Origin of the sequence: Acetobacterium sp., from assembly GCF_039830195.1 — a bacterium.
Classification (GTDB): Bacteria; Bacillota; Clostridia; order Eubacteriales; family Eubacteriaceae; genus Acetobacterium.
In genome coordinates this window covers 173,014-230,684 of the sequence record NZ_JBDODG010000046.1, presented here as the reverse complement: position 1 = coordinate 230,684, position 57,671 = coordinate 173,014, and the positions used below count along the sequence as shown (strand labels likewise).

The following is a 57,671-nucleotide window of genomic DNA, read 5'->3' as shown; positions in this document are numbered from 1 at the left end:
AATTGCAGTTCAGACTCAAAATAATGCGAGTGATGCGAACCGCGTCAGAGAATCTGCTTTAGATGTTATGGATAATGCCGAAAAAGGGAACGATCATATGACCGAGATGCGGAAGTCAATGATCGAAATCAATCAGTCGTCAGTTGAAATTTCAAAAATCATAAAAGTAATCGATGATATTGCTTTTCAAACGAACATATTGGCCCTTAATGCAGCAGTGGAGGCTGCCAGGGCAGGACAGCATGGAAAAGGTTTTGCAGTGGTTGCAGAAGAGGTGCGAACCTTGGCCGCCCGGAGTGCTGAAGCAGCAAAAGAAACAACAAATTTAATTGAGGGAGCAATCAGCAAAGCTCAGCATGGGTCAAAGATAACAGATGAAACTGCTGCTGCATTAATTGACATCGTGACAGGCATTGCAACAGTCAACGATTTGATCAGTAACATTGCTAAGGCTTCGAATGAGCAAGCTTCAGGTATCACGCAGATTAATGTGGGTATTGAGCAGGTTGCCCAGGTTGTTCAGCAGAACTCAGCTATTGCAGAAGAAAGTGCTGCAGCAAGTCAGGTGCTTTCGGCACAAGCAGGGACATTGAAAAATATGATCAATCAATTTCAATTAAGAAATTAATTAGTGTTATGCAAAATATCGAGGAAAAATTTTAACGAAAACGGTAAGTGAAAATTGCACAAAAATGAACTTTTCAAGAACTAGAAAATATGTAAAAAATAATATTCGCCACAAGTAGAAGGATATCCCAATTCTTTTAATATTATACGCAAATAATTGAGTAAACTTTGAAACTGCGGTATCCCGAATAGTACGTGTTGGTGGTGTGGGAGGGAGGCTAACCAATTGATGTTTAGCCTCCTACTCGATTTGACTTGTCTCAGAAACAAAAAGAGATTTAAAAGTCGCTTTCTTAAAAAATTAAATTTTATGAATTTAGTGATTGACAAAACGTTTACAAAGGTTTATATTGTATCCATACTTACTTGTACGTATAAGTTGAGCTGGAGGTGAATGATGACAGATACCAAATTAATACTTTTTACCGGTTTTCTGGGTTCGGGGAAGACATCATTACTTTTAAAATGTGCAAAATATCTGGCCTGGAATAAAAAGAAGTGTGCCATCATTATTAATGAGATTGGTGAAATCGGCATCGACAATTTACAGATGAAAAAATTGGGTTATGATGTCTGGGAACTATTTGGCGGCTGTATCTGCTGTACCATGGCAATCAGTCTGGAAGAGACCATCCAACAATTAATGGCAAATTATGAAATCGAGTACATTCTGATGGAGCCTTCCGGTGCGGCTGACCCGACAAACTTATATCAGCCCCTTTTGCACAGCGGTTTTACAGCGGCACAGATCAATAATATTTTTATCATGGATCCGACCCGGGTGGAAATGTTTGAAGCAGTTCTGGAACCTTATCTGCAGTCGGCGATTCCGTTGGCAAACCGTGCGGTCATTAATAAAATTGATCTGGCGAGTGCAGAAGAAATGAAAAAATCTAACCAGATCATCAAAAAATATAATGAGAAAGTCCCGATTTTTGAAATAAACCTGAACGAATTGACAGAAAATCAAATAGAACAGCTACTCAATTAAGGAAATGGAGCAAACCATGTATCAGAATACTTTTGAAACATTAGCGGTCGAAACAACATTAACGTCAAGACAGGCAATTAAAAACGAAAAGTGGCAGGAAATCGGTAAATTCTTCTTGCAGAGTTATATTGAACAAATTGGCAAAACAGAAACAGTCGTCATCGGACACATTAAAGGGTTAATTGAACTGGGTGATGAAAATTTTATAAAATTAAGCTGTACCAGCCAAAACCAGCCGATTAACAGTGAAATCATTACAGCGGATGGTAGCAGCCGAGCCGGACGATTGACCTTTAACGGGATCGTCAGCGGGGTTCCAAAAGACAAGAGCATTCAGTATTTTCATATGGCATTGGAAAGAACCTGCAGCGTCTTTGAGTTATTGACGGACTATCGCGAGTCGGTACATGGTGATTCTAAAAGTGATGAAAACGAAGCGGAGGCATGTCCGGTCTGTCATGGACACCATCATCACCATGACGAAACATGTGGGCATCAACACTAAAGGGTAATAACCGATTAAACCGTCGGTATTATAAAGTAGATAAGTTAAATCTGGAGGTAAGGTGAATGCAAAAAAGAAAAAAAGAGAATCCTTAAAATTCCAAATGTACAGGCATTGCTGGCCACATTGTACAAAGAAGTGTAAAGGAGTTCTCATTATCATTTTAACATAAATCAGGATAAATAATAAAGTAATATTTTAGATTGTGAATCATGTTGAAATGTTCTTTTTAATGGTGATGAGTTTCTCCTGCTGTCATGTTTGGTTCGAATAAAAACAATCATCTAAACAGAAATATGGAGGATAAAAAAATGGCAAAAATTAGTGAATTACTGGCGAATCTGGAAATGGATGAGCTGATGGAAGCTGTCCAGCAGGAATTAGATAACGGTACCGATCCCTTAGAGATTCTTAAAGAAGGCGAAGCCGGAATGATCAAGGTTGGTGAATTGTTCAGTGCCGGAGAATATTTTGTTTCAGATTTAATGATGTCCGGGGAAATGTTCAAGGAAGTGGGCGAAATGTTGGAGCCCCATTTGGCTGGAAAAACTGGGACTATCCTGGGTAAGGTTGTTTTAGGAACCGTTGAAGGGGATATTCACGATATCGGCAAAGACTTAGTTTATATCATGCTGAAATCTGGCGGATTTGATGTCATTGATGTTGGGGTGGATGCCAAACCGGAAGCATTTGTCAATGCGCTCAAGGAATCCGGAGCGCCGATTCTGGCTCTTTCTTGTCTGTTAACGACCTGCTATGATTCAATCCTAAACACAGTGAAAGCGGTTGAAGCAGCCGGATTACGAGATCAGGTCAAAATTGTGATCGGTGGCGGTCCGACCGATGAATCAGTAGTTAAATATACCGGTGCGGATGCAGTTGGCGATGACGCCCAGTCCGCAGTGAGATTATGTAAGGAGATGTTATAAAATGGCTGATTACGATAAATTTAATGCGAATTTAGACTTGGTTTATCAAACGATCCACTGTGAAAATGAACGACCAGTCAGTTGCTACATGGGGACTGCACCTGCTCCTATTCAAATGGGGATGACGTTGGCTGAATTCGTTGCCGATCCTGTTAGAGGTGCCTATGCCCAATACGATTATGTAAAGCGACTGGAAGAAGAAGCAGGTCCGGTTGGGTGTATTGACAGTGATCCAATGGGTTTTAACATTGCAGCATATCTGACACTACTTTGGTTATCAAAGATTCAACGACCTGGTATTGAATTGCCGGAGACCTCGTTATGGCAAGTTCAGGAAAAGAAAATAATGGAAAAAGATGAATATGATGTTTTATTAACTCAGGGGTATGAAACATGGTTCAACTCACTGCTACCTAAAGTAATCGATATGGAATACTTTGGGAATGCTTTAAAAGTCTTTGGCGAAAATGTGGATGCGATCAGAAAAAAAGGGAGAGAAATGGGAATTGTAAGTATCAATTCACCGGATATTCTTTCAGCCAATGTTCCCTTTGAAATTCTTTGCGGTGTTCGTTCCATGAGTGCTTTTTATATGGATTGTTATAAAATGATCGATAAATTAGTTGAGGTATCAGACATTATTTTTGCAGCGAATAAGGCAAGCGCTCAACGTGCTTTGGAAGCAGTCAAAGACGATCGTAAAGTTGTCAGCGGTTGGATTGGTGGCTGGCGAACCGCTTCGGCAATGTTATCTCCAAAAATATGGGATAAATTGGTTTGGCCATATATGAAAGCTTCAGGGGAGCAAATGTTGTCCTATGGGAAAAATCCAACATTCCATTTAGACCAAAGCTGGGATCGTGACATCCATCGTTTTGCTGAATTTCCTGAGAAATCAATTATCCTGAATCTTGATGGCATGACAGATATGCGTGAAACTCGAAAAAAATTAGGAGAAAACTATTGCTTAATGGGGGACGTTCCAGCACCTTTACTGGCAACCGGTACCCCTGAAGAAGTCCGAGATTATGTCACAAAGCTCATAGACGATCTCGGTCCAAAAGGTTTGTTTATTACTGCAGGCTGTGATGCACCAGGGAACACCAAACATGAAAATATGGTTGCCATGTTTAAAGCAACTAATGACTGGAAATAGATCGGAGCTACTATGATATTTATCGGAGAAAAAATAAATGGCACCCGTAAAGCCATCCAGGAAGCCATCATCAACCGGGATGCGGACTTCATCAAAAAAACGGCCCTGGACCAGGCCAATGCCGGAGCCGACTATCTGGATGTGAACGCCGGCACCGATCCCTCCCGGGAGAAAGAGGACATGCTGTGGCTGCTGGAGGTCGTGCAGTCTGTCACGGATACCCCGATCTGCATCGACAGCTCTACCCCGGAAGTGATTGAATCAGCCATTCATGCGGTCAAAGCAACACCGATGATCAATTCCATCAATGGTGATCCACAACGGCTTACAAGTTTTATTCCGTTTATCAAAGAACGGGATTGCAATGTCATTGCGTTGGCTCTGGATGAATCACAATCCGGGATGCCAAAAACCGTGGCCGAACGGATGGCCGTATTGGAGCGGATTTTTGAGGCCACCCGGGCAGCCGGGATCGCTGATGATAAAGTCTATATTGACCCGTTGATTATGGCCGTAGCCACCGATCAGCAGGCGGGCCTGATTGCTTTTGAATCGATCCGGGCCATCCGGGAAACCTATCCGGAAGCTCATATCACCGGGGGACTGAGCAATATTTCCTTCGGGCTGCCCAATCGGGCGCTGGTCAACCGCACCTTCCTGACTTTGGCAGTGGCAGCCGGTATGGATTCGGCGGTGGTCAACCCGGAAAACGTGCCGCTGATCGAGTCTCTAAAAGCCACCGAGCTGCTTTTAGGTCGGGACCGATTCTGCCGGAAGTACACAACCGGCGCAAAAATTGAGTTTGTGAAAAAATAGCGACAACGACCGTATTCCTATCTTTTGGCCCTTTTCCTGAACTATTCAGGAGAAGGGCTGCTAATGCTTATAAGCTAAAAAAATTATTAGGAGAAGAACATGAAAAGCTACCTTGAAAGCAGAAATTTTACTGAAATCGCAGAAGTTGATGACATCAATAGCATTCATATTACTCAGGAAGTGCGAGACCGTTGTGCTGATAACTATTGTGGATTTTACGGAAAAAATCACATGTGCCCTCCGGCGGTGGGAGATCTGGAGCATTATCGGCAAGTGATAAAGGGCTACGGCAAAGGGTTGGTGTTTTCCAAAGCCTATCCGGTAAAGAGTCGTTATGATTATCAAAGCATGGTGGCGGCCGGGATCGCCTTTCGGGAAGAAATTCAGGAAATCAACAAACGGGCAAAAGCGGATCAGCTGGACTGTCTCTTTTTCTCCGCCGGTACCTGCAGTATTTGTGAAAGCTGTGCCATCCTGACTGACGAACCCTGTCGTTTCCCCGAGGACGCCATTCCCTCCCTGGAAGCTGCCGGCATTGATGTCGTCGGGTTGAGCCGCAGTCTGGGAATGACTTATAATAACGGCGCAGATAAGGTGACTTATTTTGGGCTGGTACTCTATCAGGCTGGCTGAAAATGACTAGGCTGAAAAAAGTAATTGTGCTATAATCAAAGATACAGAGCTGTACGTAAGAGTTGAGGGGAAAAGATGAAGGAAAATTTGATCAAATTGATTGTGGATTTAAAACTGGATGAAGCAGAAGCCTTTGCGGATGAATTAATCCATCAGGGAATTGAGGCCCAGGAACTTTATGACATCGTGATGGAAGGTTTAAACGAAATTGGGAAAAAGTATGAAAATGGTGAATGCTATATTGCTGATCTGATTGTCTCGGGCATGATTGCAAAGAATATTTTTGCATCAGCCAATCTTCATTATGGGAAAAGGAATGCTATCAAACCACTGGGAACCGTCCTTTTTGGGACGATTTTTGATGATATTCATGATATCGGGAAGGATCTGATGATTGATGCTCTGGAGAATCGCGGGATTGCCGTCATTGATCTGGGGGTGGATGTTAAAGTCGAGAAATTTATTGAAGCGGTTAAACAGCATCAACCGGATATTATTGCGGTCAGCTGCGTCATGACCAATTCAATTCCCTATCTTCAGCAATTGGGGAATGCCCTGGAAGAACAAAACCTGCTGGAGAATCGTCGCTTTTTACTGGGTGGGGCGGTGGTCAGTCATGATTATGTCAAAATCCCCCAAATTGATTTTATGACCAATAATTTTTATGAAGGTATCCGCTACTGCGAAGTTTATCTGGAAGAGAAAAATAACGGAGCGAAAGATGAATGAGTGATGTTTTATATTTAGCAATTGTGGCGAGTTTAAAGGATAAAATCTTGAAAAGTCAGCTCAAACCCGGCGATATGCTGAATTCTGAAACTTCACTGATGAATGAGTATTCCGCCAGCCGAATGACGATCCGCAAAAGCCTGTCGCTACTTTCCAACGAAGGCTATATTTATTCGGTTCCCGGCAAGGGCAATTTTGTCTGTAAGCCTGAGGTCGATATTTTCCAGTTTAAATTTAATAAATATGACGGCTTAAATACCCATATCGATGAGGTCAAACTGATCTCGGTCAAAGTGCTGTTTCCTTCAAAACAGATTGATCGGATCTTAAATTTAGAAGAAAACCAGAAGGCCGTCGAAGTGAAGCGGATTTTATATTCGGATCAAAAAGAAATCGCCATGGAAATTATTTATCTGCCCTATGTGCATCATCAGCCAGTCATTGAAGACATGCTGAAATTTGCCAACTATCTGAAACCGGTGGAAGAAAAACTGGCTTTTGTGCTGGATAAATCACTGAACATTACGGTGACTATGCCTTCAGAAGAAGTTCGAGAGAAACTTAATTTGAACGAGAATGAACCGATTTTTGAAATCACCGAAATGATCAAGAACGAAGCCACCCTAAAAATTCTGGAATACGCCTGGTTTTATGTAAGTCCCAAATATTTAACCATTAAAGCGGCTACCCCGAAAGACAGTGATGATAAACGGATCTTTTAAGCCTGATCGAATTTGTTCTGATCAGGCTTTTACAGTGGTTTTTAGCCATGCCAAAATTGCATCCGCCGCTGTTAAATTCAAAATGACTGTATAAGAATCACGCCTAACAGTCCCCAGGCGGTTCCCAGCATCGCCCCGCCGAGGACATCCCGGGGGTAGTGCATGCCGACATAGATCCGGGTGATCCCGACCAAAAATGCCAGAAGATAGCCAGCCAACCCGATTAAATAGGTGGTGTGAAAATAGGGTAAGAGAAAGGTTGCCATAAAAAAGGACTGACTGGTATGGCCACTGGGAAAAGAACAGCCTCTGGCTGGTGACCCGACAATGCGACTATTTTCAATCTTTTTATAGGGACGGGTGCGATGGACCAGCATTTTTATCAGTTCCACCACAAACCATAAGGATAAGGTGCCTAAGACAAAGGCATAGGCGAGGACGTGGTACCCCAAGAAATACAAAAGAGTGGCCAGGATCATCGCAAAAATCCCGTTGCCAAGCTGCGTCAAAACCAGCATCGTCCCATCAAGCCAGCCCCGGCGGCGGCCATGCATATTAAAATAAGTAAAAACCCCGACATCAATCCGTTGACCAACCGACCACACCAGCGAAATGGTGGTTAAAGCAAAAATCAGGACCAGGATCAGCAGCGATTTTTGGCTTTTTACCGCGGCTGAAAAAATGATCCAGACATCGTCAGGAATAACGAGCAAAAATGAAACGAGGATAATCGCAACCATAATTAACCAGTAAAGCGGGGGGATATGGCGGATCCCAGTTATGATTTTCTGCCCAACGTCGCGAATTTTAGCCACCGGAAAGGGGCTTTTTTTAGTTGCTTTATGGCCATTGTCAGTACCGGACTGATCCGGCTTATTGCTCTTCATGTGACGCGGTCGCTCCAACCATGACTGACAAAGCCTGTGGCTGGACTTGGATACGCACCGACCCTTCGCCCAAACTGATGCCATCGGCCATCACCGCCATGGCTGGTTCGGTGTCGATGACCATTTCACGGACCTGATAGTGCAAAATCCGGGGATCCTCGGGGTTATCGGTACCGACGCCAGTCAGAATATAATTGATTAAATCGAGTTTGGACAGATCGGCAAAAAACATCACATCCAGTAAGCCGTCAAGATATGCATCAGGCGCACCGACTTGATAATTTCGACCGATATAGGGCATATTAGAAATTAATGCGGCATGACCCAACTCGCTGATTTCCTGATTATCGTCCAGAAAAAGATGGATGTCCGAGGGCGGAGCAGTCGTCAGAATGCCCAGAAAATCGCCGATCCGGGTGATGTTACCGTGCTGAATGTCATCCCCGGCGGGGAACAGGGTCGAAAATAATCCCACCGAACAAAGTTCGATAAATGGTGTACTGACACCGTTGCAAATGACCAGGCCGAGATCTATTTTTAAACGCTGTCCTTCGCTGAGGATGGCGACGGCCGCCGCAATATCGGTGGGGATACCGAGACTCAAGGCGATATTGTTGCGGGTTCCGGTGGGAACAATGCCAAGCGTCGCCGCTGAACCGTAGAGTGCCTTGGTGACCGAAGAAACGGTGCCGTCGCCGCCACACACGACAAACAGCGCAATGCCCTGGGCAATGGCCTCATCGACTACTTCCTGCAAGTTACTGTCGGGTTCAATTAAATAAAGTTCCGGGATTAACTGCCGGGTCTGCATTTCTTTAACGACGGCCATGATTTGCAGTGGGGATTCGTCGTTGGCGCCAGAACCGGGATTAAAAATAAGTTTAACACGCTGTGGCTGCAGCTTGGTATTTACCGTTTTCATCGCTTTGTCCTCCGTTTTTTGGTTTTTATTTCCTGACTGGGATCGTATACTCAATATAACGGTGCATTTTTCCGTCAGCATGGACCCGAGTCAGGATTTTGCCGATGATATCACCTTCCGGCACAATGCCGTGGTCGCGGATATAGGCCACCAGCGGGTCAAACTGGCGTAAGGTTAAATTGCCATAGTCGCCTAGATCCATCACCGTACACAAACATAAACTCGCCGGCCGGATCTGCACCTCCGCGTTCAGCGGCAGATTTAACAGCGCGGCGTCAGCGCTTTCGACACACAGCCCCCAGGCATCGCGGTCGATGCTGGGGTCGGCGATGTCAGCAAAGGAAATGTGATGGGTAAACTCGACAAAGGGAATCTGCTTGAGCCAGTTGGCAAACAAGGGCTTTTCCTCGACCTCGCCATAATGATCACCGTCTTCGCGTCGGACATAGGTAAAATAACGATACTCGGGGGTATTGACGAACCAATAGCACCCAACATTATAGGGCAGACTTGCCAGTTTATCCTTGTAGGCGGAAATCTTGCGCTCCAGCATCTGATAATAGCGCAGTTTTTCATCGATGACCTGTTGTTTAAAGCCAATCCGCTCGACAAAAAAGTCCAGCGAATCATTATGAAGCATCTTGGAAATATCTTTTAACGAAATGTCAAAGCTGCGATAGCGCATGCATTCCATCAGAAAAAAGATATCCCAGGTCTCATAGGTGCGGTAGTCACTGTTTTCCTGACGTTTGGGCGCAATAATCTGCTCTTTTTCATAATAGCGGATGGTCTCCACCGGCAGACCCAAGAGTTTGGAGACTTCCCCAATGCGATATGACATGATTTTCCTCCCTATAGTGGCTTCAGGTTTTTTTCATTGTATCACATTTATATACTAAGACAAATAAAAAAGGATAGGGCTTTTACAAGCACCGATCCTTTTTTTATCTTTAATTGTTAGCGGTGTAGTGGTGGTTACAGCGATAAGCCGGCATTAAAGCCGTCATTGATCGCCACCATGGCATTGCTGGTTTTGGCGGCCCCGCCAATAACGATGACGTGGTTGTGAACAGCTGATAATGCTTCGGCCAGCTGGTTGTTGGGACGGTAGCCTAAAGCGATGACGACAGTATCGGCTGGCAGGGTCTGCTGGCCCCGGCTGTTTTCGATGATTACCCCATCATCCAGAATTTCGACCACTTTGGTTTGGGTCATTTGGTTGACCTCATATTCACGGAGAATTTTCATCAGATTGAATTTGTTGACGCCATCGAGATCGCTGCAGATCTTGGGCAGCATTTCGATGATGGTCACATCCCGTTGTTGCATCGCCAGATGCGCCGCCGTTTCTGAACCGACCTCGCCGCCGCCAGCGACAACAATTTGATCACCGGTAGCCACGTTACCCAGTAGGGCATCCTCAGCGGTGACAACCAGGGCCTTGTCGATCCCTTTGATGGCTGGTTTGCAGGGGGTTCCGCCGGTGGCGACGATAACGGTATCGGGTTTTTCAGCGGCGACCAGTTCTTTGGTCACTTGGCAGTTGAGATGAATCGTCACCCCTAACTGATCCAATTCGTGAGTGATCCAGTTGGTATAAGTGGCCAACTCACCCTTGCAGGGGGGATAAGCGGCGGATTTAAACTGACCGCCTAAAAAGCTGCCCTGCTCATAAAGCGTGACCTCGTGGCCTTTGATCGCCGCAGCGCGAGCCGCTTCCAGGCCACCGGGTCCGCCGCCGGCAATCAGGACTTTTTTTGGTGCAGCGGCTTTGCTGTAATCCAACTGATATTCTTGACCCAGCGAGGGATTAACTAAACAGGTGATCGACTCGCCGACTAATAATTTACCAACACAGCCCTGCATACACCCGATGCAGTAGCGGATCGAGGTTAAATCGCCGGCCTTGGCCTTGTTCGGCAGATCGGGATCGGCCAAAGAACCCCGACCCATTCCGATGAAATCGGCTTTGCCCATTTCCAGCAGACCATCGGCCATGCGGGGATCATTGATACGGTTGACGGTAAAGACCGGGATATCGACGAGCTGTTTGATCTCAGCAGCAAAATCGACAGTCCAGGCATGGGAGACATACATCGGCGAAACAATCCCCTTATTATGATCGCCATAGGCACCACTGGAAACATGCAGGGCATCAAAGCCCCATTCGGCAAATAATTTGGCCAGCACCCGGGATTCCGAAATGTCCCGGCCACCCTGGACCACTTCGTCAGCCGAAAAACGGATCATGACCGGGAAATCGTCGCCGACCTTGCCGCGGATATTGGCATAGATTTCTTTAACAAAGCGTAAGCGATTATCCAGACAACCGCCGTATTTATCAGTACGTTTGTTGACATAGGTGGACATGAATTCGGCAATTAAATAACCATGTCCGGCATGCACTTCGATGCCATCAAAGCCGGCCTGTTTAGCCCGTAAGGCACAGTCGCCAAAATCTTCAACAATCTGTTCAATCTCCGGAATGGTCAGCTCCCGGGGCAGTTGCCGCAACCATGGACAGGGGATTGCCGACGGCGCCACCGGCTGAACGCCGCCATTAACAAAGCTGGCGCTTTGACGGCCGGCATGATAGATCTGAGCAAAGATTTTGGAGTCATACTGATGAATGGTGTCGGTCAGTTTTTTGTGACTGGCAATCTGATCATCATTCCACAGCCCGGCAATAAACTGATAGCCCATGGCATGCTCGCTGACGGCATAATCTTCGGTAATAATCAAGCCCCAGCCGCCCTTGGCTTTGGCTTCGTGATAGGCAATATAACGATCGGTGGCGGTGCCGTCTTCATTGCAGTAATTGGCCACCATGGCGGTAACTGCCAGACGATTGGGAATCTCACACTGATTGATTTTCTTGGGCGTAAATAATTTAGTAAACATCTTGTACCTCGTTTTCATTTTTGGATTTACTGATAGGATAAACCCTCAAGTCACTTCAAGGTCAAGCTGTTAATTAAAAAACTATCAAAGTTTTTTTTGGTTGCTTAATTGTTTGATCATTAGCCAAACATCAGCTATAATAAAAGGAAAAGACGGAACGGATCAGGTCTTTTATCAAATCCAAAAATTTAGGAGCGACGGCGATGGTTAAAAATGGCATTGGGAACGATGAGAATTACAATCATGTTGAAAAAAATCTGAAAAATGTGCTAAATCTGGCCAATACCAGTCAGAATGCCAGGGCAGTTGAGGAAGAAATCTACTATAACACAGCTAAAAATGTCGGCCGCAACCTGAATGTGACCGATTATAACAGCTTATCCGAAAAGATCACGGCCTTGGGAATTGGCCAGATTGTCATGACCAACATGTCCGATGAAAAAATTGTCTTTCGGCTGGACGACTGCTTTACCTGCAGTGAGATGGAAAATATCGGTAAACCGGTCTGCTATTTTGAAGCTGGGATCCTGGCCGGGGCTGTCAGTACCATCAGTAAGCAGGATATGGATGCCGTGGAAGTCCGCTGTAACGCCCTCGGCGACAGCTATTGCGAATTTGAAGTCACCAAAGCAAGTGCTCATAAAAAGAGCGTGAATCATGACAGCGATGGTGGCAAAACCGATATTAATATGCTTTACCTGACCATCAACTCCTTGAAACTGGCCAAAAGCAAAAATCAACTGCTTGATAAAATCTCCGCGTTGGAAGAACAAATTGATGAAAAAAGCAAGGCGGGCAAACCGGACACCGTCACCTTACACGATCCCAACGTGTTGGTCGCCAGCGCTGAAATGATTGACCTGGTCAATTACATCAAGAAAGTAGCTAAGACCGATGCCTCAATTTTAATGCGCGGCGAAAGTGGCACCGGGAAAACGATGTTTGCCGAAGTGGTCCATCAGGAGAGCCCCCGAAGTCACAAACCCTTTATTTATATTGACTGCACCACCATTCCCAAGAATTTTTTTGAAACCGAACTGTTCGGCTATAGCCCCGGGGCCTTTACCGGAGCCAATAAAAAGGGGAAAATCGGAAAACTGGAAATGGCCCAGGGCGGCACGGTTTTTTTAGATGAAATCGCCGAGATTCCCATCGAAATCCAGTCCAAACTACTCCGTTTTCTGCAGGAAAAGAAGTTTGAAAAAATGGGCGCCGTGACAACCCAACAAGTTGATACCCGGGTGATTGCCGCCACCAGTCAAAACCTGGAAGCGATGATCGGGGCCGGTTTATTCCGAAAAGATCTTTACTATCGGCTCAATGTAATCAACATCGTGCTGCCGCCACTGCGGGAAAGAAGTCAGGAAATACCTGGTTTGGCGGAGCGAATCCTGACGCAAATCAGCCGGGAAACGGGAACAGCGCTGAAAAAAATTGAGGCCGCCGGTCTGCGGGAATTAATGAATTACAGTTGGCCGGGAAATATCCGCGAACTGGAGAATCTAATCAAAAGACTGACTTTTTTAGTCGATGATCCGATCATTTCCAGGGCCGCGATTGAAAAAGAACTGAACACGGCAGAATCGTTAAACGTCTTTGCCGGGGTCGCTAAAAACGAAATCAAAGAAAATGAGAAAGAGCTGATTGTCAGAGTGCTGCAAAACTGCCGCGACAACAAGTCGGCGGCAGCGGCCAAACTGGGGATCACGCGCCAGACACTTTATAATAAAATCAAAAAGTATAACATCACATCATGATGCCCAGGCTCTTGTCGACTTGTGTCAAATAGTGTCAAAAAGTGTCAAGACATATTTGACAGTGTCAAAAAAATAGACACCACTGATGCTGGAATTTTAAACGAAACCCGCCTGTATGGAGAATCTGGCGGGTTTTATTGATTGGCACAAAAATTGCTATACATTTAGAGATGAATAAACACTAAAAAAATTTTCTTTGAAAAGGAAGAGTGAAAAATTATGAGTTTGACAGATTTAATTTACGCTGGTTCGAATGCGGTTGCCGGATTAACGGAAGGCGCAGTCAATGATGCTATTGCAAAATATGGCGAAGGTCATGCAGTTGGATACCCGGATACGGCTTATTTTTTACCAATTATTTACGCCGCCACCGGTGTTAAAATTAAAACCCTGGGTGATTTACCGGCGGCAGTGGGGATTCTGAAAAGCCTGATCACCAACAAAGAAGATCTCGGCGACGCCTTAAACGCCGGTCTGGCCACCGCCGTCGGCGCTGAAATTATTGAAGCGATCCGTTACCTGGATGGTGACCCTTACGCCAACGATACCGGTATTGGTTTTGTCGCCGATCCGATTATTCGTTCTTTGGGTGTGCCGCTGGTAACTGGCGATATTCCCGGGATTGCCGTTCTTTTAGGCGAATCCTCCGATCCTGCCGCTCTGGCTGCGATTGTTAAAGACTATCAGGAAAAAGGCTTACTGACCTTTATGGTTGGTAATATCATCGAGCAAGCTTTAGAAGCCGGTGTGAAAATGGGGCTGGACTATCGTGTCATTCCCTTGGGCCATGAAGTAACATCGGTCATCCATGTTGTCTCCGTGGCGATTCGGGCCGCCCTGATCTTTGGTGGTATCGAACCAGGCAAATTGCCAGAATTTTTAACCTACACCAAAGAACGGGTGCCAGCCTTTGTCAATACCTTTGGTGAATTAAACGAAGTGATTGTTTCGGTTGGCGCAGGCGCCATTGCCCTTGGTTTCCCAGTTATCGCCGATGTTCCGGTACCGGAAGTACCCGGCGCCTTAATGACCCAGGCCGACCACGCCAAAACCGTGGAGTTCTCTTTAGAAGCCCGGGAAATTAAAATCAAAGTCACCAAAATCGATGTGCCCGTTTCTGTGGCCTCGGCTTTTGAAGGCGAACGGGTCCGTAAAGACACCATGTTTGCTGAATTTGGCGGCAATAAAACCGAGTGTTGGGAACTGGTCACCAGTGGTGATCCCGCCGAAATGGAAGATCACAAAATCACCCTGATCGGACCGGATATCGATGATGCAAGCTTTGCCGATGCCGACGTCGTCCGTTTACCACTGGGGATTGTTGTCACCGTTGGCGGTAAAGCGATGCAAAAAGATTTCGAAACCGTACTGGAACGCCGCATCCACTACTTCACCAACTATATCGATGGCGCGATGCATGTGGGTCAACGAAACATTGCCTGGATCCGCTTGACTAAAGAAGCCTTTGAAAAAGGATTCCGCTTAAAACATATCGGTGAAGTGCTCTATGCTAAAATGCGCTCCGACTTTGAAAAGGTTGTTGATAAATGCGAAATCACCATCTACACCAAAGCCGAAGATGTCAAACGCCTGGGCGAAGAAATGGTTAAACCGATTTATGCCGAACGTGATGCCCGGATGAATGCCTTAACCGATGCCAGCGTCGATGAATTCTATACCTGTTTATTATGTCAGTCATTTGCGCCGAGTCATGTCTGTGTCGTTACCCCGGAACGTCTGGGTCTGTGCGGCGCTGTCTCCTGGTTGGATGCCAAAGCCACCAAAGAACTGGATCCATTGGGACCCAATCAGCCAATTGTCAAAGGTGAAGCCGTTGACGAACGACTGGGGATCTGGAATTCCGTCAACGAGGTGGTTAATGCCGCGTCCCAGGGCGCCGTTGAAAAAGTAACCCTGTATTCGATCCTCGAAGATCCGATGACTTCCTGCGGTTGTTTTGAATGTATCTGCGGGATCATGCCCGAAGCCAATGGCGTTATTATCGTCAACCGCGAATTCAGTGAGTCCTCTCCGGTTGGTATGACCTTTGGCGAGCTGGCCTCAATGACCGGCGGCGGCGTGCAGACTCCTGGCTTTATGGGCCATGGCCGTTTCCTGATCGGTTCAAAAAAATTCATGTCGGCTGAAGGCGGCTTATCGCGAATTGTCTGGATGCCTAAGGAATTGAAAGACGATGTGGCCGAACGGTTAAACAAAGCCGTCTTTGAAATGACCGGCATCGAAAACTTTGCCGATATGGTCTGCGACGAAACCATTGCCACCGACTCCGAAGCGGTTCTGGAATTCCTGGAAACTAAAAACCATCCCGCCCTGGCGATGGACCCGATTATGTAGACAATTTGCCAAAAAGTTTATCAGTGACATCAGCGGGTACCAGCGCCGGTCCGGGGAGGGAACGACGCTGGCGGATTAACCCATAAATAGACGAAATATAAAGACAATATCAATAAATAGTGGGGAACAAAACCACTAAATGATGACAAGAATCAAAAAACAGTAACCTACGCGATTAGCGGGTTACTGTTTTTGATTAGTTGCGATCTTTTTGGGTAAGAATTAACTATCCGTGCCTACTTGTATTCTTGAAAATCATTGATAGAATGATAAAAGAATAAAAGTATGATGCAAGCAATTGCAAAATACGATGATAAAATTTATTGGAGGAAAAAAATGAGCGCAATTTTTAGCCGAACCAGTGTTAGAAAGTATCAAAACAAGGAAGTCGAAACGGAAAAAATCGATGCGATTCTCAGAGCTGCGATGGCGGCTCCATCAGCTGCCAATCAACAACCCTGGGAGTTTTATGTGGTTAAAAACAAAGAAACCCTGACTGCCCTGGCTGGTTGCAGTCCCTATGGCGGATGTATCAAAGACGCTGCCATGGCGATTGTACCGGTTTACCGTAAAGAAATGATGATGCCGGATTTTGCCGATATCGATATGGCTGCCGCCACCCAGAATATCCTGCTGGAAGTCACCGAGCTGGGCCTGGGCGCCGTCTGGATTGGGATTGCGCCAATGGCAGACCGGATGGAAAATGTCCGCAACGTCTTGCAGGTGCCGGATCATTTGAGACCCTACGCGATCATTCCGATCGGTTATCCGGTGGAAGGTGCCGAACAGAAAGACCGGTTTGATGCCGAGAGGGTCCATTTTGTATAAGTTTGGAAGATACTAATAAAACAGTCAAAAGCCGTAGCAACTAATAAAAAAGGTTGCTGCGGCTTTTTTAGAATTTTCGTCATATCAAAAGATTCACAAGATATCTGAAAGCGTTGACAGAAAAATTAGAATGTAATATAATACATTCTAAATTTAACCGGTAAAGTTTTGACGAATTGTTAAATTTATCAGGTGAATAAACGCTATCATTGTTAGGAGAAAGTTTTGGAAAAGAAAAAAATTAAAGTTGCGATTCTGGCGATTTCATCTTTGTTGATGATATCAATGACCGCATCAGCGATCCTGGCCGATATTCAGGCCTATTTTGAGGGCGTCGATCCGTCGCTGATTTCAATGGTTTTGACCATTCCGGCCTTGATGGGGCTGGTGTTTGCCTTTGCCTCCGGCCCACTGTCACTGCGGATGCCGAAGAAAAATCTGGTTGTTTTTGGTTTGGTCTGTGGCCTGATCGGTGGGATGGTGGCCCTGCTTTTCGGCGCCTCCAGTATTTATGTGCTGCTGGGCTGCAGTTTGCTGGTCGGGGTGGCCCAGGGGATCAACTCCACCATGTCAATGGCCCTGATTGCCGATTATTTTGTGGCTGAGGAAAGCGGGGCCCTGATGGGGCTGCAGTCGGCCTTTGTTAATGGCGGCAGCATGCTGCTGTTATTTTCCTCCGGGATGCTGGCGGGGATTTCCTGGCAGATGTCCTATCTGGTCTATCTGGTTTTTATTCCGGTAATCTTTCTGGTCGTCAAAAACCTGCCCAAGGATCAGGCCCCGGCCCATGCCGAAGAAAAGCACGCCGAGAAAAGTGCCAAGCTTAACGCCCGGGTTTATTTTACAGCCCTGACAATGTTTTTGTTTGGCGTCTTCCTGTTTGTCTTTCAAACCAATATTGCCCTCTACGTTGCTGGCAAGGGATTGGGGGATGCCTCCACCAGCGGTTTGATCAACACCTCCATGTCCGCCGCCGGGATGCTCACCGGGATCCTGTTTGGGCGGATGCAGCAGGTCCTGAAAAAGCTGGTGATTCCGGTATCGTTGCTGGTTGGTGGCATGGGAATGCTGCTGATCTTTGTGCTGGGTAATTTACCATCACTCTTTATCGGGGCGATGTGCTGTGGTTTCTGTCTGGCTACCATCAATCCGGCGGGAACCTTCCAGGCGGCCAATGCCGTTCATCCGTCGATCAGTTCGTTGGCCATAGCCATTGTTACGGCCTCCACCAGCGTGGGGATCTTTGTCTCACCGATTGTTTCTAATGGCGTCGCTAATTTAGCCGGTGGCAATATCGAAATTAAATTTCTGCTGGCGGCCGTTGGGCTGGCGGCGGTTGGGGTGATGTCCTTTATTGGTAATGCCATTCTCGACAAAAAACAAACGATTTAATAACGGTTCTCAACTTAATAATCGTTATCAACGCAAAAACCGCCTGGATTCATGAAGAATCCGGGCGGTTTTCGTTTTTGGGGGGATGCGCTTAATCAATTTGAAAATAAGGTTTAAAGGTAAAGGGGACTATTTCCAGCACCTTTTTGCTCTCGGCGATTATTTCATCAATCCGCTGATTATCGATGTGCATCAGCACAAAGTTGACCCGAGTAATATAATCCAGACAGTCCTCCTGGGTACAATTGAATTCACCCCGGTCGTAGGCCCATAAAACCGAGAAAGAGGCCCCACGGGCGGCATTGGCAATCATCGCCAGCTCATCGGATTCCCGGTTAATGTTCAGGTGATAACGGCGATCATGGATTTTATAGAGGGTAATGCTGTCTTGGCTAAAGAGGTCTTCATATTTGTCGTCAGCCAGTTCTTTCAGGAAGCGCATGGCTTTGGGATCCGTGAGAAACATCTGGTTATACATCCGAATTTCCACCGCCGTACTGACCTGGAGATCAGCCTTCCGTCCTTTGAAATAGTTAGTATAAAGTTTCAGGGCGATTTTATTTTTAAGTTCAAAAAGGAAGGTATCACTGACCGACCGGGCTAAACTGGATTTTGATTTAAAATAATAGGAAATCAGGGGCTTGGTAATCTCGCAGATGTCGGCAATCTGATCCAAATAGGTTTTTTTATAACCCTGTTCATAGAATAGCTGGCTGGCCACCTGGAGGATATTTTCTTTCTGGTTGTTCATGGTCATCTCTCTCATGTTGGGATTTTTAGTATATTATTTTATTTTAACGCTTTCAGGCGATGGATGCAAGTTTATTTTACTGTACCGGTTCAAATTAAATTAATTTAAAATCTGTTGACTTTTCGTAAAAAACCGATTACAATACAATTATTGAACCGGTTAAATTAGTTGAACCGGAAGAATTTTTCGGGATGGAATACAGTGACCGTCGTCTATTTGCGATTGTAATGGGTTTAAACGTTGCTGACAATAGAAATGATGGAAACGATTAAAAACAACCCGAATAGTTTTATTTCGTAAGAACATTGAATTCATTTAACAGGAGGAAAGAAGATGTCAAAAGTAGCAGAAGTCAAAGCCAAGGTTGAAGCCGGTAAATCCAAGCTGGTTCCCGGACTGGTTCAGGAAGCTCTGGATGCCGGTGTTGCACCAGCAGAGATTCTCCAGGCAATGGTCGATTCCATGGGTGTGGTCGGGGATAAGTTCTCAGCCGGAGATATTTTTGTACCGGAAATGCTGATCGCCGCCAAAGCCATGTCCAAGGGTGTGGAAGTTTTAAAACCATTGATGGCCGGAGACGGATCAGCTTCTCTGGGAACCTGTGTCATCGGTACGGTTGCCGGGGATTTACATGATATCGGTAAAAATCTGGTTTCGATGATGATTGAAAGCGCGGGCTTTGATATGGTCGATCTGGGTGTTGATGTCCCCGCTGATAATTTTGTCAAGGCGGTTAAAGATAATGATAAGGTTGTTCTGGTTGCCTGCTCCGGTTTGCTGACCACCACGATGCCAGCATTAAAAGAAGCCGTTCAGACCATTAAAACGGAATGTCCGGATGTTAAAGTAATTGTCGGGGGAGCCCCGGTGACCCCAGAATATGCAACTGAGGTAGGTGCCGATGGTTACGCACCCGATGCCGGCAGTGCTGCCGTAAAAGCTAAAGAACTGGTTACTGCGTAAGAGTCAGTGTTTTTATTTATCACTCTCGACTGTATTCATAATTTTGTCGGAAGTGCGCCGTTGTCAGTAACGAAATTGACCGCATGAGTACTGCGCTATTCTAAATCTTCCCCGATGTAATTCATTTAATTTCAGGTATTTGCGAAATGCATGATTGTTTCGCGAATACTGAATATAAAAAATAAGGAGGAAAAAATGAACAAAACAGTAAAACCCATCTCTACCTTTACGATTTTGGCCATGGCGTTTTTCGGAATGGGTGTCGGGACCATTACCCCAGCCCTAAATGCAATTTTTGTACAGTTTTCAGATTTGCCGATTACCACCCTTTTACTGGTGTCCACCCTGCCCTCATTAACCGTTATTCCAGCAACTCTGATTGCCGGGTCGGTTGCCGGCAGTAAAGTGAAATACCGAACCCTGGCAATTATCGGGATGACCCTTTTTGTCCTCGGCGGTGTTGCACCCTATTTTGCAACTGACTATACCGTGATTTTACTGGAACGAGCTATCTTTGGTATCGGTCTGGGGATCATGTCACCACTGGCCAATTCTCTGGTCATGGGCGTTTATGAAGGCGACAAAGTTGCCAGTATGACAGGTATGGTTACCTTGGCCATGAACATCGGTGGTATGGTTCTTCAATTCATGGGCGGCTATTTTGCCGGAATTGGCTGGAATTACAGCTTCCTGCCCCATGCCCTTGGTATTATTTCTTTACTAATGGTTATCTTCTTCTTGCCAGAGCCACCAAAGGCTCCGGTAACAGCCGAAACTCAGGCCGCTCCCAAAGAAAAACTACCGGTTAAATTGTTTATTATCGTACTGGTCTATGGACTTTACACCTTATCTATTTATCCGATGCTGGTCAATATGTCTACCCTGATTGTTGATCGTGGACTGGGAACAACGGCCACCGCGGGGGTTGTCCTGGCACTCTTAACCATCGGTGGGATGGTAGCCGGTTCTGTTTTCGGTAAGGTGTTTAAAATATCAGGACGCTTTATTATGGCAGTCGGTTATGCCCTGGGTGCTATCGGTCTGGCACTGGTTGTTTTTGCCAGTAATATTGCGATCTTGTCAGTTGGCGTCTTCATTGAAGGTTTTGCGATGTCAACCCTGATTCCTGCCAGTATGATGCTCATTTCAATGACTGTTAAACCAAGCCAGATGGCTCTGGGTGTATCCTTCTTCATGGCGGGTATGAACCTCTTCGGATTCCTGTCAACCTATTGGATTGGCGCTATTGCTGCCATTACTGGTGATGCCGTAACCGCTCCAATTGCGGTTGGTGCCTGTGTAACAGCTGCTTTCTTTGTGATCTATCTGATTATCAATCCGTTAAAATCAAGTGCACCAGTTGCCCCTGAACGCGGATAAAGCCATTAAAAAATAAAACTGTTCTATTGAATAAAACTGAAATAAGACCTTCCATTTTTTAATTATGAAATGGAAGGTTTTTTCCGTAAATTAAGGCGATACATTGTTTGTAAACCTGTATTCCGGGTAATGGTTAAGTAAGAATGAATAAGGGGGGCGGGCCTTTTGAATAAAATCTTTGTCTGGATCTGGATGTTTTTTATGATGATGTTCTTTTCTGTTCCGGCGAATGAAGTGGTGCTGCGAGTCGAAGATTATTTTCCGATTCGGGAAAATACCCGGTCGGTCTTTGCCGGGCAGGGCAATGAATTTGCTGCCTTCGATGTCTTCATTGATTATGCAACCCCAACCAGGGTTCAACAGCGCATCAGTAATGGTGGCACCGTAATTGTTGAGGTCATTGAAATCGTCGACGGCCAGCTGGTCAAAACCCTGTCGCAACCGGAAACCTATTATCGGGAAAATTTGCTGGAAAAAGGCAATCAGGAAGAGATTCTGTTAATGGAGCCGCTGAAAGTTGGCACGACTTGGGTTCGGCCCGATAACCGGACCAGCAGCATCACCAATCTTGCCGCCGCGGTAACCACCCCCTATGGCAACCTTCAGGCGCTTGAGGTGACCACCACCGGAGATCAATCCAATCAGAAACAACGGGATTATTATGTGAAGGATCTCGGTCTGGTGAAGTCGGTCTATGAAGTCGGCGAGAATGGCGAAGAAATCAGCTCATCACTAGCAGCAATAGAGGACGGGGTGGCAATGACCCAAGCTGTTTCTTTCTTCTATCCCAATCTCAATGATGGCAAAATAGTTTATCAGATCAAAGCGCTTGATTTTTACACCAACGACATTACCCGGGACCGCTTGGCCACGGCCTATCAAACGGCAGCCCCGGTTACGGTGTTTTCACCAAATACCAGAATCAACAGCCTGTACCTGAATCAGGATGGCATGGTATATCTTGACTTGAGCAGTGACTTCCTGACTGAAATGAATGCCGGAGCCGAATTGGAGGCAATGATGCTGCAGTCAATCGCCAATACCTTTGGAAACTACTATGGTGTCGAGCGGGTGCTGTTAACCATTGATAATCAGCTCTACGAATCCGGTCACCTGGCTTTGAAGCAAGGGGAATATTTAACGGTTGATCTTAATGGGACGGTTTTAATGAACTGAGTTATTGTTCAAAAAAAACCAGGCCAAGGCATGATATTAGTTGATATCAATGCATTGACCGGACCTTTGCGGCCTCACTGGGTCAGAACTTCGGCGGCTATTATGAGGTGCTCGCAACTACGGAAAATGGTGGAACCATCAGAATCAATACCTGTCACCTCTGGAAGTCGACGGTCTGGGATTACCATCCGACCGACCCGATGATTTTAGCCGTTGACTTTGGCAGTCCCGGCGATAATAAAATTATGGTCACTGAGAGCGGTGCCAGTGATGCCCCCTATGACATTTACAGCAACAATGAGTGGACCGCAGCCCAACCCCTCGGTGCTGACCGGTACCAGTTTCCCAATGTTATGTTCGGGGAACTGATCGAAACCACCGATGTCATCCTGCGCGATAGCAATATCACATACCATCTGGATCATAACTTCACTGATTTTGACTGATTTTGGATTTTAACGGATTTCTGATTTGATGAAAGTTTGGCTGAAGGGGATTATAAATAGTGGTCATAACTGGAATAAGATTCCTTAATCTTGCCGTCTTCAAAGTCATTCATCGCCAGATTATAGTTGGACAGAAACAATTGCTCAAAGGCTGACAGCTTATGTTTGCTGGCATTGAGGCATTCCTGACACTGGCTGTCAAGGGTTTCGGGGATCAGAATATCCGCAGGTTTCGTGACCGTTTCAAAATCAATATTGGTCAGCTTACAGTGACTTTCAATATCGACTTCAGTCCAGAGGCTTTTCAAGAATTTCATACAGGTTTTTTGTGGTTGTTCAAACAGTTGTTTAATCTGTGAGCGGTTTAAATTCTGACTAATTTTAGTCATGGTATTTTCCAGATCGGATAGGGAAAAATAGTTATTTAAAGTTAATTGATTCATTTTTATTCTCCTAATTTATATGATTATCAGGCAAAGCTAAATTCTGATCAGCATCTTTGCCGATTATTACGGATTCAATCGCCATCTCTTAACAAGGAATTGCTAGGTTGATTGCATAAATAAATAATAGCAGATGAATGTGAACTTTATGTTAACGAGAGATTAAGACTTTATGAAGAATTAAGCTGCGGAGGTTTATTTGTTGCGGGAAAAATGGTTGAGCAGGCGTAAATAATTGGTTGGTAGGATTATTGGTTGATCTTTAGTAGTAATGCAGTCGACAAATAAAAAAGAACCATTTGGGATCGATTTGGTAAATTATCCCAGAATGATTCTTCTAATTTTGCATAATACTACCGATATTGGTTCGTAATCCCTATTTTGCGGTATAAATACCGATGGCATCGCTCATAAACTGGGCCAGACCCTCGGCGTGGGTATCGATGTTTGCTTTGAACCGGTCATCATGAACGTACATCAGCCCCAGCCCGGATAAGATTTCGTTGCTACAGTCGTAGTAGTGCCGGCTGATATGGGCCTGCCACTGGGCCACCAGCTCCTGGACCTCGGGGTCTGCGGCATCCTGATCCATTTTGGCGACAAAGCCAGTATAAATGGCTTCGGCTTCAGTGTGGATCGCTTCCCATTGGTCCGGGCTATAGCCGTTGGTTTTCTGCTGGCTCTGACGGTAGGCGTCAGTTTTGCCCCAGCGCTCTTTCACCTCGGTTTCGTATTGCTTCTTGTTCGCTTCAATTTCACTCATATCAAATGGTTTAAAATTCATGGTTTTTTCTCCTTCTAATTTTTGGTCAAGCAAGGCAATCAGTTTGTCTAAACGGCGCCGTTTGAGCAGCAGTAGATGACGCTGTTTTTTAAAAGCATCCATTTCGTCATAATCGGGATCGGCCAGAATCCCTTTGATTTCCTGGATCGAAAAATCCAGCTCCCGTAAGAACAGAATATTCTGGAGCTGGGCCAGATTGGCCGCATCGTAGTATCGATACTTATTTTCGGTGACCTCACTGGGAATCAGAATTCCTTCACGATGATAGTAGTGAAGGGTGCGCACACTGACCCCGGTAAGCGTCGCCACTTCCTTAACTGTCATTTTCATTGGCTTCTCCTTGCTGGATGTTTTCGGCTCGGTTTTCCCTGACCTGATTCTATCATAAACTATGACCTAAGGTTAGAGTCAAGGGGGGAATTAAAAAAGTTTTCGCCGGCCTGAAAATATTTACAACCTGCGGGATTGATTTGTTCTGCTTTATTGATCTATTTACAGGTTTATGTCATAATAAGAGATGAGTTTATTAGAGATTAAGAAAGTGATAAAAAAGAAGGAGATTAAAATGGGTAAGACAATAGCTGAAAAAATATTTGATGCACATCGGGTAGACGAGCCGTTTCCAGATACACATGTGTTAAAACTGGACCGGGTTTTCTGTCATGAAATCACCACACCAATTGCCATCACCGATCTGATGGCCCGGGGGATGGATCGGGTTTTCGATCCCACCAAGATCAAGGCCGTCATCGACCATGTGACCCCCGCCAAGGATTCCAAAACCGCCGCACAGGGCAAAATCCTCCGGGATTGGGCTCGGCGACACGATATTAAAGACTTTTTCGATATCGGTAAAAACGGCGTCTGTCACGCCATCTTCCCGGAAAAAGGATTTGTCCGACCCGGCTACACCATCATCATGGGCGACTCTCACACCTGTACCCATGGAGCTTTTGGGGCCTTTGCCGCCGGAATCGGTACGACTGACCTGGAAGTTGGGATCTTAAAAGGGGTTTGCGCCTTCCATTTTCCTAAAACGATAAAAATTGTTCTGAACGGCGCTCTGCAACCAGGCGTTTACGCCAAGGATCTGATCCTCTTTATCATCAAAGAACTGACCGTCAACGGCGCTACCAATATGGTCATTGAATTTACCGGTCCGGTCGTCGATGCGATGTCGATGGAATCCCGGATGACTTTGTGTAACATGGCCATTGAAGCTGGCGGCACCTGCGGGATCTGCTATCCCGATATGACCACCGTCGATTATCTCTGGGACTTCATCCAGGACGAATTTGCCACCAAAGCGGATGCCCTGGCCGATTATTCAAAGTGGGTTTCCGATGCTGATGCCGAATATGAACGGGTACTGGAATACAATGTCTCAGCACTGGAACCGATGGTTACCGTGGGTTTCAAGCCCGATCAGGTTAAAACCGTGGCCGAAATGACCGGCACCAAAGTCGATCAGATCTATATCGGCAGCTGCACCAACGGCCGGATTGAAGATTTGCGCATCGCTGCTGAAGTCCTTAAGGGCAAAAAAATCAGCGATAACGTCCGCGCCATTGTCAGCCCGGCGACACCAGCTATTTATTCGATGGCTTTAAAAGAAGGCATCATCGAAATCTTCCAGGATGCCGGTTTCTGCGTTACCAACCCCACCTGCGGCGCCTGTCTGGGTATGAGCAACGGGGTCCTGGCTGAAGGTGAGGTCTGTGCCTCCACCACCAACCGTAATTTTAACGGCCGGATGGGCAAGGGCGGTATGGTTCACCTGATGAGCCCGGCCTCAGCCGCGGCGGCCGCCATTAGCGGAACGATTGAGAATTCTTTTTTATACAAGGCTTAGAGGGGAGATTGAGATGAAGACATTTAAAGGAAACGTATTATTTTTAGATCGCAGCGATATTAACACCGATGAGATCATCCCGGCCAAATATCTGACCGAAATTACCAAAGAGGCTTTAAAACCGAATTTGCTGGAGGATCTGGTTTTGCCAGGTTTTTCCCGGACCGATACCGAGGATAAGGCCGTGATCGTGACCCGTGAAAACTTTGGTTGCGGTTCATCCCGGGAACATGCGCCCTGGGCCCTGGAAGTCAATGGCATCAACGTGGTGATTGCCGAAAGTTTTGCCCGGATTTTTAGACAAAATATGTACAACTGCGGGATGTTCGCCATTGAACTGCCCAAAGAAACGATTGACGGCTTGTTTGCCAACTATGCCGGCAAAGCGGTGACCATGGCAGTTGATGTGGATCGTAACCAGATTACTATTCAGGCTGATGGGAAATCTGAAACGATCGACTTCAAGGTTGGTGAATTTGATCAGACCCTGGTCAAAGAAGGCGGTTGGGTTGGCTACGCTGATAAGAATTACTAGAATCAGCCGGTATTAAATTAAAAAAAAGTTTCATAGAAAATAATAAAAGACTGCCAAACCTTTGGGTTAGCAGTCTTTTTTGTGGTTATTTACAAATTGGTTAACAGTGCATGGCAGCTCTTAATGTAAGTTGCTTAAATTAATAAAGCACCATCATAAAGAAACCGACTTTTTTGTCGCCGCCGTTATAGGTCATTCCCAGTTTTCGTGACATCGTGACAATATCCATTCCGCTACCCTCTAAAGAATAACGGCGCTCGTCCGGAAAACGGCAGTCTTCGCCAGTTTTAGCCGAACATTCGGCACAGAGATTACAGCCGCCAGGCCCGGCAATCATCACCGGTTCGTTCTCCAGTTTATCCCGGAGCTGATCAAGTAAGGCCAGAACCGCAAGGGTACTCGTTTCCATTTGCTCATAATACTCCCCCAGAAACATTATTTTATTGAGGATGATGGCGTGGTCGTATTTTAAAAAGCGGGCTTTATTTTCGTCCATGTCGCCGGAAAGCGGGGGACAGGAGTAATTCTGGCCGTAATTGCCACAGGTGTTGGCCTTGCAGCTGGCAAACACAGCGTCAGCAAAGATTATCTCAGCTGAGGTAATTTCCTGGTACTCGTCGAAACCGACTTCATTGATGGCGGTGATAATTTTTTCTCTTAACATTGTTCCTCCAAGATTATTCAGGATTAAAAATTGAATCGATTGTTAAAAATGAATTACATTTAAATTGTTAATGCCATTCTATTACAAACCTTTCCTGTTGGCTATAAATAAATCAATTATTTTTAAAAAAAGGCTGATAGTAAATATTCTTGTCCGAAGCCCGGAACTTGTCCTGATCCTGCAGACATTGCTGGTAAAGATTGACAATGGCGGTATCAGGCGGTTGATTGAATTCAGATCGAAGCAGTGCTTTGAGATGATCGTAATGGTCGATGAAGGCTTCAATGTTATTTTCAAAGTTAAATGGTGGTGAATTATTCAAAATTTTATCCTCCATTGATTATTCGATAAATGACCAAAGTTGCTGTTGAGAATTTGTTGAGTCATCTATAGTATAATGCCATTTTCAATGGCTTTCAAGTGTAAATCGGAATTAATCCTAAAGATGTTATTTTACTAACATTTTCTGAAGAATGGTCGAAAAGAGTATTAACAGGAATTGTCGTAGAATTTATTTGCGTTTATATTAAGCTTATCTGCAAAACAACTACTCAAGAGAATTGCTATTTTCATCATGGGTCAATTATTATTTCTGAAAAATCTTTTTAAAAGGAGCAAAAAAATGAAGACAAAAAATCAAACACCAACAAACAATCGCGATGACCATGCAAAATTCGTCGTAAAAATGCGCCTCTCAGTCAAACTGATTCTAATGACGGTCCTGATTCTGGCGGCGGCCATTATCACTCTGGCTATCCTGGTCATTAATACTGGGGCCAAGATCATCGACCAGGGTAGCGAAGCTGATGCTCTGGAATATGTGGAAGAAGCGGCCAATCACATTGGCCAGGCCATTGCTGGCAATCTGGCGACTTTAAATGAGGTAGCCCGACGTGAATCAATTACCAGTATGGATTTTGCCACTCAGGCGGCAGCCCTTGCCGATAGTATGGAACGGCTGGGTTACCAGGATATCGCCGTTATGGATTTAAACGGCCATGCCAAATATCTGGTCGGCGGCGGGGAGTTTGATTCCTGGGGCGAATTCTGGTATGAAGAAGGGTTTAAAGGCAATAACAGTGTCTCCGATGTGGCTATCAGTAAGGTCACCAAGGAACCGGTAGTTTTTGATGTTGCCCCAATTATGAAGAATGGTCAGGTGGCTGGGCTACTGGTTGGTCGCCGGGATCCCACTTTTCTTAAGAATATCGTCAATAATCTGGGCGACGGAACCAATAAATATGGTCTGGTGATCAGTGAAAATGGCGTTATGATGGCCCATCCCAACGATCAACTGATACTGGATCAGACCAACGTCTTTGACAACATCGAAAAGGATGGCCCCAACGCCATGGGCGCCCGGCTCAAAGAAATAGCGTCCCAAAGTGTGACCCATATCAGCTATGACTTAAATGGCGATACAAAGCTGGCCTATGTGGCCCCAGTGCCGGGAACCAGCTGGAATTTACTAGTGACCGAATCAGAAGCGGTGATGCTGGCGCCGATTAATCAGCTGCGCAACACCATAATTATTTTAGGGCTGGTGATCATGGTGGCGGGAGCGGCGGTTGCATTTGTTATTTCAAAACGGATCGTTAAACCAGTCCTGGCCGCCAACGGCTTGATCAAAGAAATTTACGACGGCCACCTCAGTCAACGTTTGGAGATCACGTCACAAGACGAAGTAGGCGAGATGACAGATTCCCTTAATCAACTGGCAGACACCCTGCAGTATGGGATTATGGGCCTGATGAAAAAAATCGCTGACGGAGATCTGTCGGCTGATATCATGGTAACAGATCCATTAGATGAAGTGAAACCAGTATTAAAGCAAACCGTTGAAACCATTCGGGCCTTGATTGCCGAAGCGACCATGCTTTCAACAGCAGCTTTAGCAGGTGACTGGAAAACCAGGGGAGATGCTGAGGCTTTTAAAGGCGGTTTTAAAGAAATTGTCGAAGGGGTCAATAACACCCTCGATGCAGTAATTAGCCCTTTGAATGTGGCGGCGGATTATGTCGCTCAGATTGGTAAAGGACAAATTCCGGAAAAAATTACGGAAACTTATAATGGTGATTTTAATACCCTTAAGAACAGTATTAATGCCTGTATCGATGGCCTGGGGGCTTTAGTGGAAAGTAATCGGGTCTTGGCAAAAATGAGCCTCAACGACTATTCTGAAACGATGTCCACCAATTATCAGGGCATCTTTGCTGAAATTGGCCATTCCATCAATGACGTCCATACCCGCTTAACCCGGATCGTGGAAATTTCGACCAATATTGCCAATGGTGATATGCGCGATCTGGAAGTCTTGTCAAAAGTTGGCAAGCGCAGTGACAATGATACCTTAATTCCGGCCCTGGTAGGGATGATTCAGAACATTATCAACCTGGTTGATGAAACCGAAAAAATGGCCAGGATTGCCATTGAAGGTAATTTAAGCAACCGCGGTGATGTCTCCGGATTCCCTGGCGAATACGGGAAAATAGTCACCGGTTTTAACCAGACACTGGATGCCGTCATTGCTCCCATTGAAGAAGCCTCGGCGACCCTTACCCAATTGTCCCAGGGGAATCTACATACCAAGATGCAAGGTGATTATCGTGGCGATCATGCTCAGATAAAAGAAGCACTAAATGGAACGATCACATTTTTAAGTGAATATGTTGAAGAAATAACGCATACGCTTGAGCAGATCGGTCAGGGTGATCTGGATCTGGAAATTACCAATGAGTATCTGGGAGATTTCCAGGCTATCAGAACCGCACTTAACGATATTACCAGCAGTCTCAGTACAACTATGTCCGACATCAATGATGCTGCTGGGCAGGTCGAGGCAGGAGCAACCCAGATATCTGATGGTGGCCAGGCTTTGGCTCAGGGAACAACTGAACAAGCCAGCTCCATTCAGGAACTGACCGCATCGATGGAAGAAGTGGCTGGGGAGACCAAGCAAAATGCCAAATTTGCCAATCAAGCCAATGAGCTGGCAAATAATGTCAAAGCAAAAGCCGAGATCGGCAACAGCCAGATGACCAATATGGTAGCGGCTATGGTCGAAATCAACGAGGCTTCCAGCAATATCTCAAAAATTATCAAGGTTATTGACGACATCGCCTTCCAGACCAATATTCTGGCCTTAAATGCGGCGGTGGAAGCCGCCCGGGCTGGCCAACATGGCAAGGGCTTTGCCGTAGTGGCCGAAGAGGTCCGGACCCTGGCTGCCCGCAGCGCTGAAGCTGCCAAGGAAACTACGGCTCTGATTGAAGGATCGATCAGCAAGACCGACGCCGGTACTAAAATTGCCGATGAAACAGCCGAAAGTTTGAAAGAAATTCTCAGTGAGGTGGAAACAGTCACCAGTCTAGTGGGGAATATTGCCCAAGCCTCTAACGATCAGGCTTCCGAAATTGCCCAGATCAATTTGGGAATTGAGCAGGTTTCGCAGGTGGTTCAAACCAACTCGGCCACAGCGGAAGAAAGTGCCGCTGCCAGCGAGGAACTTTCTAGTCAGGCTGAGTTGCTTAAACATAAGGTTGGTGCCTTCCGTTTAAAGGGAAAGAACCCCGGTCGGAAGCCAACTATCAATCAGACAATTACAAAAAAACCAGAACCGATCATTGAACCATCGATCGATATCATCCTTGATGATTTTGAAATGGATAAATACTGATTAATGGGGTATTATAAGACTAACACACAAGAGAAATCTGGGAGTTGATCCTTCCAGATTTTTTGTCTATCACCATGACCGAAAAAAATGCCGGCAGGCTACAAGCAAGGGCTCGAATCAAAAAAAGGGGGACCAGGATATGACAGAAAAAAACAAGCACTTATTCATTGGGTTGATCATCATCTATACGCTTGCCTATCTGTTGACTTTCGCATTGGAATATCATCAACTAATGATACTTCTGAAACCCGGAGCCAGCCTTTTGGCCTGGGTATCGATGCACTATTTCACCACGATGATGAAAGACAATCAGGTTGTCAAAAGGCTGGTTGCCTATGCTTTTATGGCCTGGTTTATCGCCGATGTCATTGCGATGGTGGGAGAACTCATTATTTTTTCAGAAGGTTATAATCTCGTCAGTTTTTACAACCTGGAAGTCGTCCTATATGCCATCAGCCGGATTTTGATATTCATAACCATTGCGGCCTTATATAGTTTTGTGACCCAAAAAACCAGCAAATTTCAGGTAATGGCAGATCTAATGACCTTGATCATCTGCATGGGAATTACCGTCTGGTTGTTTTTTTTCAAGCCAGCCCCCAATCTACAGTGGGGACTGATGATAGCGGGTGATCTGATTGCGATCTTTTCTTTCTTCTATATCGGCCTCAGCCTCTTTGTTCACGGTCTCTTGCTATTAAACTGGCTGTACTTTAAAGAACGGGGGATTACCCTGGGTCATAAGATAGCATTGTCGGGCTTGGCCATTGTGATCCTGACGGATTTGATCAGCGCAATCTATCCCAGTTTGATTTATCAGGGCGATGCTATCGATCTGGCATATAAGATCGGTATTTTGTTGATTGCGATTGGCGGCGTTTACTTTAATCAAAAAGCGGTCACTCAGTTAAAAAACAAGAAAATAAAGAAATCTACAGAAACCTGGAAAAATGGTTTTTATTTCCTTGCCTATCCTTTACTGGCCTGGCATATCATCGGATTCGATATCGACCTGCTGATTTATCTGCTGGTGATTGCTTTTTATATGGTCAGTTGCTTATACACCAGACAGATTGAGGTGACCAAAGCGATGCTGGAGAAGGAAATCACATTCAACAAAGAATTAAAAAACCAGCATTATTTTACTACTCAGTTACTTGATGCCATGCCTGGTGGTATCTTTTATGCTTCCCGGGATGATCAGCTGCTAGGTATGAACAACAAGCTTTCACAGCATTACGGAATGGACACCCAAGTCTATCTCAATCACAGTCTTTTAGAATTTCCTCCGATGACTGAAACTGATTTTCGGGAGTATTCAAGGATGAAGGAAGAAGTACTGTCAACCGGAAAACCCTGTGTTCGGCAGTCCGCATTTCAAAGTGCTAACGGGAAAAGCGGGGTTGCTCTTTACAGTCTCAACGTTTATTATCTGGCAGATGGTTCTGTAGGCGGTTTTCTCGGGGTTTTTACAGATATCAGCGAGCTCAAAGCAAAAGAAAAGGAATTAGAGGTGGCGCTGAAAAATGCCAATGCCGCCACCGAGGCCAAGTCACAATTTTTGGCCAACATGAGTCACGAAATCAGAACACCGATGAACGCGATTCTCGGGATGTCTCACTTGGCGATGCAAACCCAGCTGGATGCCAGGCAGGAAGACTATCTCCGAAAAATTCACGGAGCCGCCACTTCACTATTGGGTATTATTAATGATATCCTGGATTTTTCTAAAATTGAATCCGGTAAGCTGGAAATTGAAACCATCGATTTTGACATTAAAAAGGTTGTCAATGATGCGATTCAGTTGTTTGCTGAAAGTTCAGCCCCCAAAAATCTGGAATTCATAGTCGATCTGCCTCCGACTCTGCCACAATGGTTCCGGGGCGATCCGCTTCGGCTGGGACAAATCCTGACGAACCTGGTGGGGAATGCCGTTAAATTTACCAAGCATGGGGAAATTATCGTCGCCATCGAGCAGGGAATAAGCCGGAATAATCAGATTCAGCTCAAATTTTCAGTAACAGATACAGGAATTGGCATAGTCCAGGAGAATTTAGAACGGCTCTTTGAACCATTTACTCAGAATGATAACTCCACAACTCGCCACTATGGCGGGACGGGATTGGGATTAACCATCAGCCGTAATCTTGTCGAGCTGATGGGCGGCGAGATATGGGCTGAAAGTCAACTGGGGTCTGGCAGCACCTTTAGCTTCAAGGTCTGGCTGGAAAAATCACACAAAACATTAACAACAGCTGATCCCTTTTATGCTCCGCTTGACCAGCCGCAGACACCACTTGCTGGCCTGCGGATTCTGGTCGCTGAGGATAACCCTGTCAATCGTCAGATTGCCGAAGAATTGTTAATCCAGGCTGGTGCCCAGGTGGACACTGTGGAAAACGGGGAAGTCGCTCTAAAGCGGATGATTGAGGCCGCATCAAGAAATCATTATGATCTTATTCTGATGGATTTACAGATGCCGGTAATGGATGGTTATGAAACCACCCGGAAAATCCGGATTATTGATCCGAATATTCCCATTCTGGCGATGACCGCCCGAACGACTGTCGATGAGCGCGAGGAATGCCTCATAAATGGGATGAATGACCATATTTCCAAGCCGATTGCCCCCCGACTTTTGTATCATATGATTCAGCAATATGTAAAACCACAAAGAGTGAATGATCCAGCGGTCAACGCTGTGAATATGACCGATACAGACAAGGAGAAATTGACAGCAATGAAAAGAACAGCAGCAATTAATTTTGCAGCCGAAAAGATCAGTCAAATCGACTGGGAAAAACTGGAGATAAGACTGGGTAGTAATCCTGATATTATCACGACTCTGCTGACCGTATTTGGCGAAACCCACGCAGATATGGCGGTCGAAATGATCCAGGCCGGTGATACCCGTAACGAAGAGTTGCTGAAGCGAAAAGTCCATACGGCCAAGGGCGTTCTTGGTAATATTGACGCGATTGACTTATATCAACAGGTCTGTAAAATCGAAAGCCACTTGCGGGAAGTGGGCCTGGATGAGCAGGTGGTTCAAGGATTAGCGGCCTTCAAGGTTGACTTTGACAACTTCTATGCAGCGATCATCACATTTATTGATGACCAGGCGGTGGAACCGCCAGAACCACAGACTAAAGTCGATCTGGCAAGCTGGCATAAAAAGTTTGTCGAACTGTTGGAGCTGATTCATGAAGGGGATGCCGAAGCACTGGATTGTTTTGAAGAAAACCGGCAGATCTTTAGCAGGATGCTGAAGTCAAATCAATTTACGCAGCTGTCAGACTTGCTGCGTGGCTATGCCTTTGATGAAGCGGCGGGGCTACTTGAGGCCATCCGCAAGGAAAGAGGTGAAGACGTATGACTCAGGAAAAACAAACAGTTCTGGTAGTCGATGATAACCCCGACAATATCACCATGATCAATGGCCTGCTGCGCCAGCTGTATCAGGTCAAGGTAGCCATTAATGGAGCCAAGGCCATTGCGATGATTAAAACGAATCCACCCGATATCATTCTGCTGGATGTGGTGATGCCGGAGATGGACGGCTACGAGGTCTGCCGTGCCCTAAAAAATGATATGGATTTCTGGGATATTCCGATTATTTTTTTAACTGCGCAAAACGATATCCAGGCCGAAAGTAAGGGCTTTGAACTGGGGGCAGCTGATTATATCACCAAACCAGTCAGTCCGCCGATTTTGTTATCCCGGGTGAAAACCCATCTGGATCTGAAAAAAGCCAGTGATTTTTTAAAAAGTCAGAATCAGTATCTGGAAAAAGAGATATCTCGACGAGCGCGGGAAGTCGCCCTGATTCAGGAGGTCTCGATTATGGCCATGGCGGCTCTGGCAGAAACCAGAGATTCGGAAACCGGTCTGCATCTGCAGCGCACCAAACTTTATGTCAGTGAACTCTGTGAAGAACTGGCCCGCCGGGATGGTTACGAAAAGAGCCTGACCCGGGAAATCATCGACACCATTGTGGCTTCCGCACCCCTTCATGATATCGGTAAGGTTGGCATCCCCGATGCGGTTTTGTTAAAACCGGGAAAACTGACAGAAACGGAGTTTGAAATCATGAAAAACCATGCCACCCTCGGTCGGGAAGCGATTCTGAAAGCTGAGCTGATTATGGATCGCCGCGAGACCTATTTAAAATACCCCAAAGAGATTGTCTCCTCCCACCATGAAAAATGGGATGGCAGCGGTTACCCCCAAGGTCTGTCGGGAGAACACATCCCCCTGTCAGCCCGAATTGTGGCCCTGGCCGATGCCTATGATGCAATCACCAGCCAACGGATCTATAAACAGGCCGTCTCCCACGAAGAAGCGGTGGCGATTATAAAAGCAGATGCCGGTCGGCATTTTGATCCGGCGGTGGTGGCAGCTTTTTTACAGGTTCATGAGAAATTTAAAAGTATCGCCCGCAAATACCGGGAGCCTGGAGTTGACCTTCCGCTAGGAGATTAGCTCCCGCAAAATCGCCAGCACCGCCTCCGGTTCTTCAAAAATGGGGCTGTGGGCGGAGTCTTCAAAAAGATAGAAATGCTTCTCCGGGGCCCGGATTTCTTCCAGATAAACCTCTGACAGATGATGGTTGACGGTGTAATCATAGGCACCGGAGAAAAACAGCACAGGAATATCCACCCGGGTGATCAGATCGCTGAGATTGGCCTGCCGGAATTCCTTGTTGAGGACTGAATTTTTAGAAAAAGCTTTGCCCTGCCAAATATGGAATTTTTCCTTCAGCATATATTCCCGGTTCTTCATCACCGCCAGAAAAATACCGCTTATCACCGAGTACATCTTGTGGGTGGTACCAATCCCGGCCTCATGCATCATCTGGTCCCGAATCCGCTCGTAGGCGGTGGTGCCATAGGGGGCTTTTTTTAGTTGCTCGTGGTTTTTTTTATCGTCGCCATAGAAGTCCAGCATCCATTCATAAGCCAGCTCTTCCGACAAGGCCAGGTTGACTGACTGCGCCACCCCGATATAAGCGTGATAGAGCTCCGGCACCCGGGCTGCGGCTTGAATGCCGATATAGGTGCCAAATGAATGCGCCATCAGATAGATCTTATCCTGACGAAAGCGCTGGCGCAGATACTGAGTCACCGCAATGGTATCGGCCACCATTTGCGCGGTGGTCATGGTTTCGGGGGAGATCACGGTGCTGTAAGACAGGCCGGCGCCCCGCTGGTCCCACCACACCACCGTAAACAGTTCTTCCAGGTGGGCAGGATAGCTTTCGTTAAGCCAATACTCTGGCATCCCCGGGCCGCCATGAATAAAGAGCAGCACCGGATTATTGATGTTTTTGCTTTTAATGATCATCCCCAGCTCCACCCCGTTAATCGAGACCCAGGATTTTTCCGATAAACTGCCGGGCAGCACCTGGCCACTGGCATCGGTGAAGGGCATCATTTTGCCGGAAAATAAGACCATCAGCAGGGTGGTGACGATACTGATAAAACCCAATAACAGAATAAAAAATAGCGCCATGATTCGCGGCTCCTTTCGCAATAGATTTTTTCTTGACAGTGATTATTTTTTTCAGACAACCATCTATCCGATCTTCAGGATGGTAAAGATTATATCGAAACAATTTGATGGCGTCAAGCGGGGCGGGAGGGGAGAAATAAGGTTAACGGCATAGAGTCAGCGGTGCTGGTACCGGTATCATAAAAAAACAGTGAGGTTGATTTCGCATTTTCGGGTGCAGAATCAGCCGCAGCTGTGTTTTGCAAATTTCAGCAGGTTGATGGTATAATAAATAAAAGCGGCATCAATGGGGGAAACACAAAATCATGTCTTTTGCAGGTAACGATGCAGGAGCTGGTGGGAACCCATAATCGATGGTCAGGAGAATATCAATGGACCCCTTGCGAAAAAAATACCGTCTGATCCTGGTGGTCATCATTTTAATCCTTGGCGGGCTGAGCAGCCTGGCTTTTTTGCTGATGACCGTAAAGATGGAAACGGTGTATAAAAAAAATATCGAAGCCAGCATCATCGACGTAAAAAAGAACTTTTTAAAAGATAATGTGGACAATCTGATATTAACGATTGAACAGGAACGGCAGACCCAGGAAGCCTTATTTGCCAGACATAATCAGCTGGCTGAAACCGCCTTGGATGGCTATAATAGCTACAATCCGGATGATTTTCTGGAACAGTCAATTCTCTATTTTGAGGACCCAATCCGACAGACTTACTTAACGGTGTTGATTGCCGATCCCGTCACCGGCAGAATCCTTTATTCCGAAAACATCGCTGATCTGGATCAGAGTCTGTCCTATTCAGAAAAAATTGAATGGCTGACGCCGCTGATGACAGCATCAGTGAAAAAGGATTACGGTAATTACCAGGTGTTTTTTGGTGTCCGGCAAAGTCGGGTGGCAGAAATTGTAGAAGAGAATACCCGGGCGCTGATCCATGCCTCCCGGTATGCCAATGACGCTTATTTCTGAGTCAATCAGGTGGTCAATTTTGAAGGTGGGGACAATTATGCGATCCGTCTCATTCATCCCAATTTAAAAGATACCGAAGGGCAGTTGCTGTCCACCAGCATGACCGATATTCAGGGGAACTTTCCCTATCTGGAGGAGCTGGAAGGGGTAAAAGATTCGGGCGAAATTTTTTATACCTATTTCTTCAAGAATTTGAATTCTGATGTGGTTTCAGAAAAGCTGACCTATGCCCGTCTATACCCGGATTATAACTGGATTGTCGCCATGGGAGTGCATCTGGACGATATCAGCACCTATGTTAGCGTCACCACCGCGGAAAGTCGCGAAAATTCGCTGTGGATGCTGATTGGTCTGATAAGCTTTATTCTCAGCCTGATTGTGATTTTATCGATGGTCACCAATCGGATTGAAGCCTGGTATTATCGGAATTCCGAGCAGGAATTAAAGGCGGCAGTCTACAAGGATACCTTGACCCAAACCTACAACCGCCGGGCCGGCAATGAATGTCTGGCAAAGAACTTTAAAAACTTTAAAAACAGTGGCGCAAGCCCGGCCCTGATCATGATCGATATTGATGATTTTAAAAAGGTTAACGATGACTGCGGTCACGATGTTGGCGATAAGGTGTTGATCAAGCTGGCAACGGTTATCAACCAGCATATCCGCAGCAATGACAAACTTTTCCGCTGGGGTGGCGAAGAATTTTTACTGGCTTGTCAGGGGCTCAAAGAGGATGACGTTGAAGCTTTTACCGCAAAACTGCTGGATATCGCTGCATGCTTTAACTATGACTGTTGCGGTCAACCGCGAAAGATCACCGTCTCGATGGGAGTTTCTTACTTTATTCCTGGTGACGGCGATGAAAAAGCAGCCATCAAACGGGCCGATCAGGGACTCTATCAAGCAAAGAAAAGTGGTAAGAACCGCAGTTGCTACATCCAAGTCTAGGTTAGTCGGAACAACCGTATCGCTTGACTCCTAAGGGTGGACTTCGTGAATGGCTGATTTTCGGTGTGAATTGCTATTGAGAATGGTTGATGTCAGGGGTAAACTTGGAATAGAAGCGCATTTTTAAAATACGTCTTAACTATTTCAATTAGCGAGGAGTAAATAATGGGATTTTTTGACAAGTTTAAACAGGGATCGAAAGATATGATTAAAAGCTATGATAAGGTGAAGCTCAATCAAAAACTGAGTTATGAAGAACTCCATGAGATCATGAAAGCAGGAACCTATCCCTGCGGTGAACCCCAGCTGACCGGAAAAGGGATTATGCATTGCATTCAGTTTCCACCGGTAGACAAATATGTTATCCAGGTGGCTTTAAGCGGAACCACCGTGACGATCACCAAAATCTACAATGGCGTCGGCGGCATCCTCAAAGAAACCGTCGGCGATGCGGTGACCGGTGGCTGGTATGACGTCCTCAATGGCGAAAATATTGACCTTAATCAGATGACCCGGATCATCGGTGAAGAGCTGACCCGGCTGTGTGGCGAAAAAGGATTACTAAAAACCGCGTAAGTGGTCAGGGCCTGTGAAAACAGCCAGTAAATAGTGTCGTAACAATCAAGGCAAAGCGCCATCCAGGGTTTTGATATACATGGATGATTGCAGCCGATAAAAACATTAAAATCCCCCTGCTGCCAAAAGAACGGTAGCAGAGGGATTTTTTTAGCGATAAAACCGGATAATCTGAGCGGGACATTTTGCCACGGCATCCTTGATGGCCAGGCCGTCCCCGGGCGACAAAGTCTGGCTGATGACGGTCGCTTTTTTGTCGACCATTTTAAAATGGCTGGGGGAGATTTTAGCGCACAGGCCGCAGCCCACACAATAGTCCGCATTCACAGCAATGGGACCATCCAGAGCGGCAGCTGCTTCATCGTCGGCGGGAAGATCCTCCGGTTTGACAAACCGGGAGGTGATATAACCCATCAGAAAAATCGCCAGGGTGGTCAGAATCCAGCGGACGAGCATGAATTCGGGTCCCAGAAATTTGCTTTCAGTGATCAGCATCGGGATTTTGATCACCGCCCAGGTGGACAGGATGATGACGATGTTGGCAATACTGGCGCCCTTGTTCAATAACATTTTACAGACCGGAAAGGCGGCGTAAATGGGACCGGCTGAAAAACTGCCCAGTAAAAAAGCGAACAGCGAACCCTTAAGACCCGAGTTTTTACCAAAGGCATTTTCGATGGTTTCTTTGGGCACCCAGGCCGATATCAGCGAGGTTAACAGCAGTATCACCGGCATGATCATCAGCATTTCCTTGACATAATACCAGGTGTTACCCAGGGATGGTAGAAATTTGTCTGGAGCAAAAATGCCGACGGCCACATAAGCCAGGATCACGATCATCAGAAAGCGGTTGTTTTTGAGTTGGCTTTTTAAAAATGTCATAGGATCACCCCCATCGCCAGCGCTATCACCAGGGCAAAACCAAAGCTCAGGGAATTGCGGATCAGCGTGAATTTCAGACCGAATTCTCGTTTCTCAAGCGGAAAGGTCACCACCCCCACCATCGTCAGCGTGGTTAGAAAAGCGACAATCGGAACAATGCTGGCGCCGGCATCCACCAGCGAGGCCACCAGTGGAAAGGCGACAAAGGCGGGGATCAGGGTGATGCTTCCCAGCAGTGCAAACAGCACCGTCGTAACAACCTCGTTGCCCTGACCGATGGTGGCTTTAATCGTTTCCGGCGGCACAAAGGTGAGGATCAGACCAATCAACAACAAGATGCCGAGGATATCCCCAGCGATCCCTTTCATCATTCCCCCGGACATTTTTATGGCCTTCAGGGTTTTGCCCTTGTCTTTTTTCAGTGAAAACCCCAGCCATACCAGGGTAATCACCCAGAAAATCAGTGTAAAAATATCCATCTGTTAACCTCCAAGTTGATTATGCGAATCTCAGCTTCAAAATTCGAATTTTCTTATAGTATACTGTAGATCAGCGGAATAAAAAGTTACCACGGTCACACATCAGGAGGTTATTTTAGAATCATCGGGATTTTATGACAATTTTATCCAGCCACAGCCTTTTTTCAGATTTTTCAGACGAAGCCAGAATCAGATTTTCAGAGCTCCTTTTAACCCAAAAAAGAACTAGAACCGATTCCGCCATTTAACCTGCGAAACCGGTCTAGTCCACAATCTCAGTAGTCATCCGTTTGGACTCCTTCTTCTGATTTTATCAAAAACCTTCTTTTTCACTTTTCAGTTTTACATTACACACTTATAAGGGGATATCCGGCTGTTAAAAAGATTTCACTTTTTAATAGTTAGAAGATCTGACTTGTTGCAGATTGTTTTCCCGGCCTGTCAATCAATTATTTCATCATGGTCAAATTTTCACCTTCAACCTCGGGTCGGTACATTGATTTGTTTGCCAGCGTCGTAATGGTTATTGAGTTGTTGACACTAGGATTCTTATCACTCGTTACTGAAAATGATTGAGTTGATCTTTGATATGATCTTATTATATCACCATTTATCAGGAAGTAAATAGACAAACTGTAAACGTTTGTATAATAATCGTATACGCTTATATACAATTATTATTGAGTCCTACATTTTTTGAGACAGCTGCTGACCGAGCGGGGCTAAGCCCGTCCGGCTTCGGCTAATCAGAAACTTCTTCTTGTATCTGAACTTGATTTTTCTGTCCGCCGCCGTTGTTTTTGCCCCCCGAACCCTGATTGTTGGTTTGGGTATTCCAGATGCCCAGGACCATCGACCCGAAAATCCCGCCGATAAATACCGTCAGCAGTACAATCGCCACGATGGTGGGGGAAACCCGGCGCCGTCCTTGGTTGCTATCAAAACGGCCAGCCTGAACCACCAGGGTTTCAGTTTTGGGACAATTCCGGGCTGAGGTGCATTCATAACAGCTGATACAGCTGAGACTGGTGTCAGTTTTTTCGGAGCACCAGTTTCATGGTAATCGATCCAGAAAATCCTCAACCACGGCATTAAAAACAACGGGATTATCGACATTGGCATTATGGCCGGCCGCCGGGATGATTTTCAGGGGATAGCCGGTTTTAGCCGCCCAGGCCCAGTTGTACTGGGGGACCTTGCCAGTTTTGTCATATTCACCCAGGGTCAGCAGGACCGGAAAATCAAACGCCGTATCCCGGTTTTCCCGGAGAAAGCTGGCATAGGCGATCCCCATGATCCGGCAGAGTTCCGCCTGGCCATAGGGCGCCAGCATCGTCATCATGTTATCAAAGCCCCGTTTGGTATGGGTGGCCCCTTTGGCAATCGCCGTCACCAGTTTGTCGTGGGGGTAACAGCGGGACATCCACTCCACCTGCCGGACCCAGAAGCGGTCCGAACGAGAATAGTAGGAAGGACCAAACGGCGAGGTGTCCACCCCGACAAAAGCCAGCACCTTATCCGGAAAATCCAAAGCATACTGCTGACAGGCATAGCCCCCCAGCGACTGGCCGATCAGCACGGCCGCGGGAATATTTTCCTGAATCAGGATGGCATCCAGATCGGCGGCGGCATGGTGAAACGAAAAATCGGTATAGGGACGGGAAGCCCCGTGAAGCGGCAGATCCCAGCTGATGACGGTGTAATGCTTTCTAAAATAAGCAACCTGATGATCAAACATCCGATGATTGGCAGTAAGCCCGTGGGTAAAGACCAGACAAATTGCCTGGGGATCCCGATGCCGGGCGATCCAGTAGTAAACGGTGCCTCGGGGAGAGGTGATTTTTTTTTCCAGCACGACGATGACCTTCTTTCGCAGATTAGCCCATTCCCAGTGGAGTAGGTCTTTTTTTAAGTGTACCGATAAAAAAAGAGTTCGTCAATGGCATAATTGTAAAGGTTGGCGGAAAGAGTGTTTTAATAGCGGATCCAATCAATCAGCAACTGCTGGGTTTGGGGTGCGGGCCTTTTGGCGAGCCAGTCAGGAAACCAGGCATTGACCATCAGATACATCGGGTTGTGCGGAATCCCCTCGCTAAAGCGGGTCAGCAGGATATCATCGACATAAAAATCGATGGTGTCCGGCTGGTAATCAATCCGGTAGTGGTGAAAATCGGCGGTCGGGTCAAAACTCAGATTTTTGGTCAGCGATTGGGTCAGAGCACCGTTGGCGTAGCTGGTAAACATGATTTTGCCATCCGGTTGATTATAGATTTCAATGTCGATTTCCTGAGCATAATCCGGGGCGGCATAGAGAAAAAAGCCGGTGATGCTCGAGGGTGCATTGGGCAGTTTCATCGAAATCTCATAGCTGCCATAGCCCTGTAAAGCCGTGGTGGAAACTTCGCCGCTGGCCATGGTTCCGGCCGGGATGGTGATCATCAGCTGGCCATCGTTAACCGCCACGTTTTCCGGTTTAAACTGGGTCTGGCCAAGGCGATGACTGGAAGTTTTAAAGACCGCGGGATCCAGACTACCAGTAAATTTGGGCACAATCCGGATCTGGATCGCTTCCAGTCGTTTGGACTCACCGGCGGTGCCGGCAATGGCCCCGTCTTTTTTCCAGCCCTGTGACCAGCCGTAATCCTGAATATGCACCCGGTATTCAACGGCATAATCGGTTACCGGCGCTCCATTGGCATCCGTGAGTTGCAGCTGAATCGCTTCCAGCCGCTGGCTTTTACCCTGAGAACCGGCAAAGTCGCCATCTTTTTTCCAGCTGAGTGGCTCATCGGTGGCCGCCTGCCAGCCTTCATTTTGAATATGGACATTGTAGCGGATGTTGTAATCCGCGGTGGCTGCGATAGCCCCGGTCAATTGCACTGTCAGCCCTTCAATCCGTTTGCCTTCACCGGTGGTGCCCAACAGGCCGCCATCGGTGATGACGCCGTTATCCGTCGGTAGATCCCCATAATCCTGAACATGGCCGCGATAACCTACGCCCAGGGCCGTGGGAGTAGCAGCCAGGGCGTGAATGGGATCGGGTAAGACTAACCAAAACAGCAGTACACTGAGCAGCCCGGCAACAGACATTATTTTCATGAGAAACCTCCTTGTCATCGTTCATTAGCGATAATCATTCTTTATTGGGATTTTATCAAAAGAGTCTTAATTAAAGGGCCATCATTGCCGATTTTTAGCTCTTGTCAGAGATATTTACCAGTCGCCGGCAGCGGGCCGGAAAACGGTCGTCATTTAGTATCAAAAGTGAAAATAGAGAAAAAGCGTGGCGGAAAAAGTACAATTTGCAATAGCCATTTTTTGTTAAAAGGCGTATAATTATAAGCGGATGCAAAAATAAATGCATATGATAAAACTACCAGATAAAAGCTGCCAAATTAAAAATAGCGCCGGCAGATAAAATAGACACAGGAAATCAGGAGAAAAAAATGATCACAGGCGAAGTAAAAAACAAAGTCGATAAAATATGGACCGATATCTGGGCCGGCGGGATCAGCAACCCCCTCACAGTCATCGAACAGCTGACCTATTTGATGTTTATCCGGTCACTGGATGAAAAAGAACTGGAGAACGAGAGTTTTGAAAACCTCACCGGCGAAACCATGCCCAAAATCTTTCCGCAAACTGAGTCCGGCCAGAACCTGCGCTGGAGCCGCTTCAAAGAAAAAGACCCCCGGGCCATCTACGAGATCATCAGCCAGCAGGTCTTTCCCTTTATCAAAAAGATGAACGGGTCAGCCCAGACGGCCTTCTCCCGTTATATGGACGATGCCATGTTCCTGATGCCCACCCCCCAGGTGCTTCAGAAAGTCATCACCGGCCTGGACGAACTCTATGAGCAGGATCTCAGCGGCCGCGATATGCAGGGCGATCTCTACGAGTACATGCTGGGTAAGCTGGCCACCGCCGGTCAGAACGGCCAGTTCCGCACCCCTAAACAGATCCGTGATCTGATGGTGCGGCTGGTGGCACCGACCCCGGACGACCGGATCTGTGATCCTGCTTGTGGCACCGCCGGATTTTTAGTCACCAGTGCCGAGTATATCCGCGAAACCTATGAGGCCCAGATGACCGCCGATCAGTGGCAGCATTTTGACACCGATGCCTTTTCCGGCTTTGATACCGATCGCACGATGCTGCGGCTGTCGGCCATGAACCTGATGCTCCACTCCATTACCAACCCCCATATCCACTATCAGGACAGCCTCTCCAAACAGAACGAGCTGGCCAGCCGCTACGATGTGATCCTGGCCAATCCGCCCTTTACCGGCACCGTCGATGCCGAGAGCATTAACGACAATCTCAAAGCCGTCTGCAATTCCAAGAAGACCGAGCTGTTGTTTATTGCCCTGTTTTTGCGGATGCTGAAAAAAGGCGGCCGCTGTGCCTGCATCGCCCCGGACGGGGTGCTGTTCGGTTCCACCAAGGCCCACAAAACCCTGCGCGCCGAACTGGTCGAAAACCATCAGCTTCAGGCGGTTATCTCGATGCCCTCCGGTGTCTTTAAACCCTATGCCGGGGTATCCACCGCCATTCTGGTCTTCACCAAAACCGGCGCTGGGGGTACTGACAAGGTCTGGTTCTATGATATGAAGGCCGATGGCTACAGCCTCGACGACAAACGCAACCCCATTGCCGCCAACGATATCCCCGATATTATCGCCCGCTTCCATAATCTGGCCGGGGAAGTGGACCGGGCCAAAACCGAACCATCTTTCTTTGTCGACAAACAGGCCATCGTCGACAACGGCTACGACCTCTCGATCAACCGCTACAAAGAAGTGATCTACGAACAGGTGGAATACGATCCCCCCGCGGTGATTATGGCCCGGCTGGATCAACTGGCCGGGGAGATAGGGGTGAAGATGGCAGAGTTGCGGGAGATGATTAATGGGTAAGTGGGAGATGGTGAGGTTGGGGGATGTATGTGAAGTATTGGATTCTATGCGAGTCCCAGTAACTGCATCAAATCGAAAAGCTGGCATCTATCCATATTATGGGGCAAATGGTATTCAAGATTATGTGGATGAATATATTTTTGACGATGAATTAGTTCTTTTAGCTGAAGATGGCGGAAATTTCGGATCAAAAACAAGACCAATCGCTTATCGTGTTTCTGGAAAATGTTGGGTAAATAACCATGCACATGTTTTGAAACCAAAAGATATGCTAAATATTGATTATCTTTGTTATTCGATAATGTTCTATGATGTTACAAAAATTATTAGTGGAACCACAAGAGCAAAGCTTAATCAATCGGCAATGCGTAAAATGACTATTCCCCTCCCACCCCTGGAAATCCAGCAAAAAATCGCCGCCACCCTGGACACCGCCGCCGCCTTATTAAAGCTCCACCAACAGCAGTTGGCCGAGCTGGAGGCGCTGATCCAGTCCGTGTTCTATCAGATGTTCGGGGACCCGGTGCGGAATGAAAAAGGGTGGGATTGTGTTAAACTTTCAAATCTAGGTACTTTAAACAGAGGTATGTCAAAACACAGACCGCGAAATGATCCAAAACTTTTGAATGGTGAATATCCTTTGATACAAACAGGTGATGTCGCAAATGCTGACTTTGTAATTAAAGAATATAGTCAGTCGTATTCAGAACTAGGACTAAAACAGAGTAAAATGTGGTCAAAGGGTACTCTCTGCATTACAATTGCTGCTAACATTGCAAAAACCGCTATTATGGGTTTTGATGCATGCTTTCCGGATAGTGTCGTTGGGTTTAATGCAAATGAAAAAACTAATAACATTTTTATTTATTGCTGGTTTGGTTTTTTTCAAAAAATACTTGAAGAACAAGCACCGGAGTCAGCTCAGAAAAATATTAATTTACGAATATTGAATGACTTAGATGTGATTCTTCCGCCCAAAGAACTCCAAACCCAATTCGCCGCCATCGTCCAGAAAATCGACCAGCAGAAAGCCCTGGTCCAGCAATCCATCGACGAAACCCAGACCCTCTTTGACAGTCTGTTGAGTCAGTATTTTAATTGAAAACTGCCAATCTGTTTGACTATTGGTGATATTTATCACAAAAAGAGAAAGGGTTAAACAAAAAAAGAAGGGGTTGAGAAGCAAAAGAGAAAGGGTCAAAGGGCTTTAATAAGCCAAAGGAAGGGGAAGAAGGCTTTTTTTGACTTTTGGCGAAAATCCTTGATTAGATTTTTCTAATCACTGTATTACAAAAAAACAGCCCCTGATCCTTTCTCCCCTTCTCTTTTTGAAAATACAAGGTGTTGGATGCAAACTAAACAGCAAGCATAAAAATACGCTAGTGTCCCTGCGAATGCGATTCGCCCCGACAATCCAATAATTGACAGTGCAGAAAAATTGACACACCAACGTCACGGATCATCCCATAGTTCCAAAAAAGATGAAAGTTGGAACTAAAGAAATCCATAGTTCCCAAAAAAGAGAAAACTGGAACTATAAAAATCCATCGTTCCCAAAAGTACGAAGATTGAAGTCAGCGTGGATGATGATACCGTCTGATTAAGCCAGACCTATAACAAACTGCCAGTAATTATAACGAAAAGAGGAGAAGCAATGCATTTAAAAGACGTTTTCAACCAATACAGTCAGGATTACGATGCCAACCGCCGGCATTTCATCCCCTGCTATGATACCTTTTATCAGGCGGCCATTTCAGTTCTGCAATTTGATACCGAGTCGCCAAAGATTCTCGATCTCGGTGCCGGCACCGGTTTGTTATCGGCCTTTGTTCTGGCAGCCTATCCTCAGGCCCAGATTACCTTGATTGATCAGGCCGAAAATATGCTGGATCTGGCCCGGGAACGCTTTGCCGGTGTGGCGCAGATTGATTATATCGCCGCTGACTATACAACCCATCAGTTTTCTGAAAAATACGACGCCATTGTATCGGCGCTGTCGATCCACCACCTGGCCGACGAAAAGAAGCAGGGGCTTTACAAGAGCTGTTTTGCAAACCTTAAACCCCAGGGAATCTTTGTCAATGCCGATCAGGTGTTAAGTCCTGATCCCGAAATCGAAGCCCAGTTTATCCGCATCTGGCATGATTTTGTCAAAACCAGACAAATCCCGGAGGATGAACTACAGGCTTACTATCATCGCACTTCGTTTGATCAAACCGCCCCCCTGAACGAGCAAATGGTCTGGCTCCTTGCGGAAGGATTTGCCAAAGCCGATTGTATTTTCAAATATTTAAATTTTGCGGTCTTTTTTGCGGTAAAACAAGGCTGATAGGATGAGCGAATTATCCCCCAGTAATACGCATTATATCAATCAGAAGAAAACTACTATCAAAACGAGGTAACCTTATGCCATCAAATTTTGAATACCTGATCACTCAAAAAGAATACGCCCTGTTCGCCACTGCCTGCGCCGAGGCTGAGCGGGTGTTTGCCTCTTCGCCAGCGATGGCGGCGGTGGGCTGCCGCAAGGCTCTGGAGCTGGCGGTGAAGTGGGTCTATGCGGCGGATAATACCATCGAGATGCCCTATAAGGACAACCTTCAGTCGCTGATCCATGAGGCCAGCTTCCGTTATGCGGTGGTCTATGACACCTGGAAAAAGATGCCCTTTATTATCAAGCTGGGCAATCTGGCAGTGCATACCGAAAAAACCATTGCCGGCAGCGATGCCATCCTGGCCCTGCGGGGTCTGTTTGAGTTTGTCCAGTGGATCGATTACTGCTACGGGTCAGACTATCGCGAACGGCGCTTTGATGAGGCCGCCATCCCGCGCCAGAAGGTGGTGGTGGATACGGTTAAAATCCGGGAGCAGGAAAGCCTGCTGACCCAGAAAGACAGTGAAATTGAAGCCCTGCGGTTAAAAATTGCGGCGCTGTCCCCGCAGTATACCGCCGAAAAGGATCAGCATCAGGAGCAGCGAGCCTTTACCGCCGATGATCTGTCGGAGTTCAAAACCCGGAAAACCTATATTGATGTGGATTTAAAACTGTTGGGCTGGACCCTCGGCGACGACGCGCTGGAAGAGGTGCCGGTGACGGACATGACCGGTCAGGCGGGTCAGGCGGGCTATGCGGATTACGTGCTGTACGGGAAAGACGGCCTGCCGCTGGCGGTGATCGAGGCCAAGCGGACCAGTAAGGACCCCAATATCGGCCGTCAGCAGGCGCAGCTCTATGCCGACAGTCTGGAACGCCAGACCGGCCGCCGGCCGATGATGTTTACCACCAACGGTTTTGAAACCTATTTCTGGGACGATCAGAGTTCCCCCCAGCGTAAGGTCAGCAGCATTTTTGCCAAAGCCGATCTCCAGAAACTGATGAACCGCCGCCTGCAACAGCGGGATCTGAACACCGTGGTGATCAGCAACGCCATCACCGACCGCTATTATCAGAAAGAAGCGATCAAAGCGGTGTGTAATAGCATCACTCAGGGTCATCGCAAAAACCTGCTGGTAATGGCCACCGGCACCGGTAAAACCCGGACTGCCTCCAGTCTGGTGGATGTGCTGTCCCGGGGCGGCTATATCACCAACGTTTTGTTTCTGGCTGACCGGACCGCCCTGGTCAAACAGGCCCGGGACGATTTCAAAAATTATCTGCCCCATCTGTCGCTGTGCAATCTCTTGTCCAATCGCGAGGACAAAAACGCCCGAATTGTTTTTTCCACCTATCCCACCATGCTTAACGCCATCGACAGTGAAAAAAACGAGGATGGTCAGCGGTTGTTCACCCCGGCCCATTTTGACCTGATTGTCATTGATGAGAGCCACCGCAGCATTTTTAAAAAATACCGCACCATTTTCGACTATTTTGATGCCATTCTGGTAGGACTGACGGCTACTCCAAAAACCGATGTGGATCGCAACACCTATGATTTTTTTGAAATCGAAAAGGGTGTCCCTACCTATGCCTACGATTTCGAAACCGCCGTGGCCACCGATCACGTGCTGGTGCCCTACTACAATATCGAAACTGCCACCGCCTTTCTGGAAGCGGGGATCAGCTACGATCAACTTTCCGAGGCCGATAAAGCGCGCTATGAGCAGGACTTTACCGAGGATGACGGCAGCCGGCCGGATTTTATCCCGTCTCCCAAAATCAATACCTTCGTTTTTAATGAAAAAACTGTCGATACGGTGATCCAGGATCTGATGACCAACGGCATCCATGTGGCCGGCGGCGACCGGATCGGCAAGACCATTATTTTTGCCCAGAATAAACAGCACGCTGAGTTTATTCTTAAACGGTTCAACCACCTTTATCCCCATCTTAAAGGCGGCTTTGCCAAACGGATCACCTGTGAGGACAGCTATGCCCAGACGATCATTGACGATTTCAAGATCGCTGAAAAAGAACCCCACATCGCCGTGTCGGTTGACATGATGGATACCGGTATCGATGTTCCCGAATGCGTCAATCTGGTGCTGTTTAAAAAGGTCCGATCGAAAACCAAGTTCTGGCAGATGATCGGACGGGGCACCCGGCTTTGTCCGGGACTGGACTGCACCGATCTGATCGATGGCAGCTATACCGACAAGCGGCGCTTTTTTATCTTTGACTATCTGGGCAATTTTGAGTTTTTCCGGGCCCATAAGGAGGGCCTCGAGAGCCGCGAGACCGGATCTCTCAGTGAGGTCATCTTTGCCAAACGGGTGCGGCTGATCCGCCACCTGCAGGTCAGCACCTATGCTGCCAACAGCTATCAGCACTGGCGCCAGGAGCTGGTAAAAACGGTGCTGGATCAGGTCCAGAGCCTGAACCCCGAGCTGATTGCGGTCAGTTTAAGACGGCGGTTTGTCGAACAGTTCCGCCTGGCCAGCGCTTTCATCTGCCTGAGCGAGCAGGATCAGGGCGCCCTGGTCCATGAAATGGCGCCGCTGGTTTTTATGGCTGACAGCGACGAGCCGGCCAAGCGTTTTGACAACCTGATCTACGGCCTGATGCTGAGCCAGATTGAAGCTCTGCCGGCCTATCATACCGCTAAACGCCAGCTGTGCGGCCTGATGAACGAGCTGGAGCAGAAAATCACAATACCTCAGATCAAGGCCCGGCTACCGCTGATCCAGACGGTCACCACCGATGAATTTTGGACCACCGGAGATCTGCTGGCCTTTGAAAAAGTGCGGCAGGAACTCCGCGAGCTGATCAAGTTTATCATTGAAGTGGGCCAGGAAAAGTCCCCGGTGATCACCAGCCTCTACGATCCGATTATCAATCGCAACGAGGGGGTGGTGATGGAAGCGGCCTATGACTACGGCGATTATAAAATGAAGGTAAACCGCTATGTCAATGACCATCAGGATACCCTGGCAATCCAGAAACTGCGCAAAAATATCCCCCTGACCCAGACCGATTACCAGGTGCTGGAGCACATTCTCACCAAAGAACTGGGCAGCAAGGCTGATTATCAGCGCGAGTTCGGCGAAACCCCATTTGGATTGCTGGTCCGCAAGATCGCCAAACTGGAACCCCAGGCGGCGATGGCGGCCTTCTCCGACTTTATCGACGATCAGACTCTGAACCAGTCTCAAATCGTCTTCGTCCGCAAGGTCATCGACTACGTGGTCCAGAACGGCTACATCGAAAACGTCACCGAACTGATGAAACCGCCCTTTGACAAACCGCAAAGCTTCGGCAAGCTGTTCGATTTGACCAAACAGCAACGGCTGGTGGAAATTGTTAAGGCGGTTAAGGAGAATGCGGTGCGGATTGGGTGAGAAAATCTGCCAAATCAAAATCACTTACAGAAAATGAGGTAAAACATGTTCAGAAAAATGCGAAGAAACAAACAACTAATGTCTCAGGAAGATACCATCGCCGTTATGAAACGCTGCACCAATGGTGTACTGGCCTGTTTTGGGGATGACGGTTATCCTTATGCAGTACCCCTCAGTTATGTTTATTTTAACGACAAAATTTATTTTCATTCTGCTAAAGCGGGGCATAAAATCGATGCTATTTTTGAAAACCCGAAAGTATCTTTTGCGGTTATCGATGAGGATACAATTGTCAGTGCCGAGTACACCACTTATTTCCGGAGTGTCATTGCTTTTGGACAGGCGAGAATGGTGGAAGGCAACGAACTGAAAAGCGCGTTTAAAGCTTTAGTTGAAAAGTATTCCGGCGATCAGCCAGAAGCCGCCAAACAAAAAGAAATAACCGAATGCACCCGATCCTATCTGATTGCCATTGACGTCGAACACATTACCGGTAAGGAAGCGATTGAATATGTCAGAGCGAAGTAGACGATCGGTGCAGGTGTAAATGATCATCGAAAATGTCCATCATTTCCATTCATATTTCAAGAGGGAGAATTAATAATGTCATTATTTACGCAAAGAATTGAAGAATTGATTGTCGATAGCGGTGAAACGGTGCAGGCTCTGGCGGAGATCGGCAAGATTGATCGGACAACGCTGCAGCGGGTAAAATCTGGCGAGCGCCTGCCATCTAAGAAGATTTTTAGTGGCCTGTGCAAAGCGTTACGGCTGTCGGCAGCGGAAGAAGAGGAACTGAAAAATGTCCTGGAAATGGAAACCATTGGCCAACGGAACTATTATAACCGGAAAGCCATCGTCGGTCTGATCGAAACGATTGCCGAACTTACTGAGCACACCATTCCTTTTTCAAAAGAAATTGGTTTGCAAAATGGGGAAGCCTTAACGAATGCTAAAAGCGATGACATGGAAATTGTCAAAGGTCAGAATAATGTGCTGCGCTTGGTGGAAAACGCCATTGACAGCGAGCTTTTTTCCAGTGCGATGCCGCAAATCCGCCAGGTCATTCCATACGACTGGGATGCCGTCTATGATTACATTTTTCAGCAAATGATGGGCTCTAAGAAAAATCTGGTTTTACGGGATATTGTCAGTTTTCCTCAGAATTGCAGTGAAGCGGAAGCCGATCAAAGTCTGCTGGCCTTTAAAAAATTGGCGGCGCTTTCGCTGCTGGACAATGTCGATTACCAATCCCGTTTCTATTACCGATCTTCCGACGGGCACCCGGTTGATGATGGGGTATTCCCTTATTATCTGTTAACTTCCGATCGATTGATCACCCTGTCAAAGGATCTTGCCACCGCGGTGGTATATTGGGGTGCGGGGCTATATCAGGTTTATGCTGGCTATTTTTCAGAGCTCTTAGAAAATAGTGCCCCTTTTATTCAGGAAAGTCGTGATCTTTTTGAGATCTATGCCCTGGAAGACGCCCTTCCCACAAAACATATGGTGGAGCCACTGCCTTGTTTTGCCTGCTATTTCACCAATGAAATGATCGAAAAACAGATGAATCGGGATTTCCCTTATTTTGAAGAACTGATGTCTGCAGCTATTGCATATTATGATAAATTTCAAGCTGAGAGCAAAGCAATGATCAATATATTTTCTCTAAAATATTTGCGACAGTTCATGGAGAATGGGTCTTTTTATCTGCCGGAGGAGGTCGTGTTTCCTTTTTCGTTAGAACAACGGTTGAACCTGATCAAAAAACTGCATACCGATTTGGTCGTCAATGATAGAAAGAGTTTTGCCATCAACGAGGACCGGCTGTTCATGAATTCGGCAGTTGAATTTTCCAATGAAGACCCCACCCTCCGGATGATTCTCCACTATCAACGGGGTGACGAAACCATCTTTAAGCATCTGGCCATCAACGAAGTCAATATTATCAATGCCTTTGAAGAGTTCTTTAACAGCCTGCCAAGCAGCGATTATGTCCTCAGCAAAGCCGAAACCATTGCCGGGATCGAGGCTATTATCAGGGATTATGATGGGGGTGAAAGTTAATGAATATAACGATCAGAAATGAAGATGAAAAAGATTACCGTAAGGTTGAAGAAGTCACCCGGGAAGGATTTTGGAACCACTTTCAACCAGGCGCCGATGAGCACTTTCTCCTGCACAATTTGAGAAAAAGTCCTGACTTCATCAGCGAACTGGATTTTGTGATCGAGGCTGACGGCGAAATCATCGGGAATATTGTTTTCAGCAAAGCCCACGTCATTGATGCAAACGGGATCGCAAGAGAAGTCATCACCTTCGGGCCGGTGACCATCTTGCCGGATTATCAGAAGCGGGGGCTGGGCCGAAAACTGATCCGACACGCCATTCAGGCTGCCACCGATATGGGCTTCAAGGCGATTCTCATTTATGGTGATCCCCGTTTCTATGGCCGGCTGGGCTTTAGGGCGGCGGAAAGGTATGATATCACCACCGCTAATGGTTATTTTGCCATCGGCCTGATGGCTTATGAACTCCAACCCGGAGCACTTCAAAATATCAGCGGTCGATTTGAAGAATCGGCAGCCTATCAGATTGACCAATCGGGCCTGGAAGCGTTTGACAGGTCTTTTGAAAAGAAGCAAAAACGGGAAACTGATTTTCATAGAGAGTTCCAGATTTTACTAAGTTTAGTCTATAAAGCAGAGCAAGAAAAATTGCACTCAGGTAAAAGAATATTGTAAAAAAAAAGAGCGAGGATAAAATGAAGAATATTAATACAAAAAATCTGCTGCTAAGACCTTTAACTTTGGAGGACACGGCTGATGTTTTTGACTATTCTAAAAATGAAAACGTCGGGCCACGGGCAGGTTGGAAGCCCCATGAAACAATTGAAGAAACCGAGGAGATCATGAAGACTATTTTTGTGGGACAGGAAAATATCTGGGGGATTGAAAAAGACAACCGGATTATCGGTTCAATTGGATTGATTGAAGATCCCCATCGCCAGAACGATCAGGCACGGATGTTGGGCTACGCTCTGAGCGAGGATTATTGGGGGCAGGGCATTATGACAGAAGCTGCTAGAGCCGTACTGGCGTATGGTTTTGACACCTTGGGTCTCAGTCTGATTTCGGTCGTGCATTATCCGTCGAATCTGGGATCCCAGCGGGTTATAGAAAAATGCGGTTTTCATTATGAAGGGACAATCCGACGGGCAGAAAAGATCTATACCGGTGAAGTTCGGGATGTCAAAGCTTATTCCATCTTTAGGGAAGAATTCCGGTGAAGAAAAGTACAATAACTAGAGTCCGGGAAATCGTTCCAGAATGTTGATTTGTGAGTGAAAGTGAGAAAAAATGGGAGCAGATGAAAACTACCAATTCAGTGCCAAGGCCTACGATATACTGGATCGGACCTATTTTAGAAAGGCGGCCACCAGCCCCCGCACTGCCGTCATTTCCGTGTTAGGTGATGAACCATTAAAAGTTCTGGACATGTGTACCGGCACCGGGACCAATGCCTTTGCCATTGCCGCGGCCAGAAGAAATGCCGAAGTGATCGGGATTGACATTTCAGCGGCCATGCTGCAAAAAGCGGCAGCTAAATTGGAACAGGAGAAGATATCAAACGTCAAGCTACTTCATATGGATGCGGCCAACCTGCAGTTTTCAAACGAGAAATTTGATGTGGTGCTGATATCGCTGGTGTTACATGAGATCAGCCCGGACCTGGCGGGCAAGCTACTTGGGGAGGCCCGAAGAGTTTTGAAAACCGCCGGAAAACTGATTGTCGTGGAGTGGGAAGAACCAGTCAGTCGATTCAAAAGGATTCCGTTTTATCTCGTCAAAAAAACGGAACCAGCTGGATTTGAGGACTTTTTAAACTTTGAGATGGATCAGTATTTTTTCCAGTTTGGTTTTGAAATGATGCAAACAATTCATTGTGATTATAGCAAAGTCATGGTGTTGAGCAAGAATGATCATATCTAAAAAGATAAACTTCGTTCCAATATTAGCATATAAAATTCATCAATATTTGCTGATCAATTGGGTATGTTATACTATATAAAAAAAGGAGGTCGTTAAAATGGTAGAAAAAATTTTCAAACTGTCCCGAGGCGATGACAAGGCGGTGGAAAAAGTAATATTTGACGAAAACGTTCATTATCTGCATATGGTTTTCAATAAAGAGGAAGGATTGCCTGAGCATTTTTCCAATTCCAACGTTTATATGACAGTTATCCGCGGAACGCTGTCGATTGGACTTGACGATCAGGAAATTCATCAGTATGAAGCCGGAACACTGCTTAAAATTCCGTTTAAAACTAAAATGAATGTCAAGAATCTGCACCCCGAGACCTTAGAACTGATTGTTGTGAAAGCACCAGCTCCAGTCAATTGAGAAAATTACAGAAAGAGGAAAGGCGATGAAAGTTGGATTAATCAGATGTATGCAAACTGAAGATATGTGTCCGGCAACGACGTGTTTCAAGGTTATGGATACAAAGAAATTGGCATTTGAAGGGGTTGTGGAAGATATTGAAATCATCGGTGTCAACACCTGCGGTGGCTGCCCCGGCAAAAAAGCAGTAACCCGGGCAGCGGAGATGGTTAAGCGTGGCGCCGATACGATCGTTTTGGCCTCATGTATCACCCGTGGAAATCCCATCGGGTTTCCCTGTCCCCATGCGGAACAGATGAAAACAGCGATTAAGAAAAAGGTCGGCGAGTCGATCAAGATTATTGATTACACTCATTAAGTAAAATGAAAGACTATATTATTCGGGAAATTAAACCAACCGAAATACCGTCGCTCGCTGATTTTCTATACGAAGCTATCTTTCAGCCGGACGAACAAAAACGGCTGCCACGGGATGTGATCGAACAGCCGGAACTGCAGGTCTACGTCGAGAACTTCGGTGGATCGGATGACCATTGTCTGGTTGCCGAGTGCGACGACAAAATTGTTGGCGCCGTGTGGACCCGAATCATAGCCGGAAAGGTCCGGGGATTTGGAAATGTGGATGACAAAACACCGGAATTCGCCATCTCTCTTTATCCGGAATACCGTAACAGTGGCATCGGTACCACACTCATGAAACGGATGCTGCAACATTTGACAGCAAAGGGCTACCGACAGGCGTCGTTAGCTGTTCAGAAAGACAATTATGCCTTGAGAATGTATCAGGCGGTTGGTTTTGTTGTGATTGATGAACTGGATCAGGAATACCTGATGATCTGTCAATTAGAAGGAGCGAACAGCGATGATCAATGACAATGAAAACCAGGCTGATTTAGCCCAGATTCTGGCTACCCGTCATGACAACGGCGCCGATTTCTGGGCGACAGCCGACGGACGCCTGGGGATTGAAAAACCGATCAGTACCCTGACCGCACTGATGATTATCAGCGAACTTGCGGTGCCCCGAGATCATGAAGCCCTGCAAGGGGCGGCGGAACTGGTTCTGGGGGCCATTAGAGACGATGGCCGGGTGCGGATTGCCCCGAAAGGCGCAATCTATCCCTGTCACACCGCCCACGCGGTGACCGGTCTGTGCCGAAATGGCTATGCCAGCCACCCCCAGGTTCAGCTTGCCTTGGACTATCTGCTTGCTGACCGTTACGATGATGGCGGTTGGCGCTGTAACAAATTTATCTACGGGCACGGTCCCGAAACCGATGCGTCAAATCCCAATGTGACCCTGCTGGCGCTGGACGCCTTTCGTCTGGCCGGCTTTCATGCGGGAAGCAATAGAATCTCAGATCTTGACCGGGCGGTTGAAACCCTGCTTGATCACTGGACCGTAAAAATGCCGGTGGGGCCCTGTCACTACGGCATCGGCAGCTTATTTATGCAGGTGGAGTACCCATTTTTGCGATACAACCTGTTTTATTATGTTTATGTGCTGTCACACTACGAAAAAGCCCGGAAAGACAAGCGCTTTAACGAAGCTCTGATCGCATTACAGCAGAAGCTGGACGATCAGGGTCGCATGATTGTCGAGCGCCCCAATCGCAAACTCAGTAAGCTGGCGATCTGCCAAAAAGGTAAACCATCAGCAGCCGCCACTGCACGCTATTTGGAGATTATCCGGAATATGGATCGAGATTAAACCTGAATCAGATGAACACCAGAAAAACACTTTACCCATGATAATCAAATTGGGTAAAGTGTTTTCATTATGTTGATTTGAATTTTTTACCAGACCGGATAGCATTTAGATCTTAGTATAAAGCTGGTTTATCCCAAAGGTTAAGATCAACTCCGATATTATTCTTGCGGGCATAGTCATAAACTTCTTTGCCCCAGGCCACATCTTCCACCGGCATCCCGCCGACTGAGTAGAGGATAATCTGGTCATCGCTTTCACGGCCGGGAACCTTGCCATTTAAGATGGCACCTAAATCATGAATATCGGTTTTTTCCAGCTTGCCATCATGGATCATATCCATAAATTTGGAACCGAGGATATAGACGATATTATAGGTTGGGTAGGGGTATTCTTCCGCCCAGGCTTCATAAAGGGAAATATTGTCGACCACCAGCTTGGTTTTATCGCTTTGGATAAATTCATCGGTAAAATCTGCGGCGCCGGGGAGACAGAACAGGGCCCCGGGCTTGATCCACTCGGCATCAACAAAGGGATAGGCCGAAGGACCGGCGCCCATTGGGGTCGAGGTGGCGAAGCTTAAAATATCCGAGCCACGAACACATTCTTCCAGGGTTTCGCAGACAATAATCTCGGTAAACTGGGGACACTTTTCCGTGACGTATTCAATGCATCGGTCGATGG

At 46.6% G+C, this 57,671-nt stretch carries 54 protein-coding genes (2 of these 54 only partly in view); 38 read left to right on the top strand and 16 right to left on the bottom strand.

What is annotated here, in order from left to right; translation table 11 throughout:
• The 9 genes from ABGU93_RS15645 to ABGU93_RS15605 form a co-directional block, all read left to right on the top strand.
• Positions 1-628, top strand: partial view of a methyl-accepting chemotaxis protein gene (locus tag ABGU93_RS15645; protein ID WP_347414329.1) — the 3' end only. 1,682 nt of this gene lie to the left of the window's left edge; only the last 628 of its 2,310 coding nucleotides appear in the window; the start codon falls outside the window, past its left edge; the stop codon is at positions 626-628.
• A gap of 396 nt (positions 629-1,024) precedes the next feature.
• The gene (locus ABGU93_RS15640) at positions 1,025-1,618 is read left to right on the top strand and encodes a GTP-binding protein (protein ID WP_347414328.1); all 594 of its coding nucleotides are present in this window, start codon (positions 1,025-1,027) and stop codon (positions 1,616-1,618) included.
• A 16-nt stretch (positions 1,619-1,634) separates the two neighbouring features.
• Positions 1,635-2,123 carry a hypothetical protein gene (locus ABGU93_RS15635; protein ID WP_347414327.1) on the top strand — a complete coding sequence of 163 codons (489 nt, stop codon included), beginning with the start codon at positions 1,635-1,637 and terminating at the stop codon, positions 2,121-2,123.
• 311 nt (positions 2,124-2,434) lie between these two features.
• Positions 2,435-3,052: a cobalamin-dependent protein gene (locus ABGU93_RS15630; RefSeq protein WP_347414326.1), complete on the top strand. Its 618-nt coding sequence runs from the start codon at positions 2,435-2,437 to the stop codon at positions 3,050-3,052.
• 1 nt (position 3,053) lies between these two features.
• Positions 3,054-4,208 (top strand): uroporphyrinogen decarboxylase family protein, encoded by a 1,155-nt coding sequence (locus tag ABGU93_RS15625; RefSeq protein WP_347414325.1) that lies wholly within the window; start codon positions 3,054-3,056, stop codon positions 4,206-4,208.
• A 12-nt stretch (positions 4,209-4,220) separates the two neighbouring features.
• A complete protein-coding gene (locus ABGU93_RS15620) occupies positions 4,221-5,024 on the top strand; it encodes a dihydropteroate synthase (RefSeq protein ID WP_347414324.1) in 804 nt (267 codons plus the stop codon).
• A 99-nt stretch (positions 5,025-5,123) separates the two neighbouring features.
• On the top strand, positions 5,124-5,657 hold the full coding sequence (locus tag ABGU93_RS15615; protein WP_347414323.1) for a DUF2284 domain-containing protein: 534 nt from the start codon (positions 5,124-5,126) through the stop codon (positions 5,655-5,657).
• Positions 5,658-5,732: 75 nt separating this feature from the next.
• Positions 5,733-6,386: a cobalamin-dependent protein gene (locus tag ABGU93_RS15610; RefSeq protein ID WP_347414322.1), complete on the top strand. Its 654-nt coding sequence runs from the start codon at positions 5,733-5,735 to the stop codon at positions 6,384-6,386.
• Positions 6,383-7,108 (top strand): GntR family transcriptional regulator, encoded by a 726-nt coding sequence (locus ABGU93_RS15605; protein WP_347414321.1) that lies wholly within the window; start codon positions 6,383-6,385, stop codon positions 7,106-7,108. The genes ABGU93_RS15610 and ABGU93_RS15605 overlap by 4 nt, the downstream gene beginning before the upstream one ends.
• 77 nt (positions 7,109-7,185) lie before the next feature.
• On the opposite strand, the gene ABGU93_RS15600 is transcribed toward ABGU93_RS15605, so the two are convergent.
• From ABGU93_RS15600 to ABGU93_RS15585, 4 genes are all read right to left on the bottom strand, one after another.
• Complete coding sequence (locus ABGU93_RS15600) at positions 7,186-7,995, bottom strand: phosphatase PAP2 family protein (RefSeq protein WP_347414320.1); 810 nt, start codon at positions 7,993-7,995, stop codon at positions 7,186-7,188.
• The gene (locus ABGU93_RS15595; protein WP_347414319.1) at positions 7,982-8,917 is read right to left on the bottom strand and encodes a diacylglycerol kinase family protein; all 936 of its coding nucleotides are present in this window, start codon (positions 8,915-8,917) and stop codon (positions 7,982-7,984) included. Before ABGU93_RS15595 ends, ABGU93_RS15600 begins: the two co-directional genes overlap by 14 nt.
• Before the next feature lie 25 nt (positions 8,918-8,942).
• Positions 8,943-9,758 carry a MerR family transcriptional regulator gene (locus ABGU93_RS15590; RefSeq protein WP_347414318.1) on the bottom strand — a complete coding sequence of 272 codons (816 nt, stop codon included), beginning with the start codon at positions 9,756-9,758 and terminating at the stop codon, positions 8,943-8,945.
• A 134-nt stretch (positions 9,759-9,892) separates the two neighbouring features.
• Positions 9,893-11,818 carry an FAD-dependent oxidoreductase gene (locus ABGU93_RS15585; protein ID WP_347414317.1) on the bottom strand — a complete coding sequence of 642 codons (1,926 nt, stop codon included), beginning with the start codon at positions 11,816-11,818 and terminating at the stop codon, positions 9,893-9,895.
• 203 nt (positions 11,819-12,021) lie between these two features.
• On the opposite strand from ABGU93_RS15585, the gene ABGU93_RS15580 reads away from it, so the two are divergent.
• The 4 genes from ABGU93_RS15580 (at position 12,022) to ABGU93_RS15565 (ending at position 18,150) form a co-directional block, all read left to right on the top strand.
• On the top strand, positions 12,022-13,575 hold the full coding sequence (locus ABGU93_RS15580; protein WP_347414316.1) for a sigma 54-interacting transcriptional regulator: 1,554 nt from the start codon (positions 12,022-12,024) through the stop codon (positions 13,573-13,575).
• A 219-nt stretch (positions 13,576-13,794) separates the two neighbouring features.
• Positions 13,795-15,930: an acetyl-CoA decarbonylase/synthase complex subunit alpha/beta gene (acsB, locus tag ABGU93_RS15575; protein ID WP_347414315.1), complete on the top strand. Its 2,136-nt coding sequence runs from the start codon at positions 13,795-13,797 to the stop codon at positions 15,928-15,930.
• Positions 15,931-16,266: 336 nt separating this feature from the next.
• Complete coding sequence (locus tag ABGU93_RS15570; RefSeq protein WP_347414314.1) at positions 16,267-16,758, top strand: nitroreductase family protein; 492 nt, start codon at positions 16,267-16,269, stop codon at positions 16,756-16,758.
• A 225-nt stretch (positions 16,759-16,983) separates the two neighbouring features.
• Complete coding sequence (locus ABGU93_RS15565; protein WP_347414313.1) at positions 16,984-18,150, top strand: MFS transporter; 1,167 nt, start codon at positions 16,984-16,986, stop codon at positions 18,148-18,150.
• A 91-nt stretch (positions 18,151-18,241) separates the two neighbouring features.
• Here ABGU93_RS15565 and ABGU93_RS15560 read toward each other — a convergent pair whose 3' ends face one another.
• A complete protein-coding gene (locus tag ABGU93_RS15560) occupies positions 18,242-18,901 on the bottom strand; it encodes a helix-turn-helix domain-containing protein (protein WP_347414312.1) in 660 nt (219 codons plus the stop codon).
• A gap of 333 nt (positions 18,902-19,234) precedes the next feature.
• On the opposite strand from ABGU93_RS15560, the gene ABGU93_RS15555 reads away from it, so the two are divergent.
• The 4 genes from ABGU93_RS15555 (at position 19,235) to ABGU93_RS15540 (ending at position 22,866) form a co-directional block, all read left to right on the top strand.
• The gene (locus ABGU93_RS15555; protein WP_347414311.1) at positions 19,235-19,864 is read left to right on the top strand and encodes a corrinoid protein; all 630 of its coding nucleotides are present in this window, start codon (positions 19,235-19,237) and stop codon (positions 19,862-19,864) included.
• Positions 19,865-20,059: 195 nt separating this feature from the next.
• Positions 20,060-21,244 carry an MFS transporter gene (locus tag ABGU93_RS15550; protein ID WP_347414310.1) on the top strand — a complete coding sequence of 395 codons (1,185 nt, stop codon included), beginning with the start codon at positions 20,060-20,062 and terminating at the stop codon, positions 21,242-21,244.
• 165 nt (positions 21,245-21,409) lie between these two features.
• Entirely contained in the window at positions 21,410-22,420 is a 1,011-nt protein-coding gene (locus tag ABGU93_RS15545; RefSeq protein WP_347414309.1) for a GerMN domain-containing protein, read from the top strand.
• A 107-nt stretch (positions 22,421-22,527) separates the two neighbouring features.
• Positions 22,528-22,866 carry a hypothetical protein gene (locus ABGU93_RS15540; RefSeq protein WP_347414308.1) on the top strand — a complete coding sequence of 113 codons (339 nt, stop codon included), beginning with the start codon at positions 22,528-22,530 and terminating at the stop codon, positions 22,864-22,866.
• A 50-nt stretch (positions 22,867-22,916) separates the two neighbouring features.
• Here ABGU93_RS15540 and ABGU93_RS15535 read toward each other — a convergent pair whose 3' ends face one another.
• Positions 22,917-23,309, bottom strand: a complete 393-nt coding sequence (locus ABGU93_RS15535) for a hypothetical protein (protein WP_347414307.1) — start codon at positions 23,307-23,309, stop codon at positions 22,917-22,919.
• 376 nt (positions 23,310-23,685) lie between these two features.
• Positions 23,686-24,423: a MerR family transcriptional regulator gene (locus tag ABGU93_RS15530; protein WP_347414306.1), complete on the bottom strand. Its 738-nt coding sequence runs from the start codon at positions 24,421-24,423 to the stop codon at positions 23,686-23,688.
• A 235-nt stretch (positions 24,424-24,658) separates the two neighbouring features.
• Here ABGU93_RS15530 and ABGU93_RS15525 point away from each other — a divergent pair, with 235 nt between their 5' ends.
• Together ABGU93_RS15525 and ABGU93_RS15520 are read left to right on the top strand one after the other, a co-directional pair.
• Positions 24,659-25,945, top strand: a complete 1,287-nt coding sequence (locus ABGU93_RS15525) for a 3-isopropylmalate dehydratase large subunit (protein ID WP_347414305.1) — start codon at positions 24,659-24,661, stop codon at positions 25,943-25,945.
• Positions 25,946-25,958: 13 nt separating this feature from the next.
• Positions 25,959-26,480 carry a 3-isopropylmalate dehydratase small subunit gene (locus ABGU93_RS15520; RefSeq protein WP_347414304.1) on the top strand — a complete coding sequence of 174 codons (522 nt, stop codon included), beginning with the start codon at positions 25,959-25,961 and terminating at the stop codon, positions 26,478-26,480.
• Between the two features lie 139 nt (positions 26,481-26,619).
• On the opposite strand, the gene ABGU93_RS15515 is transcribed toward ABGU93_RS15520, so the two are convergent.
• Entirely contained in the window at positions 26,620-27,144 is a 525-nt protein-coding gene (locus tag ABGU93_RS15515; RefSeq protein ID WP_347414303.1) for a DUF2284 domain-containing protein, read from the bottom strand.
• Between the two features lie 112 nt (positions 27,145-27,256).
• Positions 27,257-27,466 carry a hypothetical protein gene (locus tag ABGU93_RS15510; protein WP_347414302.1) on the bottom strand — a complete coding sequence of 70 codons (210 nt, stop codon included), beginning with the start codon at positions 27,464-27,466 and terminating at the stop codon, positions 27,257-27,259.
• Positions 27,467-27,766: 300 nt separating this feature from the next.
• Between ABGU93_RS15510 and ABGU93_RS15505 the strand changes: the two genes are divergently transcribed.
• The 3 genes from ABGU93_RS15505 to ABGU93_RS15495 all read left to right on the top strand — a co-directional run bounded on the left by ABGU93_RS15505 (position 27,767) and on the right by ABGU93_RS15495 (position 35,302).
• Positions 27,767-30,820, top strand: a complete 3,054-nt coding sequence (locus tag ABGU93_RS15505) for a methyl-accepting chemotaxis protein (RefSeq protein WP_347414301.1) — start codon at positions 27,767-27,769, stop codon at positions 30,818-30,820.
• A 139-nt stretch (positions 30,821-30,959) separates the two neighbouring features.
• Positions 30,960-34,196, top strand: coding sequence for an ATP-binding protein (locus ABGU93_RS15500; protein WP_347414300.1), 3,237 nt, complete (start codon positions 30,960-30,962; stop codon positions 34,194-34,196).
• Positions 34,193-35,302 carry a two-component system response regulator gene (locus ABGU93_RS15495; protein WP_347414299.1) on the top strand — a complete coding sequence of 370 codons (1,110 nt, stop codon included), beginning with the start codon at positions 34,193-34,195 and terminating at the stop codon, positions 35,300-35,302. Before ABGU93_RS15500 ends, ABGU93_RS15495 begins: the two co-directional genes overlap by 4 nt.
• Here ABGU93_RS15495 and ABGU93_RS15490 read toward each other — a convergent pair.
• Positions 35,291-36,331, bottom strand: coding sequence for an alpha/beta hydrolase (locus ABGU93_RS15490; protein ID WP_347414298.1), 1,041 nt, complete (start codon positions 36,329-36,331; stop codon positions 35,291-35,293). The two genes, ABGU93_RS15495 and ABGU93_RS15490, sit on opposite strands and share 12 nt — an antisense overlap.
• A gap of 371 nt (positions 36,332-36,702) precedes the next feature.
• Here ABGU93_RS15490 and ABGU93_RS15485 point away from each other — a divergent pair, with 371 nt between their 5' ends.
• The 3 genes from ABGU93_RS15485 to ABGU93_RS15475 all read left to right on the top strand — a co-directional run bounded on the left by ABGU93_RS15485 (position 36,703) and on the right by ABGU93_RS15475 (position 38,823).
• A complete protein-coding gene (locus ABGU93_RS15485; protein WP_347414297.1) occupies positions 36,703-37,299 on the top strand; it encodes a hypothetical protein in 597 nt (198 codons plus the stop codon).
• A 9-nt stretch (positions 37,300-37,308) separates the two neighbouring features.
• Positions 37,309-38,247, top strand: coding sequence for a diguanylate cyclase (locus tag ABGU93_RS15480; protein ID WP_347414296.1), 939 nt, complete (start codon positions 37,309-37,311; stop codon positions 38,245-38,247).
• A 165-nt stretch (positions 38,248-38,412) separates the two neighbouring features.
• Positions 38,413-38,823 (top strand): hypothetical protein, encoded by a 411-nt coding sequence (locus tag ABGU93_RS15475; protein ID WP_250935559.1) that lies wholly within the window; start codon positions 38,413-38,415, stop codon positions 38,821-38,823.
• 150 nt (positions 38,824-38,973) lie between these two features.
• Here ABGU93_RS15475 and ABGU93_RS15470 read toward each other — a convergent pair whose 3' ends face one another.
• The 5 genes from ABGU93_RS15470 to ABGU93_RS15450 all read right to left on the bottom strand — a co-directional run bounded on the left by ABGU93_RS15470 (position 38,974) and on the right by ABGU93_RS15450 (position 43,283).
• On the bottom strand, positions 38,974-39,705 hold the full coding sequence (locus ABGU93_RS15470) for a permease (protein ID WP_347414295.1): 732 nt from the start codon (positions 39,703-39,705) through the stop codon (positions 38,974-38,976).
• Complete coding sequence (locus ABGU93_RS15465; protein WP_347414294.1) at positions 39,702-40,184, bottom strand: permease; 483 nt, start codon at positions 40,182-40,184, stop codon at positions 39,702-39,704. Before ABGU93_RS15465 ends, ABGU93_RS15470 begins: the two co-directional genes overlap by 4 nt.
• A 742-nt stretch (positions 40,185-40,926) precedes the next feature.
• On the bottom strand, positions 40,927-41,145 hold the full coding sequence (locus ABGU93_RS15460; protein ID WP_347414293.1) for a hypothetical protein: 219 nt from the start codon (positions 41,143-41,145) through the stop codon (positions 40,927-40,929).
• 93 nt (positions 41,146-41,238) lie between these two features.
• Positions 41,239-42,039 carry an alpha/beta hydrolase gene (locus ABGU93_RS15455; RefSeq protein ID WP_347414292.1) on the bottom strand — a complete coding sequence of 267 codons (801 nt, stop codon included), beginning with the start codon at positions 42,037-42,039 and terminating at the stop codon, positions 41,239-41,241.
• A gap of 119 nt (positions 42,040-42,158) precedes the next feature.
• Positions 42,159-43,283 (bottom strand): family 16 glycosylhydrolase, encoded by a 1,125-nt coding sequence (locus tag ABGU93_RS15450; RefSeq protein WP_347414291.1) that lies wholly within the window; start codon positions 43,281-43,283, stop codon positions 42,159-42,161.
• Between the two features lie 347 nt (positions 43,284-43,630).
• Here ABGU93_RS15450 and ABGU93_RS15445 point away from each other — a divergent pair, with 347 nt between their 5' ends.
• The 13 genes from ABGU93_RS15445 (at position 43,631) to ABGU93_RS15385 (ending at position 56,990) form a co-directional block, all read left to right on the top strand.
• Positions 43,631-45,100, top strand: coding sequence for a class I SAM-dependent DNA methyltransferase (locus ABGU93_RS15445; RefSeq protein ID WP_347414290.1), 1,470 nt, complete (start codon positions 43,631-43,633; stop codon positions 45,098-45,100).
• The gene (locus ABGU93_RS15440; protein ID WP_347414289.1) at positions 45,093-46,202 is read left to right on the top strand and encodes a restriction endonuclease subunit S; all 1,110 of its coding nucleotides are present in this window, start codon (positions 45,093-45,095) and stop codon (positions 46,200-46,202) included. The genes ABGU93_RS15445 and ABGU93_RS15440 overlap by 8 nt, the downstream gene beginning before the upstream one ends.
• A gap of 552 nt (positions 46,203-46,754) precedes the next feature.
• A complete protein-coding gene (locus ABGU93_RS15435; RefSeq protein WP_347414288.1) occupies positions 46,755-47,429 on the top strand; it encodes a class I SAM-dependent methyltransferase in 675 nt (224 codons plus the stop codon).
• 77 nt (positions 47,430-47,506) lie between these two features.
• Positions 47,507-50,875 (top strand): DEAD/DEAH box helicase family protein, encoded by a 3,369-nt coding sequence (locus ABGU93_RS15430; RefSeq protein WP_347414287.1) that lies wholly within the window; start codon positions 47,507-47,509, stop codon positions 50,873-50,875.
• Positions 50,876-50,920: 45 nt separating this feature from the next.
• A complete protein-coding gene (locus tag ABGU93_RS15425) occupies positions 50,921-51,403 on the top strand; it encodes a pyridoxamine 5'-phosphate oxidase family protein (protein WP_347414286.1) in 483 nt (160 codons plus the stop codon).
• 75 nt (positions 51,404-51,478) lie between these two features.
• Positions 51,479-52,942, top strand: coding sequence for a helix-turn-helix transcriptional regulator (locus ABGU93_RS15420; RefSeq protein ID WP_347414285.1), 1,464 nt, complete (start codon positions 51,479-51,481; stop codon positions 52,940-52,942).
• Positions 52,942-53,619 carry an N-acetyltransferase gene (locus ABGU93_RS15415; RefSeq protein WP_347414284.1) on the top strand — a complete coding sequence of 226 codons (678 nt, stop codon included), beginning with the start codon at positions 52,942-52,944 and terminating at the stop codon, positions 53,617-53,619. Before ABGU93_RS15420 ends, ABGU93_RS15415 begins: the two co-directional genes overlap by 1 nt.
• Before the next feature lie 20 nt (positions 53,620-53,639).
• Positions 53,640-54,164, top strand: a complete 525-nt coding sequence (locus ABGU93_RS15410; protein ID WP_347414283.1) for a GNAT family protein — start codon at positions 53,640-53,642, stop codon at positions 54,162-54,164.
• 70 nt (positions 54,165-54,234) lie between these two features.
• Positions 54,235-54,867 (top strand): class I SAM-dependent methyltransferase, encoded by a 633-nt coding sequence (locus ABGU93_RS15405; RefSeq protein ID WP_347414282.1) that lies wholly within the window; start codon positions 54,235-54,237, stop codon positions 54,865-54,867.
• Positions 54,868-54,964: 97 nt separating this feature from the next.
• On the top strand, positions 54,965-55,279 hold the full coding sequence (locus ABGU93_RS15400; RefSeq protein ID WP_347414281.1) for a cupin domain-containing protein: 315 nt from the start codon (positions 54,965-54,967) through the stop codon (positions 55,277-55,279).
• A gap of 25 nt (positions 55,280-55,304) precedes the next feature.
• Positions 55,305-55,637 (top strand): CGGC domain-containing protein, encoded by a 333-nt coding sequence (locus ABGU93_RS15395; RefSeq protein WP_347414280.1) that lies wholly within the window; start codon positions 55,305-55,307, stop codon positions 55,635-55,637.
• 5 nt (positions 55,638-55,642) lie between these two features.
• Positions 55,643-56,152: a GNAT family N-acetyltransferase gene (locus ABGU93_RS15390; protein WP_347414279.1), complete on the top strand. Its 510-nt coding sequence runs from the start codon at positions 55,643-55,645 to the stop codon at positions 56,150-56,152.
• Complete coding sequence (locus tag ABGU93_RS15385; protein WP_347414278.1) at positions 56,142-56,990, top strand: prenyltransferase; 849 nt, start codon at positions 56,142-56,144, stop codon at positions 56,988-56,990. Before ABGU93_RS15390 ends, ABGU93_RS15385 begins: the two co-directional genes overlap by 11 nt.
• A gap of 112 nt (positions 56,991-57,102) precedes the next feature.
• On the opposite strand, the gene ABGU93_RS15380 is transcribed toward ABGU93_RS15385, so the two are convergent.
• Positions 57,103-57,671: the 3' portion of a tyramine oxidase subunit B gene (locus ABGU93_RS15380; RefSeq protein WP_347414277.1), read on the bottom strand. The gene runs 574 nt beyond the window's last position; 569 of the gene's 1,143 nt are visible here — the last part of the coding sequence; its start codon lies beyond the right edge, outside the window — the gene reads right to left on this strand; its stop codon occupies positions 57,103-57,105.

Excerpts from the sequence above, each read along its gene's own strand:
- ABGU93_RS15550 (WP_347414310.1), top strand. The coding sequence starts at position 20,060 with ATGAACAAAACAGTAAAACCCATCTCTACCTTTACGATTTTGGCCATG.
- ABGU93_RS15415 (WP_347414284.1), top strand. The coding sequence starts at position 52,942 with ATGAATATAACGATCAGAAATGAAGATGAAAAAGATTACCGTAAGGTT.
- ABGU93_RS15600 (WP_347414320.1), bottom strand. The coding sequence starts at position 7,995 with ATGAAGAGCAATAAGCCGGATCAGTCCGGTACTGACAATGGCCATAAA.
- ABGU93_RS15390 (WP_347414279.1), top strand. The coding sequence starts at position 55,643 with ATGAAAGACTATATTATTCGGGAAATTAAACCAACCGAAATACCGTCG.
- ABGU93_RS15520 (WP_347414304.1), top strand. The coding sequence starts at position 25,959 with ATGAAGACATTTAAAGGAAACGTATTATTTTTAGATCGCAGCGATATT.
- ABGU93_RS15500 (WP_347414300.1), top strand. The coding sequence starts at position 30,960 with ATGACAGAAAAAAACAAGCACTTATTCATTGGGTTGATCATCATCTAT.
- ABGU93_RS15530 (WP_347414306.1), bottom strand. The coding sequence starts at position 24,423 with ATGAAAATGACAGTTAAGGAAGTGGCGACGCTTACCGGGGTCAGTGTG.
- ABGU93_RS15420 (WP_347414285.1), top strand. The coding sequence starts at position 51,479 with ATGTCATTATTTACGCAAAGAATTGAAGAATTGATTGTCGATAGCGGT.
- ABGU93_RS15505 (WP_347414301.1), top strand. The coding sequence starts at position 27,767 with ATGAAGACAAAAAATCAAACACCAACAAACAATCGCGATGACCATGCA.
- ABGU93_RS15580 (WP_347414316.1), top strand. The coding sequence starts at position 12,022 with ATGGTTAAAAATGGCATTGGGAACGATGAGAATTACAATCATGTTGAA.
- ABGU93_RS15435 (WP_347414288.1), top strand. The coding sequence starts at position 46,755 with ATGCATTTAAAAGACGTTTTCAACCAATACAGTCAGGATTACGATGCC.
- ABGU93_RS15475 (WP_250935559.1), top strand. The coding sequence starts at position 38,413 with ATGGGATTTTTTGACAAGTTTAAACAGGGATCGAAAGATATGATTAAA.
- ABGU93_RS15515 (WP_347414303.1), bottom strand. The coding sequence starts at position 27,144 with ATGTTAAGAGAAAAAATTATCACCGCCATCAATGAAGTCGGTTTCGAC.
- ABGU93_RS15405 (WP_347414282.1), top strand. The coding sequence starts at position 54,235 with ATGGGAGCAGATGAAAACTACCAATTCAGTGCCAAGGCCTACGATATA.
- ABGU93_RS15385 (WP_347414278.1), top strand. The coding sequence starts at position 56,142 with ATGATCAATGACAATGAAAACCAGGCTGATTTAGCCCAGATTCTGGCT.
- ABGU93_RS15470 (WP_347414295.1), bottom strand. The coding sequence starts at position 39,705 with ATGACATTTTTAAAAAGCCAACTCAAAAACAACCGCTTTCTGATGATC.
- ABGU93_RS15450 (WP_347414291.1), bottom strand. The coding sequence starts at position 43,283 with ATGAAAATAATGTCTGTTGCCGGGCTGCTCAGTGTACTGCTGTTTTGG.
- ABGU93_RS15410 (WP_347414283.1), top strand. The coding sequence starts at position 53,640 with ATGAAGAATATTAATACAAAAAATCTGCTGCTAAGACCTTTAACTTTG.
- ABGU93_RS15495 (WP_347414299.1), top strand. The coding sequence starts at position 34,193 with ATGACTCAGGAAAAACAAACAGTTCTGGTAGTCGATGATAACCCCGAC.
- ABGU93_RS15625 (WP_347414325.1), top strand. The coding sequence starts at position 3,054 with ATGGCTGATTACGATAAATTTAATGCGAATTTAGACTTGGTTTATCAA.
- ABGU93_RS15535 (WP_347414307.1), bottom strand. The coding sequence starts at position 23,309 with ATGAATCAATTAACTTTAAATAACTATTTTTCCCTATCCGATCTGGAA.
- ABGU93_RS15425 (WP_347414286.1), top strand. The coding sequence starts at position 50,921 with ATGTTCAGAAAAATGCGAAGAAACAAACAACTAATGTCTCAGGAAGAT.
- ABGU93_RS15610 (WP_347414322.1), top strand. The coding sequence starts at position 5,733 with ATGAAGGAAAATTTGATCAAATTGATTGTGGATTTAAAACTGGATGAA.
- ABGU93_RS15630 (WP_347414326.1), top strand. The coding sequence starts at position 2,435 with ATGGCAAAAATTAGTGAATTACTGGCGAATCTGGAAATGGATGAGCTG.
- ABGU93_RS15485 (WP_347414297.1), top strand. The coding sequence starts at position 36,703 with ATGGACCCCTTGCGAAAAAAATACCGTCTGATCCTGGTGGTCATCATT.
- ABGU93_RS15445 (WP_347414290.1), top strand. The coding sequence starts at position 43,631 with ATGATCACAGGCGAAGTAAAAAACAAAGTCGATAAAATATGGACCGAT.
- ABGU93_RS15570 (WP_347414314.1), top strand. The coding sequence starts at position 16,267 with ATGAGCGCAATTTTTAGCCGAACCAGTGTTAGAAAGTATCAAAACAAG.
- ABGU93_RS15400 (WP_347414281.1), top strand. The coding sequence starts at position 54,965 with ATGGTAGAAAAAATTTTCAAACTGTCCCGAGGCGATGACAAGGCGGTG.
- ABGU93_RS15620 (WP_347414324.1), top strand. The coding sequence starts at position 4,221 with ATGATATTTATCGGAGAAAAAATAAATGGCACCCGTAAAGCCATCCAG.
- ABGU93_RS15635 (WP_347414327.1), top strand. The coding sequence starts at position 1,635 with ATGTATCAGAATACTTTTGAAACATTAGCGGTCGAAACAACATTAACG.
- ABGU93_RS15490 (WP_347414298.1), bottom strand. The coding sequence starts at position 36,331 with ATGGCGCTATTTTTTATTCTGTTATTGGGTTTTATCAGTATCGTCACC.
- ABGU93_RS15585 (WP_347414317.1), bottom strand. The coding sequence starts at position 11,818 with ATGTTTACTAAATTATTTACGCCCAAGAAAATCAATCAGTGTGAGATT.
- ABGU93_RS15555 (WP_347414311.1), top strand. The coding sequence starts at position 19,235 with ATGTCAAAAGTAGCAGAAGTCAAAGCCAAGGTTGAAGCCGGTAAATCC.
- ABGU93_RS15640 (WP_347414328.1), top strand. The coding sequence starts at position 1,025 with ATGACAGATACCAAATTAATACTTTTTACCGGTTTTCTGGGTTCGGGG.
- ABGU93_RS15605 (WP_347414321.1), top strand. The coding sequence starts at position 6,383 with ATGAGTGATGTTTTATATTTAGCAATTGTGGCGAGTTTAAAGGATAAA.
- ABGU93_RS15430 (WP_347414287.1), top strand. The coding sequence starts at position 47,507 with ATGCCATCAAATTTTGAATACCTGATCACTCAAAAAGAATACGCCCTG.
- ABGU93_RS15440 (WP_347414289.1), top strand. The coding sequence starts at position 45,093 with ATGGGTAAGTGGGAGATGGTGAGGTTGGGGGATGTATGTGAAGTATTG.
- ABGU93_RS15590 (WP_347414318.1), bottom strand. The coding sequence starts at position 9,758 with ATGTCATATCGCATTGGGGAAGTCTCCAAACTCTTGGGTCTGCCGGTG.
- ABGU93_RS15395 (WP_347414280.1), top strand. The coding sequence starts at position 55,305 with ATGAAAGTTGGATTAATCAGATGTATGCAAACTGAAGATATGTGTCCG.
- ABGU93_RS15560 (WP_347414312.1), bottom strand. The coding sequence starts at position 18,901 with ATGAACAACCAGAAAGAAAATATCCTCCAGGTGGCCAGCCAGCTATTC.
- acsB (WP_347414315.1), top strand. The coding sequence starts at position 13,795 with ATGAGTTTGACAGATTTAATTTACGCTGGTTCGAATGCGGTTGCCGGA.
- ABGU93_RS15615 (WP_347414323.1), top strand. The coding sequence starts at position 5,124 with ATGAAAAGCTACCTTGAAAGCAGAAATTTTACTGAAATCGCAGAAGTT.
- ABGU93_RS15595 (WP_347414319.1), bottom strand. The coding sequence starts at position 8,917 with ATGAAAACGGTAAATACCAAGCTGCAGCCACAGCGTGTTAAACTTATT.
- ABGU93_RS15525 (WP_347414305.1), top strand. The coding sequence starts at position 24,659 with ATGGGTAAGACAATAGCTGAAAAAATATTTGATGCACATCGGGTAGAC.
- ABGU93_RS15465 (WP_347414294.1), bottom strand. The coding sequence starts at position 40,184 with ATGGATATTTTTACACTGATTTTCTGGGTGATTACCCTGGTATGGCTG.